Origin of the sequence: Burkholderia latens (assembly GCF_902499045.1) — a bacterium.
GTDB classification, from domain to species: domain Bacteria; phylum Pseudomonadota; class Gammaproteobacteria; order Burkholderiales; family Burkholderiaceae; genus Burkholderia; species Burkholderia latens.
In genome coordinates this window covers 1-56,121 of sequence record NZ_CABVPL010000042.1, presented here as the reverse complement: position 1 = coordinate 56,121, position 56,121 = coordinate 1, and the positions used below count along the sequence as shown (strand labels likewise).

Genomic DNA, 56,121 nt, shown 5'->3' with positions numbered 1-56,121 from the left:
GGATGCAGCGCCACGGCGCGGTGATCCGCGGCATCCAGTGGGTCGTCGTCGGCGTCTACGCGTTCCTGATCATCGTGCCGGCCGTGTTGCCGCTGCCGGACGATTCCGCCCACCTGTGGAACAACCTGACACTGATTGCGCAGTTCGTGTTCTGGGGCATCTGGTGGCCGTTCGTGCTGCTGTCGATGGTGATGCTCGGCCGCGTCTGGTGCGGCGTGCTGTGCCCGGAAGGCGCGCTGACGGAATATGCGAGCAAGTTCGGCCGCGGCGGCGCGATCCCGCGCTGGATGCGGTGGGGCGGCTGGCCGTTCGTCGCATTCGGGCTCACGACAATCTACGGGCAGATGGTGAGCGTGTACCAGTACCCGCTCGCGGTGCTCTTCGTGCTTGGGGGCTCGACCGTCGGCGCGATCGTGATAGGCCTGCTGTACGGCCGCGAGAAGCGCGTGTGGTGCAAGTATCTGTGCCCGGTCAACGGCGTGTTCGGGCTGCTCGCCCGGCTCGCGCCGATGCGCTACAAGGTCGACGAGGATGCGTGGCGCCGCTCGTACAAGAATGGCGAGCACGGGCATCGCGTGATCCCGATCAATTGCGCGCCGCTCGTGCCGTTGCGCAACATGAAGGGCGCCGCGTCATGCCATATGTGCGGCCGCTGCAGCGGGCATCGCGACGCGATCGCGCTGTCGTGGCGCTCGCCGTCCGACGAGGTCGTGAACCTCGGCGCGCAGCAGGCGAATCCGTGGGACACGGCGTTGATCCTGTACGGCCTGCTCGGCGTCGCGATCGGCGCATTCCACTGGACCGTCAGCCCGTGGTTCGTGCAGATCAAGCAATGGCTCGCGGGCTGGCTGATCGACCACGACATCACGTGGCCGCTCGAGACGAACGCGCCGTGGTTCCTGCTCACGCACTATCCGGACCGCAACGACGTATTCTCGTGGCTCGACGGCGGGCTGATCGTCAGCTACATCGTCGGCACCGGGCTCGTGTACGGCACCGCGCTGCTCGTGCTGCTGGCCGGCGCGACGCTGACGCTCGGCCGCTTTGATCGCACGCGTCTCCATCATCTTGCGCAGGCGTTGATTCCGATCGCGGGCGCGGGTGTGTTCCTCGGGCTGTCGGCGACGACGCTGTCGTTGCTGCGCGCGGAGCATGTGCCGCTCGGCTGGGCAGCCGACGTGCGCATCGCGATTCTCGTGTGCGCGAACGCCTGGAGCGCGTGGCTCGCATGGAAGGTGACGGGGCGTTATGCTGCGTGGCCGCGCCGGCTGGCGGCCTTCGTGTGGTTCGCGGCCGGGCTCGCGGTTATCGACAGCGCGTGGTGGTTGATGTTCTGGGGCTTCTGATGCGGGATTGACGGCCTTGCGGCCGCGTTTCGGCGTAACGGGCGACAGTGCTTCGCTGTCGGCCTCCGGAACGTGTTGAAGCAACGGCGCCGACAACCGCGCGATGCTCGTTCGTTTGCGTGCGGGCGCCCAAACAAAAAGCGACACGTCGAAGGACGTGTCGCTTTTTTTCTTCCTTGTGCGAGAACCAAAAAAGTGGCTTGGCTTGCTGCAACGGCTGCTTGAGTGTGTTTGCACGAAGGGGTCTAGATCTCGCGTGCAAGCCGTTACGCTGGCTACTGCCCAACACCTCTCAGGGAGGTGGTCCCCACAATACTCTGTCGTTACTTCGTCAGGATCAGTTTGCCGAGCCGCGTGGCGCGCAACTGATACGTTTCGCCGTTATGCGCGATGCTGATGTGGCTGTGGCCTTGCAGCAGCGCATCGCTGCTCAGGGTCCGCGTGCCGGCATCGCGGCTTCCGGCGGGTTTCGCCGGCGTCGTGACCGCTGCCGTCTTTTGACGGTTGGCGCTCGCGGTGCCGGTCGGGCGGCGCAAGCTCAGCGTGGTCGGGCGCATGGTGTCGGTCATTCGGTTGATCGGTGACTGTCGATACGATGGAATGAATTCTAAATGATAACCATTCCCATTTACAAAAACTCTTTATCGATCGAGATGTTGGATTCGATAGCCTGAGTCAAAGAGGCCAAAGAGACGAACAGGGCGGCCCGCAGGCCGCCGCCATGTCAGTGGAGCGGATCGGGATCCTTGCGCCCCTGCGCGTATTCGCGGATGAGACGCACCGTGTCGATGTCCGACGTACGGTACGCTTCCTTGACGATGCCGTGCGTGTGACGCGCTTCCTCGCTGTCGTCCGTGACGGTCAGCGTCGTCCGGTATTCGAAGCGCAGGAACAGCTCGTGGTCGTCGCGCTCCTCGATCGTCATCGTCAACGAGCCGCCGATTTCGCCGCCGGCCGCATGGACGTCGTAGCGCACCTGCTGGTTCGGCGTGAACGTCACGCGGTCGCGTACCGTCGCGTGGCCGTAATGCAGTTCACGTTCGAGCGTCGTTTCCGTCCGTTCGTGGACGACGCAGCTGTCGAGGCCGATCACGAACAGCTGCGGCTGTTCGGCACGCAGCACGAGACCTTCCCACAGCTGTTCGCGAGTCAGGGACGGCACGGCCGGATCGTCGGAATTGATCTGGATCAGATGTTCGAAGTTCAAGGGGACGAGTTCCTTCTGGTGGCGGGCAGCCACGTGGTTCAAGGAGTTATTGTGACGCAAAACGCGCGGTTTCGCGGCACCTCCGCCCCGATCGGCCGTTACGCTTCGATGCGGCCCATGCGGCCGGTTTGGAAGTCGACGACAGCCTGCCGGATCTCTTCCTCCGTATTCATCACGAAAGGGCCATAGCGGACGATGGGCTCGTTCAACGGCACGCCACCGACCAGCAGCAGGTCGAGCGGCGTATCGCCGGCCTCGAACGTCACTGTGTCGCCATCGTCCCCGTAGACCACCATGTGCCGCGCGTCGACGGCCTGCCTGTCGGGCCCGTACCGACCTGGTCCTGCGAGCGGGTAGGCGAACACACGATAGCCCGCCGGCACCGGCTGCGCGATCGTTGCGCCCGGCTGCAGCGTGAAATGCTGATAGAGGATCGGCGTGCGCGTCTCGATCGCCGCACGAACGCCGAACGCTTCACCGGCGATCACGCGAACCTGCGCGCGGCCGTCCGGCGACGTGGCGCTCGGGATGCGGTCGGCCGCGATTTCCTGGTAGCGCGGCGCGATCATCTTGTCGCGGCGCGGCAGGTTCACCCACAGCTGGAAGCCGTGCGAGCGTCCGCCTGTCTGCGCGAACTCGGGATCCGGCATCTCGCTGTGCACGACGCCCGCGCCGGCCGTCATCCACTGCACGTCGCCGGGGCCGAGCGTGCCGGCATGGCCGGCGGAGTCGCGATGGCGAAAGCGGCCGTCGAGCACATAGGTGACGGTCTCGAAACCGCGATGCGGATGGTCAGGCGCGCCCTTGGCTTCGCCGGGCGCATAGTCGACGGGGCCCATTTCGTCGAGCAGCAGGAACGGATCGAAATCCATCAGCAGCCGGGTCGGAAACGGACGGTGAACCACGAAGCCGCCACCTTCGGTCGTGCGGAGCGCCGGGTACGTGCGGTCAAGCGAGCGAGCAGTCGTCATGCGGAAGCCCTCGATATCGTCGGAATAGCGTTATTTTTGAAACATAGCGCTATTATATTGGGCGTTTTACCGGCCGATTTGCGGCGCTTCGCAATGGATTGTTCTGAAATTGGAACGATGACATGAACATCGATGCACACAACCTGAACGACCTCATGTACTTTTCGCAGGTCGTCGAGCACGGCGGCTTTTCGGCTGCGGAACGCGTGCTGGGTATCTCGAAATCGCGCCTGTCGCGGCGCCTGACGGAGCTGGAGGCGGCGCTCGGCGTGCGGCTGCTGCAACGTTCGACGCGCAAGCTCGCGCTGACCGAGGCGGGCGAGCTGTTTTACCAGCATTGCCAGGCGATGCTGGCAGAAGCGCAGGCTGCGATGAACGCGGTGCAGCAGCTGCGCGCGTCGCCGCGCGGGTCGGTGCGCGTGAGCGTGCCCGTGACGCTGTCGCAGACGATGCTGTCGCGGATCCTCCCCGAATTCCTGCACCGCTATCCCGAGGTGAAGGTGCACATCCGTGTGACGAATCGCGTGATCGACCTGTTCGAGGATTCGATCGACGTCGCGTTGCGCGTGCGCTCGGAACCGCCGCAGAACGCGAACATCGTCGTGCGGCCGCTGTGGCGAACGGAACAGATGCTGGTCGGCGCGCCGAGCCTGCTGAACCAGAATGCGCCGCCGCTCGTGCCGGACGATCTGGCGCACTTCGAGACGCTCGACACGCCGAGCGTCGATGGCCGGCACGTGTTCACGCTGATCGCGCCGGATGGCACGCGCCACCTGCACGAGCACGACCCGCGGCTCGTGACGGCCGATCTGATGACGATTCGCGAGGCCGCGCTCGACGGCCTGGGTATCGCGGCGCTGCCGGAAATGATGTATGGCAATGCGTTGCGCGCGGGGCAGTTGTCGCCGGTGATGCCGGGCTGGACGCTGCCTGTTCCGCAACTCTACGCCGTGTTCGTGTCGCGGCAAGGGATGCCGCCCGCGGTGCGCGCGTTCGTCGACTATCTGGTCGAGAAGCTCGATCACGGCGATTACAAGCAGCCGGGTTGCCCCGAGCGCGCGAAGAGCGAAGCGGCCGCGGCTGATGTTTCGGCCACCTGAATGCAGATGGCGCCTCGTGGCAAATTTGTTTTGTCATTGAAGCGCCGCTTGCAATCGCAAGTTTCAATCGCCGGAGCCTTGAATGCGTACGCGCGCAGGCCTATATTGAAATCCCATTTCGCGAAGGAAGCTCTGAGCGGAATCAGGTGGCCGCATATGTTGCGAGCCAGATAGGGCAGAACGCGCAATCCGTGCAGACCACGGTAGCCGCATTTGCGTTGCTCGAGGCGCAACCGATACCGCCGAAGAGCCCGCCGCCCGAAGGCGCCCGCGTGCGCATGAAAAAAGGCCTTCATCTGGCGATGAAGGCCTTTTACTTTGCGGGGGCGGCCCGGTGGTCGGCAACGCGAGCCCGGCCACGCCCGAAGCCGCGTGCGTTACTTCGCCTTCGCGCTCGGCTCCGTCACGAAGCCGAGCTTCGTCAGGCCGCCGGCCTGCGCGTCGGACATCACTTCAGCCACCCGTTCGTAGGCCACCTTGCGATCGGCGCGCAGGTGCAACTCAGGTTGCGGCTGGTGCTTTGCCGCTTCCGCGATGTGCGCCTGCAGCTGCTCGCGCGTGACCGTCTGGTCGTTCCACAGGATCGTGCCGTTGCCCTGGATCGCGACGTCGACCGTTTGCGGCTTCTCGTCGACGGGCTGGCTGCTCGCGTGCGGCAGGTCGATCTTCACCGCGTGCTGCATCGCCGGGATCGTCACGAGGAAAATGATCAGGAGTACGAGCATGACGTCGACGAGCGGCGTCATGTTGATCTCGCTCATCACGCCATCGTCGTCATCATCGCTGAAGCCGGTGTTCATTGCCATGGTTCACCTCGTCTCAGCTGGCGCGCGAGGCGAGGCGCAGGCCGTCGCGCGGCGACGACGATGCGAGGCGCGCGCCCGTCACGAAGTACGCGTGCAGACCGTGCGCGAAGCGGCGCAGCTTGCTGACGACACCCTTGTTCGCGCGGGTCAGCGCGTTGTAGCCGAGCACTGCCGGAATCGCGACGAACAGGCCGAACGCCGTCATGATCAGCGATTCGCCGACCGGGCCCGCGACCTGGTCGATCGACGTCTGGCCCGTTGCGCCGATCGCGAGCAGTGCGTGGTAGATGCCCCACACCGTGCCGAACAGGCCGACGAACGGCGCCGTGCTGCCGATCGACGCGAGAATCGCGAGGCCGGCCTGCATGCGCGAGATGCCTTCGTCCATCGTGTCCTTCAGGCAGCGCGTGATCCAGTCCGACACGTCCATGCGATCGTGCAGGTGCGGTTGCGTCTGATGGTGGTGATCGGCGGCTTCCTTGCCTGACAGTGCGAGCGCGAGGAACGGGTTGTCGCTCGGCGTCGATGCGGCGAGGCCGAGCTTCTTGATGCCGTCGTCGAAATCGTCGGAATGCCAGAACGCTTGTTCGGCATTCTTCGTGAGACGGTTCAGGCGAACCACGTTCCAGCCCTTGACGATGATCACGATCCACGACAGGACCGACATCACGAGCAGCGTGATCGCGATCGCACGCGTGACGAGATCACCTTGCGCCCAGACGTGCGCGATACCGTAGCTTTGCATTTTTGTTTCCTTTGAATCTTCCGAATGAGGCGGGTTAGTCGTCGAGCGTGAAGTTGAAGGGCAGCGTATGGGCGGCGCGAATCGCTTGCCCGTTCTCGACGTACGGCGGACAGGTGCTGGCGCGCGTCGCATCGAGCGCGGCTTCGTCGAGACGCGGGTAGCCGCTGCTCTTCTGCAACTGGACGCTTTCGATCTTGCCCGTCACGCCGATGACGAAGTGAACATAAGCCGTGCCCGTTTCGCCGCGGCGGCGCGACATCGACGGATAGGTGGGCTTCACGAAATTGCAGCTGAGTGCCGATACGTTCTTCGGCGCGCTGACCTGCATCGTCTCGCGAGCCGGGCCGGGTGCGGCGGCCGGCGCAGCAGGCGCAGGTGCGGCGGGAGCGGGTGTCGGATCGGCAGCCGCCGGCGCGGGCGTCGGCGACGGTGATTGCGCGACCGGCTGAGGCGTCGGCTTGACCACCTTCTGCACGGGCTTGGGCTCGACCTTGGGTTTCTCGCGCGGCACGGGCTTCGGCGGCGCGGGCTGCGCGACCGACTGGACCGCGACCGGTTGAGCAGCAGGTGCAGGCGGGATGAGCTGCGCGGTGATCGACTGGACTTCGATCTCCTTCGGCGGCGGCGCGTTGCGATGGAGCCACGCGGCCGTCAGCATGATCGCGTGCGCGGCGAGCACGCCGACCGCGACGACGATCACTCGGGGATTCATACGTGGTGCAGCCGGCATGGCGCCGGCAGGAGCGAGATGCGAAGCCTGCATGTTAGCTTGAAAGAACGACGTCGCACCCGGGGCGCGGCGGGTGAATCGGTATTACTTACGGAAGATCAGCAGCGAGATGCACACGGTCGTTACGAATCCGATCAGCAATTCCATGACAGGCTCCTTGGCAGGTAAGCCGTTGGCTCGCGCGGACGGTGGCTTGCTGACGGTCAGACGTAAAACGCGGCTCGCGCCGCATGCGCACGCTCAGGCGGCCTTGCGCTCGTAGAACGTTACCGGGATCGGGTGAGCATGATGCTCGACACCGCACCGGCTCGCGCAGACGCCTTGCTCGGCCATGAGGTCGCGTACGGACTCCTCGCACTTGCCGCAGCACGTGGCCACGCCGAGCTCGAACTGGAGTTCATCGAAAGAACTCACGCCCTCGGCGAGGGACGCGCGAATCTTGCGATCGGAAACAGACTTGCACACGCAGACGATCATGATGAGTTGCGATAGCTAACGTTAATGCGAATTATTATCATTAAATTTGCGGATGTTGACAAGCCTGGGTTGGGCTTTTTTAAAGTCATCGGACCCCTCAAGCAGCGTAGGCGGCATGGCTGCGGCGCGGGAAGGGCGGCCGGCGGCACGGCCGGCCGGCGTCAGGCGGGCGCGCAGGCGCGCGCGTTCGGCGACGAAATGGTGACGGATTCGACCGATGCGTCGAGGCCGAGCAGCGTCGACGCGAGCGCGCGCAGCTGCCTGCCGTCGCCCGTCGAGCAGAAGCGCGGCGGCGCGCCACGGGTGCCGGCCGGCGCGCGTAGATCGCATTCGTCGAGCACGCGCGCGAGCTGGCGGGCGATTGCGTCGCTGGTATCGACGATGGTCAGGCGGTCGCCAACAAGGTCACGAATCGTTTCAGAAAAGAACGGGTAATGTGTGCAGCCGAGCACCAGCGTGTCGGCGCCGTCGTCGAGCATCGGCTGCAGATAACGGTCGAGCAACGCGCGCAACGCGGGCGAATTCGTGTCGCCGCGTTCGATCGCCTCGACGAGCCCGTGGCCGGGCTGGCAGATGAAGCGGCGCCCGGCTCCGTAGCGGTCGAGCAGCGCCTGGAAGCGCGGGCTGTTCAGCGTCGATTGCGTGGCGAGCACGCCGGCGACGCCGCTGGCGGACAGCGCGGCCGCCGGTTTGATGCCCGGCTCGACACCGACGAGCGGTATCGCCAGGCGTTCGCGGACGGTCGCGATCGCGCGCGCCGTCGCGGTGTTGCACGCGATCACGAGCGCCTTCGCTCCTTCGCGCGCAAGCCACTCGCCGATCGCCAGCGTCCGCTCGGTGATGAACGCCTCGTCGCGCGGACCATACGGTGCGTAATGCGAATCGGCGACATAGACGAACGACTCGCCGGGCAGGTGCGCGCGCACGGCGCGCAGCACCGACAGGCCGCCGAGCCCCGAATCGAAGATCCCGACGGGGGCGGTGGGGCGGGCCCCGGAAGCGGCTGGCTGGTTCGTCATCGTGATGCGGCCGGCGAGGTGGTGATCGTGGAGCGCGTGACGATTACTCGGGCGAACCCATCATCGTCTGCTGATAGTTCTGCAGGCCGACCTTGCCGATCAGGTCGATCTGCGTTTCCAGCCAGTCGATGTGCTCTTCGGTGTCGTCGAGAATCTTTTCGAAGATCTCGCGCGATACGTAGTCACGCACCGATTCGCAGTACGCGATCGCTTCCTTGCAGGTGGACTGCGAGATCTGCTCGAGCTTCAGGTCGCACTTCAGAATCTCTTCGGTTTCCTCGCCGACGAGCAGCTTGTGCAGGTCCTGCAGGTTCGGCAGGCCGTCGAGCATGAACACGCGCTCGATCAGCCAGTCGGCGTGCTTCATTTCTCCGATCGATTCGTCGTATTCGTGCTTGCCGAGCTTGTCGAGGCCCCAGTGCTTGTACATGCGCGCATGCAGGAAGTACTGGTTGATCGCCGTGAGTTCGTTTTTCAGTTGGGCGTTGAGATATTCGATGACTTTCTTGTCGCCTTGCATGGCTGTTCCTTGTTCAGTGGGGCTTCAGAAACCGAACGATAATCGCTCGAACGAGAAAAGCCAAGCCTCGAAGCCTTGCCCGGCCTGCCTTCTGCGTGTAATGAGAATCAGCCTCGAATATCGTGCCGAACACGATAACGAGAATGAGAAGTAAAAAGGCCGGACTTCCGTCCGGCCTTTCCTGTACGTGCGCTTAAGCCGTGGCGACCGGGATCTTGCCGATCTTCGCCTGCCATTCCTTCGGACCCGTCTGGTGAACCGACGTGCCCGACGAATCGACGGCCACCGTCACCGGCATGTCCTGCACGTCGAATTCGTAGATCGCTTCCATCCCGAGGTCTTCGAATGCGAGCACCTTCGCGCCGCGGATCGCCTTCGACACGAGGTACGCCGCACCGCCGACCGCCATCAGGTAGGCCGCCTTGTGCTTCTTGATCGCGTCGATCGCGACCGGGCCGCGTTCTGCCTTGCCGACCATCGAGATCAGACCCGTCTGAGCGAGCATCGTCTCGGTGAACTTGTCCATCCGCGTGGCCGTCGTCGGGCCGGCCGGGCCGACCACTTCGTCGCGCACCGGATCGACCGGGCCGACGTAGTAGATCACGCGGTTCGTGAAGTCGACCGGCAGCTTCTCGCCCTTCGCGAGCATGTCGGCGATGCGCTTGTGCGCGGCGTCGCGGCCGGTAAGCATCTTGCCCGACAGCAGCAGCGTCTGGCCCGGCGTCCAGCTCGCGACTTCTTCCGGCGTCAGCGTGTTCAGGTCGACGCGCTTGCTGGTTTCCGTGTTCGGTTCCCACTGGACCTTCGGCCAGGCGTCGAGCGACGGCGCTTCAAGCTTGGCCGGGCCCGAGCCGTCGAGCACGAAGTGCGCGTGGCGCGTGGCCGCGCAGTTCGGGATCAGCGCGACCGGCTTCGAGGCTGCGTGCGTCGGTGCAGCCATGATCTTCACGTCGAGCACGGTCGCGAGGCCGCCGAGGCCCTGCGCGCCGATGCCGAGCGCGTTGACCTTCTCGTGCAGTTCGACGCGCAGTTCCTCGATCCAGTCCTTCGGGCCGCGCGCGATGATTTCCTGGATGTCGATCGGCTCCATCAGCGATTCCTTCGCCATCAGCATCGCCTTCTCGGCGGTGCCGCCGATGCCGATCCCGAGCATGCCCGGCGGGCACCAGCCGGCGCCCATCGTCGGGACCGTCTTCAGCACCCAGTCGACGATCGAATCCGACGGGTTCAGCATCACGAACTTCGACTTGTTCTCCGAGCCGCCGCCCTTCGCCGCGACCTGCACGTCGACCTTGTCGCCCGGCACGATCTCGTAGTGGATCACCGCCGGCGTGTTGTCCTTCGTGTTCTTGCGGGCGCCTTCCGGCGGATTGACGATCGACGCGCGCAGCACGTTGTCCGGGTGCGTGTAACCGCGGCGCACGCCTTCGTTGATCATGTCGGTGAGGCCCATCGTCGCGCCGTCCCAGCGCACGTCCATGCCGACCTTCACGAAGATCGTCACGATGCCGGTGTCCTGGCAGATCGGGCGGCGGCCTTCCGCGCACATGCGGCTGTTCGTGAGGATCTGCGCGATCGCGTCCTTCGCGGCCGGGCTTTCTTCCAGCTCGTACGCGCGGCCGAGGGCCTGGATGTAGTCGAGCGGGTGGTAGTAGCTGATGTACTGCAGCGAATCCGCGATGCTCTGGATCAGGTCTTCCTGTTTGATGACGGTCATGGCTGAGACTCTGTGGGGACAGTGGGGAATACGTTGCCGGCGGTTCAGGCCGCCGGTCGGGACGCCGCTGGCGCGTGCGCGTCGTGGAAATGGGCCGGGTGCGTGTGGGTCGTCAGGCGGTCCACCCACGCCATCACGAGCGCCGACACGAGGAACGACACGTGGATGATCACCTGCCACATGATCGCGTGCGTCGTGTGCTGGTCGGGGTTGATGAAGGTTTTCAGCAGATGGATCGACGAAATGCTGATCAACGCCATCGACAGCTTGACCTTCAGCACGCCCGCGTTCACGTGGTCGAGCCACTCGGGCTCGTCGGGATGGCCCTCGATGCCGAGGCGCGACACGAACGTCTCGTAGCCGCCGACGATCACCATGATCAGCAGGTTCGAGATCATCACCACGTCGATCAGGCCGAGCACCGCGAGCATCACGCTGATTTCGTCGAGCCCGGTCGCGTGCGACAGCAGGTGCCAGACTTCCTTCAGGAACAGGAATACGTAGACGGCCTGCGCGACGATCAGGCCCAGATAGAGCGGAACCTGGAGCCAGCGGCTCATGAAGATCAGCGCGGGCAGCGGGCGAAGCGGGCGACGGGTGGAGCCGGGCGAATGCGGGGCGGACATGATGGTGGTACGGGCGCTGTGCGCAGGTATCGGGGGTAATCTTGAAAAGGCGCGCTATTGTAACGCGTCGGCCGACGCGGCTGCAGCGACGCGCCGGGTCCGCTGGGGACGGATCAGGACGTGGCCGCCGGCACGCGTTTCACGCGCAGGCTCGCGAGCACGATGCCCGTGACGACGCACGCGAGCGCGATGCCGTGTGCGAGTGTCGGGCGTTCGCCGAGAAATGCGATGCCGTATGCGGCGGCCGCGACCGGCAGCACCGCGCTGAACACGCCGGCGAGGCTGCCCGGCACGTGCCGGATGCCCTTCATCCACAGCCAGAACGAGAAGATGCTGGCCGAGAGCCCGTACCAGACGACGAGCGCCCACGTGCCGGCCGGCACGCTCGCGTAATCGAAATGCCACAACGCCGTCGCGCCGAGCGGCAGCATCAGGCACAAACCGAAGAGATGCGTATACGCGCAGATGTCGATCGGCGCGAGCGTCTGCGTGAGCCGGCGCGACAGGATCACGTAGATCGATTCGCAGCATACGGCGCCGAGAATCAGCAGGTTGCCGGCCAACGAGCCGGACGCCGTACCGCCGCCGGCATGGGCAGCGGGGCTGCCCGCCGTGCCGTTCGCAAGGTTGATCGTCACGACGCCGGCGATCGCGAGCGCGATCGACACGAGCGCACGGCCGTTCGGCTTTTCGCGCAGGATCAGCCACGCGAACAGCGCGACGATCGCCGGGATCGTGCTGGTGATCACGCCGGCAGCGACCGCGCTCGTACGCTGCACGCCGTTGAGCATCAGCAGCGTAAACATGAAGGTGCCGAAGAACGCTTGCAGGAACAGGTTCAGCCATTCCTCACGCCGGACCGCGCGTATCTTCACCGGGCTGAACAGCGGCCACAGCACGGCGATCGCGATCACGAAGCGCAGCGTCGCGAGGATGGCGACCGGGACGAACACGACGATGGATTTACCGATACCGACGTTGCTGCCGACGAACAGCATCGACAGAATGAGAAAGAGCGCGTAGCGATTCAAGCTGGAGTCCGGGGGGCGAGTTCAGTTAGGATTGTAGAGTCGCATTTGTAACAGCGTAAAGCGATCGGCCGTCATGCAGCGCGCGTGCGAAACGGCGAGGCTGCGTAAGTGACGGGTAAGTTCGAGCGCTTATCGTGGAAACCGCCGGGCCCAGCGTCCACCGACGCGTGACGTGGTGCGGCGCAGCATCGCGTGCAGCCTCCGGGCCGCGCGCGGGTGAGGTGGGAGACAGCGGCGCACGCATATGCGCCGGCCAAGACGCGCGGCGCGCACGAATCGCGCCGCCATGCAGAGGATTCATGTTCACCAAGGGGTAGTCGATGTCTGCGATTGAATCGGTTCTTCACGAAACCCGTCAGTTTGCGCCGCCCGAGGCGCTCGAGAAGGCGGCGACCATCTCCGGCATGCCGGCCTACCGCGCACTGGCCGCCGAAGCCGAGCGCGATTACGAAGGCTTCTGGGCGCGTCTCGCGCGCGAGGGCCTCAGCTGGCACAAGCCGTTCACGAAGGTGCTCGACGAGCGCAACGCGCCGTTCTACACATGGTTCGACGACGGCGAGCTCAACGCGTCGTACAACTGCCTCGACCGCCACGTCGAAGCCGGCAACGGCGAGCGCGTCGCGGTGATCTTCGAGGCCGACGACGGCACCGTCACGCGCGTCACCTATGCGGACCTCCTCGCGCGCGTGTCGCGTTTCGCGAATGCGCTGAAGAAACGCGGCATCGGCAAGGGCGATCGCGTCGTCATCTACATCCCGATGTCGATCGAGGGCATCGTCGCGATGCAGGCCTGCGCGCGCATCGGCGCGACGCACTCGGTCGTGTTCGGCGGCTTCTCCGCGAAGTCGCTGAACGAGCGGCTCGTCGACGTCGGCGCGGTCGCGCTGATCACCGCCGACGAGCAGGCGCGCGGCGGCAAGACGCTGCCGCTCAAGAGCATCGCCGACGAAGCGATCGCGATGGGCGGCTGCGAGGCGGTCAACAGCGTGATCGTCTATCGCCGCACCGGCGGCAAGATCGACTGGCATGCGGAGCGCGACCTGTGGATGCACGAGCTGGTCGACGGCGAATCCGACACCTGCGCGCCGGAATGGGTCGGCGCCGAGCATCCGCTGTTCATCCTGTATACGTCCGGCTCGACCGGCAAGCCGAAGGGCGTGCAGCACAGCACCGGCGGCTATCTGCTGTGGGCCGCGCAGACGATGAAGTGGACCTTCGACTGGAAGCCCGACGACGTGTTCTGGTGCACGGCCGACATCGGCTGGGTCACGGGCCACACGTACATCACGTACGGCCCGCTCGCGTGCGGCGGCACGCAGGTCGTGTTCGAGGGCGTGCCGACGTATCCGGACGCCGGCCGCTTCTGGAAGATGATCGGCGATCACAAGGTCACGGTGTTCTACACCGCGCCGACCGCGATCCGCTCGCTGATCAAGGCCGCCGAAGCCGACGACAAGGTTCATCCGAAGAGCTACGACCTGTCGAGCCTGCGCATCATCGGCACGGTCGGCGAGCCGATCAATCCGGAAGCGTGGATGTGGTACCACAAGCACGTCGGCCAGGAGCGCTGCCCGATCGTCGACACGTGGTGGCAGACCGAAACCGGCGGCCACATGATCACGCCGCTGCCGGGCGCGACGCCGACGGTGCCGGGCTCGTGCACGCTGCCGCTGCCGGGCATCATGGCGGCGGTGGTCGACGAAACGGGGCAGGACGTGCCGAACGGGCAAGGCGGGATTCTGGTCGTCAAGCGTCCGTGGCCGTCGATGATCCGCACGATCTGGGGCGATCCGGAGCGCTTCAAGAAGAGTTACTACCCGGAGGAACTTGGCGGCCGGTTGTACCTGGCCGGCGACGGCACGGTGCGCGACAAGGACACCGGCTACTTCACGATCATGGGCCGCATCGACGACGTGCTGAACGTGTCGGGCCACCGGCTCGGCACGATGGAGATCGAGTCGGCGCTGGTGTCGCACGAACTCGTTGCGGAAGCGGCGGTGGTCGGCCGCCCGGACGACACGACCGGCGAAGCGGTGGTCGCGTTCGTGGTTCTGAAGCGGTCGCGTCCGGAAGGCGAGGAAGCGGCGGCGCTCGCGAAGTCGCTGCGCGACTGGGTCGGCAAGCAGATCGGGCCGATCGCGAAGCCGAAGGACATCCGCTTCGGCGACAACCTGCCGAAGACGCGCTCGGGCAAGATCATGCGGCGCCTGCTGCGCTCGCTCGCGAAGGGCGAGGCGATCACGCAGGACACGTCCACGCTCGAGAATCCGGCGATTCTCGAGCAACTCGCCGAAGTGCGCTGAGCACACCGGTCGCGCTTGCGCGCACGAGCCCCTGCGCGGCAATCCCGATTGCCCGCGCAGGGGCTTTTTGCTAAATAACGGCATGACCGTTCAGACCCGTCCGGCGCCTGAGGCGCCGCCGCCCGTACCCGAACCGCTCGCGCGTGCTCACGCGCGCTATTGGCGCTTCAACGTCGTGCTGATCGTGGTGCTGATGGCGATCGGCTTCTCCGTATCGTTCGTCGTGCCGTTCTTCGCGCCCGCGCTCGCGGGCATCCGCTTCGCCGGTTTCAGCCTGCCGTTCTATGTCGGCGCGCAGGGCGCGATCCTCGTGTATCTCGTGCTGATCGTCGTGTACATCGGGCTGATGCAGCGCGCGGACCGCACGCTGCGGCGCGCGTACGACGACCATGCCGCGCAGGCGGCCGATGCGCACCCTGCGCGCTGATCCATGCTGACGCATCGACTGATTCGCGCATACGCGCTCTATACGCTGGGCTTTCTCGGGTTCGTGCTGCTGCTGTGGCGGATCGAGCGCGCGACCGGTTCCGGCGTGTGGATCGGCTATGTGTTCCTGTTCGTGCCGATCGCCGTGTATGCGGTGATCGGACTGCTGTCTCGCACGTCCGATCTCGTCGAGTACTACGTGGCCGGGCGGCGCGTGCCGTCCGCGTTCAACGGCATGGCGACGGCGGCCGACTGGCTGTCCGCGGCGTCGTTCATCGGGCTGGCCGGCTCGCTATACGCGACCGGCTACGATGCGCTCGCGTACGTGATGGGGTGGACGGGCGGCTTCTGCCTCGTCGCGTTCCTGCTTGCGCCCTACGTGCGCAAGCTCGCGCGCTACACGATTCCCGATTTTCTCGGCACGCGCTTTTCGAGCACCGCCGTGCGCGCGCTCGCGGCCGGCGCGGCGATCCTGTGTTCGTTCGTTTATCTGGTCGCGCAGATCCAGGGAATCGGCCTGATCGCGACGCGCTTCATCGGTGTCGACTTCGCGATCGGCATCTTCTGCGGGCTCGCGGGCATTCTCGTATGCTCCTTTCTCGGCGGGATGCGCGCGGTCACGTGGACGCAGGTTGCGCAGTACATCATTCTGATCAGTGCGATCCTGATACCCGTGTCGCTGATCGCAATGAAGAACGGGCTTGGGCCCGTGCCGCAGTTCAATTACGGCAAGCTGATGGAGCGCGTGGCGGCGCGCGAGGCGCAGGTGCGCGACGCGGCCGACGAGCAGCAGGTGCGCGCCGCGTATCGCGGGCAGGCCGCGATCATTCAGACGCAGCTCGATCGTCTGCCGGAGTCGTATGCGGACGCACGCCGGCAGCTCGTCGAACAACTCGCGGATCTGCGGCGCCACAACGGACCGCTGCGCGAGATCAACCAGCGCGAACGCGAGCTGGCCGATTTTCCGCGCGATCCGACGGCGGCGCGCGTGGCCTGGACCCAGGCGCGCGACGACCTGCTCGCGCGGGCCGAGCCGCCCGTGCCGATGCATGAACCGTTTCCCGCCGCGAACGACGACGCGCGCAAGCCGCGCGAGCGGAATTTTCTCGCGCTGCTGCTGTGCCTGTCGCTCGGCACCGCGAGCCTGCCGCACATTCTCACGCGCTACAACACGACGACGTCGGTGGCGTCCGCGCGGCGTTCGGTCGGCTGGACGCTGTTCTTCATCGCGCTGTTCTATCTGAGCGTGCCGGTGCTCGCGGTGATGATCAAGTACGAGATACTCGCGAACCTCGTCGGGCGGCCGATCGCCGAGTTGCCCGCGTGGGTCACGCAGTGGCATCACTTCGAGCCGGATCTGATCAGCGTCGTCGAGGTGATTCGCGATGGCATCGTCCACTGGTCGGAAATCCAGATGCAGCCCGATATGGTCGTGCTGGCCGCGCCGGAGATCGCGGGCTTGCCGTATGTCGTGTCCGGCCTGATCGCGGCGGGGGCGCTCGCGGCTGCACTGTCGACCGCGGACGGGCTGCTGCTGACGATCGCGAATGCGTTGTCGCACGACGTCTATTACTGCATGGTCGCGCCGGATGCGTCGAGTCAGCGTCGCGTGACGATCTCGAAGGTGCTGCTGCTCGGGGTTGCGCTGTTCGCGTCGTATGTCGCGTCGCTCAATACCGGGAAGATTCTGTTTCTCGTCGGGGCGGCGTTCTCGCTCGCGGCTTCGAGTTTCTTTCCGGTGCTCGTGCTCGGCGTGTTCTGGAAGCGCACGACGACGCGCGGGGCGATCGCCGGGATGGTGACGGGGCTCGCCGTTTGTGTGTATTACATCGTGTCGACGTATCCGTATTTCACGCAGCTCACCGGGTTTGCCGGGCGGACGTGGTTCGGGATCGAGCCGATCAGTTCAGGCGTGTTCGGGGTGCCGGCGGGGTTTGCGGTGGCGATCGTCGTCAGTCTCGTTGATCGGGAGCCGGATGAGTATACGCGGGCGTTGGTGGATTATATTCGGCATCCGTGAGGGGCGGCGTGTGTCGGGAAGGCCGGCGGGCCGCGGCTCGGGGAACGCCGCGGTGGGCAGTCCGTAAATGAAAATGCCCGCTGGCGCGGGCATTTGAAGTCTTGGCGGAGAGAGGGGGATTCGAACCCCCGATAGGCGATTAACCTATACACGCTTTCCAGGCGTGCGACTTAAACCACTCATCCATCTCTCCGGAAGAGCGAGAGTATAGCAAACTCTGGCGGCGGCTCGCCACCCCCTTCGACAGTCGGCCGGACCTGGCCCGAAATCTCGCTACCGCCCCCGACTCTGCTATCTTCCCGGGCATTCGACTGCTTCCCAGCCTTCCATGACCGACCGTATCGTCGCCGCCTTCGATTTCGACGGCACCATCACGACTACCGACAGCTTCCGTCATTTCGTCCGCTATGCGGTCGGCACGCCGCGCTTCGCGTGGGCCGGCCTGCGCGCGCTGCCGTGGCTCGTCGCGATGAAGGCCGGCTTGCTGTCGCGCGGCGATGCGAAGGCCAAGTTCGCGTGGTTCGCGCTCGGGCCGATTCGCGACGACGCGCTCGACGCATTGGCGCGCCGCTTCGTCGATGACTATCTGCCGAACCTCGTGCGCCCGGACATGCTCGAACGCGTGCGCGAGCATCAGGCGCGCGGGCACGAAGTCGTGCTGGTCAGCGCGTCGCCGTCGGTGTATCTGGAGAAGTGGGCGAAGACGGTCGGCATCGATACCGTCCTTGCGACGCGTCTCGCATTCGAGCGCGGCACGTTCACCGGGCGGCTGAACGGCGAGAACTGCTGGGGGCCGCAGAAGGTGGTGCGTTTGCGCGGCTGGTGGGGCAATCAACCGCCGACGCAACTGTTCGCGTACGGCGACAGTCGCGGCGACAAGGAAATGGCCGAGCTCGCGAACCGCGCGTGGATTCGCGGGCACGGACCGATGCTGCCGATCGGCGATTGACGCGATACGGTCAGGCCCGACAGCGCCCGCTGGTCAGCACGCAACGCCGTTACACGTCCGCCCGCTGGCCGCCGCGCGCTGCGCGAACCGGACGATCGGAACCGCCGGAACCGCCGGAACCGCCGGAACCGCCGGAACCGCCGGAACCGCCGGAACCGCCGGAACCAGCGGAACCAACCGGACGATAAGTTCCCCAGCGATTCGCGCGCTTGAACGTGCCGACATCATTGAACCGCACACCGACTTCGCGCAGTGCCGCATGCGCGGTGCGCGCGGTCAGCTGCCGGATGTAGAACGGATCGCGCACCACGAAGTGATGAATCGCATGCGTGCTCCCGAAGTTGAAGCAGAACAGCTGGAACGGCAGCATCCACCACGGGTTGAGCACCTGCGTCTGCTGGATCACGTTGCGCGAATCGACGTCGCCGAAGTAATGCATGTTCGAGCTGACGAAGTTGATGCAGAAGCTGCGCACGAAATTCGGCGCGAGCCACACGACCGCGAGAAAATCGACGACGCTCATCACGCGTTCGACACTTGCCGGCACGGACACCGCATGTCCGAACACATGCAGCGCGAACAGCCCTGCGTGATAGACGATGAACGCATGCCACAGCGCGTAATACACGTGTCCGATCGGCAGGTAGGACGACACTTGCTCGACGCGCAATCGCGCACGTTCGGCCGCATCCTGCACCGGCTGCGCGGCCACATACTGCGTGACCTTGCGGCGCATCGCGGCGGGGCGCAGCGCGACGGCGAGCATTCCGTCCGCGATCATCAGCAGCCGCTTCACGCCCCAGCGTTCGCCGTTGGTGATGCCGAATTCCTCGAGATCCGATTCGCCGCCCGACATCTTGTGGTGATGCAGGTGCATGCGCCGCCGCGTCCACGGATTGATCGTGCCCGGCCGCGCGAGCCAGCACAGCGCCATCATCAGGTGATAGGCCCACGGCGTCTTCTTGAAGTACATCAGGTGGATCAGATCGTGCTCGAGCTCGTGGATCAGCGACGTGACGAATGCGGCGAGCGGCAGCGCGACGTACCACGCGATCGCGCCGCGCGCATACAGCCACGCGATCGCGAGCATCGCGCCGACCGATACGGCCATCACGGCCGCGCCGACGAGGTTCTGATTGTCGAGCAGCGGAAATCGCGCGCGGATCGCGTCGCTCGCCGCGTTGACCTCGCGGCGCACATACGCGACCTTGTCGGCGTCGTGGCGAAAGACGGTTCGTGCGGGTGCGTTCATCGACCGGAATCCGTGCTGAAAGAGTGGGGCGCAATGCCGATGTGACAAGCATAGGTGCGCGCGGCGGCGCGCGCGAGAGCCGCCGGTGCCAATGATGGTGTCATTTCGGGCCAGGTGTTGGGCTGCGTTTCGGGTTACGCCGAACGGCGCGTCGGCGGCCCGTGTGCGGCGCCGTCCGGCTAGAGTCCCGCCGTGGTGTCATTGCGGGCCAGCGACGCTACAATCCGCCGAAACTGCTCCGGAGTCCGCCGCATGGCCTTGTCAGCCCCGGATGCCGTGCGCCAGCTGAACAAGGCGACGGTATCGTCCGCGTATGCGCTGTTCATGCTGATGCTCGCCGAGGAGCGCGGCATCGACGCGGGCCGCATCCTCGCGGGCTCGGGCGTCGAGCGCGACCGGCTCGCGCAGCCGGACGCGCGTATCACGCCGCTGCAGCAGGCGGCGATCGTATTCAACCTGCTCGATGCGACGAACGATCCGTCGATCGCGATCGAGATCGGCCTGCGCAGCAGTCTGACGAAATCCGGGCTGATCGGCTTCGGGCTGATGAGTTGCGCGACGCTCGGCGAAGCGATCGCGCTCGGCATCCGCTATCTGCCGACGCGCGTGCCGTTTTTCTCGGTGCGGCTCACGCAGCTCGACGCGACGGTCGACATCGACGTGCTCGAGGCGTTTCCGCTCGGCCGGCTGCGCCAGTTCGCGGTGGAAAACTTCCTGGTCGAGACGGCGATCCTGTTCAACTCGCTGCTCGATCCCGTGCCGGGCCGCACGCTGCAGTCGCGCGCCGAGCTGCATTTCGAATGGCCGGAACCGCCATGGTTCGAGCGCTATCGCGCGCGGTTGCCGCGCTGTCATTTCAATGCGAGCGCGAACCGCATCCGCTGCGACGCCGCGCTGCTCGACGAGCCGATCGGCACCGCGAACGCGCAGACGGCGCAGATGATCGTCCAGCAGTGCGAGGCCGAGCTCGCGCGTCTCGGCTATGCGGAAAGCGTCGTCGAGCGCGTGCGCAATCTGCTGATCTGCGGTGACGCCGGCTATCCGTCGGTGGACGACGTCGCGCGCGAGCTGCACGTGTCGGCACGCACGTTGAAGCGCAAGCTCGCGGAATTCGGCACGACGTATTCGGCGCTGCTCGACGAGATCCGGCTGCGCGATGCGCTCCGGTTGCTCGAGGGCACGCAACTGCCGGTCGATGAAATTGCGGCGCGGGTCGGCTACACCGATCGCGCGAACTTCACGCGTGCGTTCAAGCGCTGGACGGGCGTCGCGCCGAGCGAGCGCCGCTGACGGCGCGGTGGGGCGGTGGGGCGCGGCTCGCCGCTACGCGTGATGCGCGCGGCATCGATCCATCAACGGGTCGAGCAATCAGCCAGTCAGACGCTCAGACGATCGTCACCCAGTTCGCCCCGCGCCCGCCGGCCACGCGCGCGTGCAGTGCAAGCGTGCCGTCGTCCGGCGCGATCGCGTAGACCGTCACGTATTCCGACTGCTCGCCGCACGCGACGAGCCAGCGTCCCGACGGATCGATTGCGAAGCCGCGCGGCTGGGTTTCGGTGGCGGTCGCGTGTGCGGGTTCGAGCGCGCCGTCCGCATCGCGGCGATAGCAGAGCAGCTGGCTCGACGTGCGTTCGCTGACATACGCGAAGCGCTCGTCGGGCGTCAGGTGCAGATCGGCGGCCCACACGGAAGGTTCGCTCGGCGCGGGCGGCCGCGCATGACCTTGCGCGAGGCCCGCAACGGCCGGGTGATGCGCGCTGACCTGTGCGTTGCCGAGGCGCCCGCTCTCGGCGTCGCGCGTGAAGGTCGCGAGCGTCGCCTGGAATTCGCTGACCGCGACGAGCGCATGGCCGTCGCGCGCGAAGCGCAGATGACGCGGCCCGAAGCCGCCCGGCACGCGCGTTTCGCCGTGCTCGACCGCGCGCAGCCCGCCGGCATCCTCGACCAGCGCGAACGTGAAGATCCGGTCCGAGCCGAGTGAGCTCACGTACGCGAACCGGTTGTCCGGCGACACGATCACCGCATGCGCGTTCGCGATGCCGGCCGCGACCTGCAGCGGCGCACCGTCGCCGTCGCGCACGCGCGCGGCATCGTAGACGCTCAGCGAATTGCCGCCGTACGACGCGCCGAGCAGCCAGCGGCCGCTGCGGTCGACCGACAGATACGCATGGCTTGCGTCGATCGCGGTCGCGCCTATGCGGGCGAACGCGCCGGTTGCCGGCGCGACGCGGAACGCGACGATCGTCTGCTGCTCGCCGCGCGTCGCGACGTACAGCCGCGCACGATCGGGCTGCACGGCGATCGGCATCGCGGCGTCGCCGGCCGGGTAGCGGGCGAGCGGCGCGAGCGCGCCGTCGGGCGTGAGCGAGAACGTGGCGAGGTCGCCGTCGGCGGCATTCGAGACGACGACGGTCAGGCGGTCAGTGTTCGGCATGGCGGAGCATCGCTGTGTTCGTAAAGGACTCGTCGGCAGGCAGCCCGCGCGGCGGATCGCTGCGCCGGTGCGTGCGGGCGAACAGCGCGGCGACCGCGGCGACGAGGGACGCGATCGCGAGCGCATACAGGCCGCCCGTGATCGAACCCGTATGTTGCTTCAGATAGCCGAAGGCCGTCGGCGCGACGAAGCCGCCGAGGTTGCCGATCGAATTGATCAGCGCGATCACGGCGGCGGCGACGCGCGTGTCGAGGTAGCCCTGCGGAATCGGCCAGAACAGCGACGACGCGGCCTTGAAGCCGAGCGCGGCGAAGCAGATCGACGCGAACGACCACACGGGATCGCGCGACGTCGACGCGAACAGCCCGCACGCGGCCAGCACGAGCGCGCACGACAGCCAGCGCTGCGGATGCCGCCACTTCGCGGACAGCACCGCGAAACCGTACATCGCGCCGATCGCGATCAGCCACGGAATCGTGTTGTACAGGCCGACCTGGAAATCGGTGAGGCCGCCCATCTTGCGGATGATCGTCGGCAGCCAGAAGGTCGCCGCGTAGATCGTCAACTGGATCGAGAAATACAGGAAGCAGAACAGCACGATCTGCGGGTCGCGCAGCAGCGTCGCGGCCGACACGTGCACCTTCGAGCGCGCGTCGCGTGTCGCGCGTTCTTCCTCGAGCGCGTTCTGGAGCGCCGTGCGCTCTTCGGCGCTGAGCCACGTCGCATCGCGGATGTGCGATTTCAGCAGCAACCAGCTCGCGCCGCACAGCGCGACCGAGAACAGCCCTTCGATCACGAACATCCACTGCCAGCCTTGCAGCCCGAAGCCGTGGATCGACAGCAGCGCGCCGGTCACGGGCCCGGACAACACCGACGCGAACGCGGAGCCGCCAAGGAAGATCGCCATCGCCTTGCCGCGTTCCTGCGGCGGCAGCCACTGCGACAGGTACAGCACGACGCCGGGGAAGAAGCCGGCCTCGGCCGCGCCGAGCAGGAAGCGCAGCACGTAGAACGACGTGTCGTTCCACACGAACGCCATCGCGGCCGCGACGATGCCCCACGTCGCCATGATCCGCGCAAGCCAGACGCGTGCGCCGTAGCGCTGCATCAGCAGGTTCGACGGGACTTCGAACAGCGCGTAGCCGACGAAGAACAGGCCCGCGCCGAGCCCGTATGCGGCCGCGCCGATACCGATCGACGCTTCGAGGTGGCGATCGACGAAGCCGACGTTCACGCGATCGATGTAGTTCGCGACGAACATGACCAGCACGAGCGGCAGCACGTGCCACTTTACTTTGGAAACGGCGGACGCGAGTGGATCGCGGCCGCGCATGGCGGGGGTGGTCAACGGGAGTCTCCGGTCGAATGGCGAACGGGGCGGCGGCCCGCGTCGGCGTCGAAATAGTGAGCTATGTAGTATGTCGTCGTATGACATATTACGCCCGAGATGTCGGGATGACGTCGCGGGTTTACCCGGAAAATACCCAAAATATGGGGAATTTCAGTCGGTGGCAGTCGCATTTCGTCACATATGATGACGTATGACTGCGGCGTCAGCTGCGGGCGCGCTCCGGTTTCGCGCGGCTCCGGGTTGACGAAGGTGAAACGGCAGACGCGCGGCGCGATCGTCATGGTCGACACGCAGGCGGTCCACAAGCCGTTTGCAGGCGAGGGGGGTTACGCTGTCTCGAACGGGGCGTTCCCCGGTGCGTGAATTCAGCGTGCACGATATCCGCGCGAACAGCATCCACGGAAACTGGATGAGGGCAGGCCGGCGCATACGTATTTCCGGCAGACGGCTGCCAGTGCGAGATGACCGAGGAGAAGATCATCGTGGCGAACGCACCGAACGCACCGAACCTCGCGCTCGCGAATCTGCCGACCGACGACGACAGCATGTGTGACGCCGTTACCTCGCGTCGGATGACGCGAATGCGATGATCGGCGCGACGCTGAACGCGAACGGCGGCGATCCCATGCGCTGACGATGGAGCAACGGATCATGCAGGACCGACAACAGGCGCGACATTTCTTTGCGTTCAACGGCGACGCGGACGGCCTGTGCGCGCTGCAGCAGTTGCGGCTCGCCGAGGGCGAGCGCGGCACGCTCGTGACCGGCGTGAAACGCGACGTCAAGCTGCTCGAGCGGATCGACGCACGTGCCGGCGATCGCGTGACCGTGCTCGACGTGTCGCACGACCAGAATCGCGACGCATGTGCGCGACTGCTGCGCGACGGCGCGGCGGTCCGCTACTTCGACCATCACTTCGCGGGCGATCTGCCCGGCGATCCGCGCCTCGATGCGTATATCGACACGGCCGCCGACGTCTGCACGAGCGCGCTCGTGAACCGCTACCTGGGCGGGCGGCACGTGCGCTGGGCAATCGTCGCGGCGTTCGGTGACGAGTTGCCGGCACTCGGCGACGCGCTCGCGCGCGAGCACGGGATCGACGAAGCCGAACGCCGCATGCTGGCCGAACTGGGGCTGTACCTGAACTACAACGCGTACGGGGATTGCGTCGGCGATCTGCATTTCGATCCGGCGGCGCTGGCGGACGCGATGCTGCCGTGCGCGGATCCGCTCGACTTCGTGCGCGGCACGCCCATGTTCGCTGCGCTGCGCGACGGCTATCGCGACGACCTGGCGCGCGCATGCGCGCTCGCGCCGCTGCGTGACGTGCCGGGCGCGACGCTGATCAGGATGCCCGATCATCCGTGGGCGCGACGCGCGACGGGGATTCTCGCGAACGAACGGATGCGCAATGCGCCACACGCCGCGCTCGCGGTACTGTCGCCGCGAGCGCAAGGCGGGCTCGTGGTCAGCGTGCGCGTGCCCGACGGCCGGCCGCTCGGCGCCGACGAGTTCTGCCGCGGTTTCCCGACGGGCGGCGGGCGCAAGCGCGCGGGCGGCATCAACCATCTGCCGGAAGCCGAGTTCGACGCATTCGCCGAGCGTTTCGAAGCGGCGTTTCGTCTCGACTGACTCGCAGGCCCGTGCCGGGCGCCGTGCAGCGACGCCACGGCGCGCGCGTGCTCGTCGCATCCCTGTTTCCTCCCGGGCGCGGCACACGCTTCGAACATCGACATCGCACGACCCTGCCGCGACAATACGCGTCAATTTTCCGTTTCCTGCCGTGAGGTGCCTGTGCCAGCCAAATCGTCCGTTGCGCCTGTCGTCGTATGGTTCCGCGACGATCTGCGTGTGACCGACCAGCCCGCGCTGACGCGAGCGGTCGCATCCGGCCGACCGCTCGTGTGCGTGTATGTCGACGACACGAGCGACGGCGCGCAATGCGCGCTCGGCAGCGCCGCACGCTGGTGGCTGCACGGCTCGCTCGCGGCGCTCGACGCGGCGCTCGCGAGCCATGGCGGCCGTCTGCTGCTGTTGCGCGGCGATGCGCCGCGCGAGATCGAACGTGTCGTGCACGACACGGGCGCGGCGGCCGTGTACTGGAACCGCCGCTATGCGCGGCCGCAGCGCGATGCCGACGCAGCGTTGAAGGCGTCGCTGAAGGCGAGCGGCATCGACGTCGAGAGCAGCAACGGCAGCCTGCTGAACGAACCGTGGGAAGTGCTGACGGGCGCCGGCAAGCCGTTTCAGGTGTTCACCGCGTACTGGCGCGCGGTGCGGCGCGATCGCACGGTGGCGGCGCCGCTGCCGGCGCCGGAGCGGATCGCGTTTCATCCGTGGCCGGCCGGCGTGCGCGAACGTGCGTTGGCACTCGATGCGCTCGCGTTGCGCCCGCACGCGCCCGACTGGGCCGGCGGCCTGCGCGACGCATGGCCGGCACCGGACGAAGCCGGCGCGCATGCGCGGCTCCACGCGTTTTCGGAGAAGTTGCTCGCGGGCTATGCCGATACGCGCGATCGGCCCGACCAGCTCTCGACGAGCCGGCTGTCGCCGTACCTGCGTTTCGGCAATGTGTCGCCGCGTCAGGTCTGGCATGCGGTGCAGGGCGCCGCGCAGGCCGGCGGTGCCGCTTGCGCGGCCGGCGCCGAGAAATTCCTGAGCGAACTCGGCTGGCGCGAATTCAGCCACGTGCTGCTGTATCACTTCCCGGCGCTCGCGACCGCCAATTTCCGCGCGCAGTTCGACGCGATGCCGTGGCGCGACGATTCCGTCGCGCTGCGTGCGTGGCAGCGCGGGCTGACCGGCTATCCGTTCGTCGACGCGGGGATGCGGGAACTGTGGACGACCGGCTGGATGCACAACCGTGTGCGGATGGTCGTCGCGTCGTTTCTCGTCAAGCATCTGCTGATCGACTGGCGCGCCGGCGAGCGCTGGTTTCGCGACACGCTCGTCGATGCGGACGCCGCGAACAATCCGGCGAACTGGCAATGGGTCGCGGGCTGCGGCGCGGACGCCGCGCCGTATTTCCGCATCTTCAATCCGGTGACGCAGGGCCGCAAGTTCGACCCGCACGGCGCGTACGTGCGCCGCTGGGTGCCGGAACTCGCCGGCCTCGACGCGGCGGCGATCCACGCGCCGTGGGACGCGTCGCCGGTCGAACTCGCAACGGCCGGCGTGCGGCTCGGCGCCGACTATCCGGCGCCGATCGTCGATCACGACGGCGCGCGGCGTCGTGCGCTCGATGCGCTCGCCGGGTTGCCGAAACGTCGCTGAGCGCGACCGCGTAGCGCCGCGTGTTCGGATGCGCCGCGCCGCACGTCGCGCTCAATCGCAGAATGCCGCGTGCTCGAGCAGTGCGAGCGCGATACGGGAATCGAAGTAGGCGGCGCCGCACCACGCGACGAACGCGAGCACGACGGCCGCCAGCACCGCGCGGATCACGCCCATGCCGGCTTGCGCGGCGCCGGACGCGCGATGCGTGCGTCGTCGATCGGCAGGTGCAGCAGGGCCGCTAGCACGCCGAGCGCGATCGAGCCGATCCACAGCGGCAGGTACGAATGCGTTGCGTCGTACACGAGCGCGCCGAGCCATACGCCGAAGAAGCTGCCGAGCTGGTGCCCGAAGAACACGAAGCCGAACAGCGTCGCGATGTAGCGCACGCCGAACACCTGCGAGATCACGCCGTTCGTCAGCGGCACCGTGCCGAGCCACGTGAGGCCCATCACCGCCGCGAATACGTAGACGCTCGCGGGCGACAACGGCGCGGCGACGAACGCGGCCATCGCCAGCGCGCGCACGAGATACAGCACCGACAGCACGTACTTGCGCCGCAGCAGGCCGCCGAGATGGCCGCATGCATAGGTGCCGGCCACGTTGGTCAGCGCGATCAGCGCGAGCGCGACGCTCGCGTGGCGAGCGGGCAGGCCGTGATCGAGCAAGTACGCGGGCAGGTGAGTTGCGATGAACGCGAGCTGGAACCCGCATGCGAAGAAACCGGCATTCAGCAGCCAGAAGCCGCGATGCGCAAACGCTTCGCGCACGGCCGCGCCGATCGACTGGTCGGGGCCTTCCGGGAGGCTCGCGGCTTGCGCGGGCCGGTCGCGCACCACGGCGGCGAGCGGCGCGAGCACCGCGGCGACGAGTGCGAGCGCGATGAACGCATGCTGCCAGCCGATGCCGCCGATCAGCACCTGCGCGACGGGCACCATGCAGAACTGGCCGAGCCCGCCGATCGCGCCCGCGACGCCGAGCGCCCAGCTGCGCCGGTCGGGCGGGAACAGCCGGCTCAGCGCGCCGTAGATCGACGCGAACGCCGACCCCGACAGCGCGATGCCGATCACGAGTCCCGCGCCGAGCGTGAACACGGCGGCCGACGCGGCCAGCGCCATGATCGCGAGTCCGGCTGCATACAGCAGCATGCCGGCAACGATCACGCGCACCGACCCGAAGCGGTCGGCGATCATCCCGGTGAACGGCTGCGCGAGGCCCCAGATCAGGTTCTGCAGCGCGAGCGCGAGGCCGAACGCCTCGCGCGACCAGCCGTGGTCGAGCGTGACGGGCGCGAGGAACAACCCCTGCACGTGGCGAATGCCGAGCGCGACGCCCATGATCAGTCCGCCCGCGAGCACCGGCAGCCAGCGGCGCCGGGTGTCTTGTCCGATCGGGGTCATGCGTGTCTCCGGATGCGTGTTAGCGGCGCGACGGCCGCGTTCGATCCGATTAGACGATCCGGCCCGATGACGTTCAAGCGACGATTCGGTCGCGTTCGCATGCGTGGCGGGAATGCGATGGCGGCGGTGCGGGCGGGCGCGCGACGTGGGAGAGGCGGGAGGTCTGGAGACTCTGGAGGCCGGCGAGACTCGCAACGCGCGGGCGGCGGTGCATGACGCCCCCTGCGACCCGCGCGGCCGGTGCGGCGCGAGCGGCCAAGGCAGCCGAGTCACGGGATCGGCGATCGCCTGATGTAACGCAACGCAACGCGACTCGCCGCGCAGCGCCGCACGCGCATCGGCCTAACGCTGAAACATGCTCGCCGCTACCGCGGCGTCGCATCATACGCGCGGATCGCGGCGTCGCATTCGGCCGCTTCGGCGACGATCCAGTCGCGCACGTCGGCGACTTCGCGGCGCGGTGCCGGATCATGACGGAACAGCCAATAGCCGTACGTATCCGCCAACGCGTGCGAGAGCGGCCCGAGCACCGCGAGCCGGCCGTCCGCGAGCATCGGCTCGACGAGCGCGAGCCGTCCGAGCGCGACGCCTTGACCGGCGATCGCAGCGTGGATCACCTGATCGTACTGATTGAAGCGCAGCACACCCTTCGGGCGCGCATCGCCGAGCCCGGCCGCGTGCAGGTGCGCGCGCCACTGCAGTCGCGTTTGCGGCGGGCCGTCGAATTCCAGCAGCACGTGCTCGGCGATCGCGGCCGCATCGGTGACGGGCCGCGCGGCCAGCGCCGGGTGCGCGACCGGCACGACGATCTCGTCGAACAGATGCAGCGCGCCGGCCGGCGCGCGCTCGCGCGGGCAGTAGCGGATCCCGAGGTCGATGCCTTCCGCGCGCAAATCGAGTACCTTGTCGTTCGCGGCCACGCGCAGGTCGATGCCCGGCAGGCGCGCCTGCAACCGGCCGAGCCGCGGCAGCAGCCACAGCGCGGTGACGCCGATGCTCGCGGTGATCGTGACGGGCTGGCGTTCGCGCGCGGCGGCGAGTGCCGCGACGGTGTCCTGCAGGCTGAGCAGCGCGGCATCCGCGACGCGGAACAGCCGCTCGCCTTCCGGCGTGAATGCGATTTTCCGATAGCCGCGCTGCAGCAGCGCGACGCCGAGATGCGCTTCGAGCGCATGCACCTGGCGGCTGACCGCCGACTGCGTGACGCACAAATCCTGCGCGGCGAGCGTGATGCTCATGCGGCGGCCGACGGCGACGAAGCCGCGCACGAGGTCCAGCGACGGGAGGCGAACGAGCGGCGTTGACATGCGTAGGGCTCATGCGAACGGATCAGCAAGATTGGTTGAGAACGCGGGGCGCGTCAAGTTCAATGGAGGCTGGCCGATCGGGCAGGGCGCCTGGCGATGCGGCGCACCGGGCAGGAGACAGAATGACGATTTCGAACGAAGCAGGCGACGCGGCGCGCAGCGCCCACGCGACCGGCCAAGCGGCCGGCCAAACAGCCGATCAAACAGCCGACCAAACAGCCGACCAAACAGCCGGCCAAACAGCCGGCCACCCGCCGGGCGCGTTGCCGCCGGAGCCCATAACGCTGACGGCGGCCGACGGCTACCTGCTGCGCGGCCACGTGTGGCGGCATCGCGGCGGCGGCGCCGTGCGGCCCGTGACGGTCATCAATTGCGCGACGTCGGTGCGCTGCGACTATTACTTCCGTTTCGCGGCATGGCTGTTCGCGCAGGGCCGCGACGTGCTCGTCTACGACTATCGAGGTATCGGCGGATCGCGCCCCGCGCGTCTCGCGACGCTGCGCGCGAACTGGCTCGACTGGGGCCGGCTCGATTGCGAGGCTGCGCTGCAGTATGCGCGCGACGCGTTTCCGGGCCAGCCGCTCGACGTCGTCGCGCACAGCATCGGCGGCTGCGTGCTCGGGCTCGCCGCGTCGAATGCGCACGTGCGTCACGTGGTGACGGTCGGCGCGCAGTATGCGTACTGGGGCGACTATCGGCCGGAAGAGCGGCGGCGCATGTGGTGGAAGTGGCACGTCGCGATGCCGGCGCTTGCGGCCGTGTTCGGCTACGTGCCGGCGAAGCGGCTCGGCTGGATGGAGGACACGCCGCGCGGCGTCGCGCTGTCGTGGGTGCGTTCGCAGCCGCGCTTCGAGGACGCATATACGCGCGGCCCGCTCGCCGAGCCCGCCGCCAGCCGCGCGGCATTGCCGGCCCGCTTCGCACGGCTGTCGGCGCCGATGCTCGCGATCGGCATCGACGACGACGGCTTCGGCACGGTCGACGCGATCGAGCGGCTGGCCGGCTACTACACGGGCAGCGACGTCACGCATCTGCGGATCGCGCCGCGCGACATCGGCGTCGATGCGATCGGCCACTTCGCGTTCTTCCACAGCCGCTTCACCGACACGCTGTGGCCGGTCGCGCTCGACTGGCTGCGGCATGGCGCGCTGTCGGCCGATGCGCCGGGCCGCGTGCATGCACGTCATCCGGCTCGGCGCGCGACACCGGCGGGAAGCGGCGTGCCGGGTGCCATCGCGCACGGCTGAACGCGCACGTGCGCGCGACCCGGCAAGCAGGCGGACGCCTCGACGAAGCGGTGGCGCCCGCGATACGGCGAGTGTGCGAGCCCGACCCGAACGCGCCGGTTCAGCTCCGGCGCGATCGATTAACATCGCACGTTTGATCCGACTGGCCGCTGCCTGCCGATGTCCGCTCCACCCGATTCCGAGATGCCTGCCGATCCGTCCCGCGCGTGGCGCGCGAACATGCTGGACGTGCCGCCTGCCGCGTCGCGTGCCGGCGTGCAGGTCGCGCGCATCGACTTCGACTGGCATGTGCCGCTCGCGTCGCCTGCCTACGCGGCGCTAAGCGACGCCGAGCGCGCGCGCGCCGCGCGCTTTCTGCGGTGCGAGGACGCGGTGCGCAGCGCCGCCACGCGCGCCGCGCTGCGCGACGTGCTCGGTGCGGCGCTCGGCACCGCGCCGAAGGACATCGTGATCGTCGTCGACGAATCGGGGCGGCCGTCGCTTGATCCCGCGCATCGCGCGTCGCTCGATTTCAACGTGTCGCACGCGGGCGATCACGCGCTGATCGCGTGGGCGGCCGCGGCACGCGTCGGCGTCGATATCGAACGCTGCGGCCGCACGGCCGACTGGCGCGCGCTGGCCGCCGAAGTATGCGCGCCGGCCGAGGCCGCGTATCTCGACAAGCTGCCGCTCGCCGAGCGCGCCGACGCGTTCATGCGCGTGTGGTCCGCGAAGGAGGCGCTGCTGAAGGCGCTGGGCACCGGCATCGTCGGCGGACTGCGCGCGTTCGCGGTCGTGCCGCCGCGCGATCCGGCGACGCCCGCGACGACGATCGTCGAGCCGGCCGCGCCGGCCGCCGGCGTGGCTGCGTTCGACGCGAGCTGGTTCGACGCGGCACCAGGCTACGCCGCGTGCGTCGCATGGACGCGCTAAAGCCGCGCGCTTACTCGAGCGGCGCGTCGTTCGGCGCCGCGTAGCGCGCCTTGATCGCATCGCTCATCGGAAAGTCGAACGCGAGCCCCTTCGGCGGCACCGGCTTCATGAACCATTTGTCGTAGAGCGCGTTGATCTCGCCGCTCTTCATCAACTGCACGAGCACGCCGTCGACGAGCGCCTTGAACTGCGGATCGTCCTTGCGCAGCATGAATCCGTAGGCTTCCGACGATTGCGGCGTGCCGACGATCGCCCAGTCGGCCGGCTTCGCCGCGAGCTGGCGCACGCCGGCGAGCAGCACGTCGTCCATCATGTAGGCGGCCGCGCGGCCCGATTCGAGCGTGAGGCGTCCTTCGCCGTAGTCCTTCGCGCTGATGATCTGCATGTTCATCTTCTTCTCCTCGTTCATCTTGCGCAGCAGGCGTTCGGACGTCGTGCCCTGATTCGTCACGACCGTCTTGCCGGCGAGATCGGGGAAGTCGCGGATGCCCGAGCTCGTGCGCGTGAGCAGGCGCGTCGTCGCAACGAAGAAGGTGGTCGAGAACGCGACCTGCGCGTGCCGCGCGGCGAGGTTGGTCGTCACCCCGCATTCGAGATCGACGGTGCCGTTCTGCACGAGCGGGATGCGGTTCTGCGACGTTACCGGGATGAAGCGCACCTGCAGATCGGGCTTGCCGGTGCGCGCCTTCACCGCCGCGATCACGCGATCGCACAGGTCCTGCGAGAAGCCGATCACCTTGCCGCTCGCGTCGACGTACGAGAACGGCACCGACGTCTCGCGATGGCCGATCGAGATCAGGTTCGCCTGCCGGACTTTTTCGAGCGTGCCGGACGGCGGCTCGGCGGCGAGCGATGCGCCGCACGCGAGCGCGCAGACGGCGACGAGCACGCTGCGGCCGAACAGCGCGGTCAATCGAGGCGGGATGGTCATGGCGGGTCTCCGTTAGCGGACTGCAGGGAAGGGTGGATTCGTATGTTGCCAAAAACAAAAAGATTGCAACATATGTTAATTGGCCGACTTGACGGCCCTGTGGCGCGGGCCGCGCCGGGCATCAGGGAAACTCCCGAGTCGAAATCGTGAAAACGGACTTGTCTAGACAAGTTCCGGTGGCTACACTGCAATCCATCCCGAACTTGTCTAGACAGGATTGCTCACATGATTACGTTGACCCCCGGCCACCTGACGCTCCCGCAACTGCGCAAGATCGCTCGCGAGCCCGTGCAGCTGCAGCTCGACCCGGCCAGCTTCGCGAAGATCGACGCAGGCGCGAAGGCCGTCGCCGACATCGCGGCGAAGGGTGAGCCGGCATACGGCATCAACACGGGCTTCGGCCGTCTGGCCAGCACGCATATTCCGCACGACCAGCTCGAGCTGCTGCAGAAGAACCTGGTGCTGTCGCACGCGGTCGGCGTGGGCGAGCCGATGGCGCGCTCGTCGGTGCGTCTGCTGATGGCGCTGAAGCTGTCGAGCCTCGGCCGCGGCCATTCGGGCATCCGTCGTGAAGTGATGGACGCGCTGATCACGCTGTTCAACGCCGACGTGCTGCCGCTGATTCCGGTGAAGGGCTCGGTCGGCGCGTCCGGCGATCTCGCGCCGCTCGCGCACATGTCGGCCGTGCTGCTCGGCGTCGGCGAAGTGTTCATCCGCGGCGAGCGCGCAAGCGCGCTCGACGGTCTGCGCGTCGCGGGCCTCGCGCCGCTGACGCTGCAGGCGAAGGAAGGCCTCGCGCTCCTGAACGGTACGCAGGCATCGACTGCGCTCGCGCTCGACAACATGTTCGCGATCGAAGACCTGTACCGCACCGCGCTCGTCGCGGGTGCGCTGTCGGTCGACGCGGCAGCGGGCTCGGTGAAGCCGTTCGACGCGCGCATCCACGAACTGCGCGGCCATCAAGGCCAGATCGACGCGGCAGCGTCGTACCGCGAACTGCTCGAAGGCTCGCCGATCAACCAGTCGCACCGCGACTGCGACAAGGTGCAGGATCCGTACAGCCTGCGCTGCCAGCCGCAGGTGATGGGCGCGTGCCTAGACCAGATGCGCCACGCGGCCGACGTGCTGCTCGTCGAAGCGAACGCCGTGTCGGACAACCCGCTGATCTTCCCGGATACCGGCGAAGTGCTGTCGGGCGGCAACTTCCATGCGGAGCCGGTCGCGTTCGCGGCCGACAACCTCGCGCTCGCCGCATCGGAAATCGGTGCGCTGGCCGAACGCCGCATCGCGCTGCTGATCGACGCGACGCTGTCGGGGCTGCCCCCGTTCCTCGTGAAGGACGGCGGCGTGAACTCCGGGTTCATGATCGCGCACGTGACGGCGGCCGCGCTCGCATCGGAAAACAAGACGCTCGCGCACCCGGCATCGGTGGACTCGCTGCCGACCTCGGCGAACCAGGAAGACCACGTGTCGATGGCGACGTTCGCCGCGCGCAAGCTCGCCGACATCGCGGACAACACGAAGCACATCCTCGCGATCGAACTGCTGGCTGCCGCGCAAGGCGTCGATCTGCGCGCGCCGTACCACACGAGCCCGAAGCTCGCGCCGGTGATGGAAACGATCCGCAGCAAGGTCGCGCACTACGAGCTCGATCACTACTTCGCGCCGGACATCGCGGTGATCGCGAAGCTGGTCGGCGAGCGTGCGTTCGCGAAGGTCGCGCCGTTCTCGTTCGCATCGGAACAGTAAGCTCATGAGCGCGCCGGTCTACCAGGAGATCAAGGATTTCATCCTGGGCCGCATTCACGCCGGCGAGTGGGCGGAGGGCGACCAGGTGCCGTCCGAGAACGAGCTGGCGCGCGAGTTCAAGGTCGCGCGCATGACCGTCAACCGCGCGTTGCGCGAGCTGACGGCCGAGCAGGTGCTGACGCGCATGAAGGGCGCGGGCACCTACGTCGCGCGGCCGAAGTACGAATCGACGCTGGTGGCGATCCGCAGCATCTCGGAGGAGGTCGACGCGCGCGGGCATGCGTATCGCGCGAGCGTGCTCGGCCTCGAGACCATCCGCGCCGACGAGGCGCTCGCCGACGAGATGCAGGTGGCCGTGCGCGCGAAGCTGTTTCATTCGCAGGTGTTGCACTTCGAGAACGACGAACCCGTCCAGCTCGAAGAACGGTGGGTGAACCCGGCGGTCGCGCCGGATTATGCCGAGCAGGACTTCACGAACACGACGCCGAACCTGTACCTGATGCGCGCGGCGCCGCTGCAGCGCGTCGAGTACCGGATCGAAGCGGCGGCTCCGGCGCCCGAGCGGCGCGAGCAGCTGCGGATGGCGGACGTCGAGCCGTGTCTGGTTCTGCATCGGCGCACCTGGTCGCAGGGCGTCGTCGCGTCGGTGGCGAATCTGTGGCATCCCGGCAGCCGGTATCGCTTCACCGGGCATTTCTGATTTCTCAATGATCCTCAATTTCCCTCGGGAGCAGTCGTCATGAACCATCCGAAACACATCGATCCCCGTCTCGACCCGACGCGCACGATCCGCGCGCCGCGCGGCAGCGAGAAAGTCTGCAAGACCTGGCTGGCCGAAGCGGCGTACCGGATGATCCAGAACAACCTCGATCCGGAAGTCGCCGAGCATCCGCACGCGCTCGTCGTGTACGGCGGCATCGGCCGCGCGGCGCGCAACTGGGAATGCTACGACCAGATCCTCGCGTCGCTGAAGGATCTGGAAGAGAACGAAACGCTGCTGATCCAGTCGGGCAAGCCGGTCGGTGTGTTCCGCACGCACAAGGATGCGCCGCGCGTGCTGCTCGCGAACTCGAACCTGGTGCCGCACTGGGCGACCTGGGATCACTTCCACGAGCTCGACCGGAAGGGCCTGATGATGTACGGCCAGATGACGGCCGGAAGCTGGATCTACATCGGCAGCCAGGGCATCGTGCAGGGCACCTATGAAACCTTCTTCTCGGTCGCGAACCAGCACTTCAACGGCGATCCGTCGGGCCGCTGGATCCTGACGGGTGGCCTCGGCGGGATGGGCGGCGCGCAGCCGCTCGCGGCGACGATGGCCGGCTTCTCGATGATCGCGGTCGAATGCGACGAGACGCGCATCGATTTCCGACTGAAGACGCGTTACGTCGACAAGAAAGCGACGACGCTCGACGAAGCGCTCGGCATGATCGACGAAGCGAAGCGCACCGGCAAGCCGGTGTCGGTCGGCCTGCTCGGCAACGCGGCCGACGTGTTCGCCGAACTCGTGCAGCGCGGCATCACGCCCGATTGCGTGACCGACCAGACGAGCGCGCACGACCCGATCAACGGCTACCTGCCGCAAGGCTGGACCGTCGCGCAATGGCGCGAGGCGCAGAAGGTCGATCCGCAAAGCATCGTGAAGGTCGCGAAGCAGTCGATGGCCGTCCAGGTGCGCGCGATGCTGACGCTGCAGGAACGCGGCGCGGCCACGCTCGACTACGGCAACAACATCCGCCAGATGGCGCTGGAAATGGGCGTCGAGAACGCGTTCGACTTCCCGGGCTTCGTGCCGGCGTACATCCGCCCGCTGTTCTGCGAAGGCAAGGGCCCGTTCCGCTGGGTCGCGCTGTCCGGCGATCCTGAGGATATCTACAAGACCGACCAGAAGGTGAAGGAACTGATCCCCGACGATCCGCACCTGCACAACTGGCTCGACATGGCGCGTGAGCGCATCGCGTTCCAGGGCCTGCCGGCGCGGATCTGCTGGGTCGGCGTGAAGGATCGCTACCGCCTCGGCCAGGCATTCAACGAGATGGTGAAGAACGGCGAACTGAAGGCGCCGATCGTGATCGGCCGTGACCACCTCGACACCGGTTCGGTCGCGAGCCCGAACCGCGAGACGGAATCGATGAAGGACGGTTCGGACGCCGTCAGCGACTGGCCGTTGCTGAATGCGCTGCTGAACACCGCAGGCGGCGCGTCGTGGGTGTCGCTGCACCATGGCGGCGGCGTCGGGATGGGTTTCTCGCAGCACTCGGGCGTCGTGATCGTCGCCGACGGCACGGCTGACGCGCACGAACGTCTGGGCCGCGTGCTGCTGAACGATCCGGCCACAGGCGTGATGCGCCACGCGGATGCCGGCTACGAGCTCGCGCAGCAGACGGCTCGCGAAGCCGGCCTGAAGCTGCCGATGCTCGGCCGCTGAGCATGACGGCGCTCGACCACGCGCCGGTGAGCGCGACGATGATCCGCGCGGCGGATCTCGTCGCGTCGCCGTGGAAGAACGGCGGCGGCGTGACGCGCGAAATCGGCGCGTTTCCGGTTGGCGCCGCGCTCGACGCATTCGCGTGGCGCGTGAGCGTCGCGGACGTCGCCGCGCCCGGCCCGTTCTCGCGTTTCGACGGCATCGACCGCACGCTCGTGCTGCTGTCCGGCGCGGGCATGACGCTCGCGGAAGCGGGCGGCGCGCGCCACGTGCTCGATACGCCGCTTGCGCGTGCGGACTTCGCGGGCGAAACCGCGATCGACGCGACGTTGCATGACGGCGCGACGCGCGACTTCAACCTGATGACGCGCCGCTCGGCCGCGCGCGGCACGCTCGACGTGTGGCCCGAGGGCACGCATCGCGTCGAACGCGCAGATACCGTGCTGCTGTTCTGCGCAACGGGCGCGGTCGGTGTCGACATCGACGGCACGCACTATGCACTGCAGGCAATGGACACGCTGCGGCTCGACGGGCCGCAGCGTGCGTTTGACGTCGTCGTGAGCGGAGGCGGCGCGCTGCTCGCCGTGTCGCTCGTCGTCGGCGCACGAGATTGAACGCATGAAACCGACTGTCTGGCATCACTTGAGGCTGTGTCCGCACGGCCATCCCGACGAAACGATCGACGACGCGGCGATCGCCGTCGACGAAACCGGCACGATCGCGTGGCTCGGCCCGTTTTCCGCGCTGCCGCACGGTTATGCGCACTGGCAGCGCGAAGACCTGCACGGCGCATGGGTGACGCCGGGTCTCGTCGACTGCCATACGCACCTCGTGTACGGCGGCACGCGCGCCGACGAGTTCGCGCAGCGCCTCGCCGGCGTCAGCTACGAGGAGATCGCGCGGCAGGGCGGCGGGATCGTGTCGACGGTGCGCGCGACGCGCGCGGCCGACGAGACGACGCTGTTCGTGCAGGCCGCCGCCCGCCTGCAGCCGCTGCTCGCCGAAGGCGTGACCGCGATCGAGATCAAGTCGGGCTACGGGCTCGACCTCGCGAGCGAGCGCAAGATGCTGCGTGTCGCGCGCCAGCTCGGCGAGCGTTTTCCCGTCACCGTCTACACGACCTTCCTCGGCGCGCATGCGCTGCCGCCCGAATATGCGGGGCGCGCGGATGCGTACATCGACGAAGTGTGCGACCGCATGCTGCCGGCGCTGGCCGACGAAGGGCTCGTCGACGCGGTCGACGTGTTCTGCGAACGCATCGGCTTTTCGCTTGCGCAGACCGAGCGCGTGTTCGAGGCCGCGACGCGGCGCGGGCTGCCGGTGAAACTGCATGCGGAGCAACTGTCGAATGCGGGCGGGACGGCGCTCGCCGCGCGTTACCGCGCGCTGTCGGCCGACCACCTGGAATTTCTCGACGAAGCCGGCATCGCAGCGATGAAGGCGGCCGGCACGGTCGCCGTGCTCCTGCCCGGCGCGTACTACTTCATCCGCGAAACGCAACTGCCGCCGCTCGAACTGCTGCGCAAGCACGGCGTGCCGATCGCGCTCGCGACCGATCACAACCCCGGCACGTCGCCGCTCGAATCGCTGCTGCTGACGATGAATCTCGGCTGCACGCTGTTCCGGATGACGGTGCCCGAGGTGCTGCAAGGCGTGACGCGTCATGCGGCCGCGGCGCTCGGCCGCGCGGATCGTCACGGCGCGCTCGCAGTCGGCCGTCAGGCCGACTTCGCCGCGTGGTCGGTCGGCTCGCTGTCCGAGCTCGCGTACTGGATCGGCCGGCCGCTGTGCGAGCAGGTCGTGCGCGGCGGTTCGACCGTGTTTCGCCGAATGAACGGCTAGCCTTGCAAGAGACGACACTCACCATGACCGACATGACGCTGTTCGCGGACCATGCCTATCTGCCCGGCGGCTGGCGCCGCAACGTGCTGCTGCGCTGGGACGCGGCGGGCACGCTGACCGACGTGACGCCCGACACCGATGCGCCGGCCGGCGTCGCGCGCGCGGCCGGACCCGTGCTGCCCGGCATGCCGAACCTGCATTCGCACGCGTTCCAGCGCGCGATGGCGGGGCTCACCGAATACCGCGCGAATCCCGCCGACAGCTTCTGGAGCTGGCGCGACCTGATGTACCGCTTCGCGCTGAAGATCACGCCCGATGCGCTCGCCGCGATCGCACGCTGGCTGTACGTCGAGATGCTCAAGTGCGGCTACACGTCGGTGTGCGAATTCCACTACGTGCATCACGCGCAGGACGGCTCGCGCTATCCGCAGATCGCGGAGCTCGGCACGCGCGTGATCGACGCCGCGCGCTCGGTCGGCATCGGCATCACGATGCTGCCCGTGTCGTACCAGTTCGCCGGTTTCGGCAACAAGCCGCCGCGCGACGACCAGCGCCGCTTCATCAACACGCCCGACGGCCTGCTCGAACTGCTCGACGCGATGCGCCGCGTCGCGCCGGAGCATGGCGGCCTGCGTTACGGCGTCGCGCCGCACTCGCTGCGCGCGGTGTCCGAAAACGGGCTGCGCGCGCTGCTCGAAGGATTGCCGGACGACGCACCGGTGCACATCCACATTGCCGAACAGACGGCTGAAGTCGACGATTGCGTGCGTGCGTACGGCGCGCGCCCGGTGCAATGGCTGCTCGATCGCTTCGACGTCGATGCGCGCTGGTGCCTCGTGCACGCGACGCACGTCGATGCGGCCGAAACGGCGGCGCTCGCGAAGCGCGGCGCGGTGGCAGGCCTTTGCCTGACGACCGAAGCGAACCTCGGCGACGGCGTATTCCCGGCCGTCGACTATCTCGCGCAGGGCGGCGTGATCGGCATTGGCTCGGACAGCCACGCATCGGTCGACTGGCGCTCGGAGCTGCGTCTGCTCGAATACGGGCAGCGGCTCGTGCATCGTGCGCGCAACGTGCTCGCGAGCGACACGCAGCCGCATGTCGCCGATCGCCTGTTCGACGCATCGCTCGCCGGCGGCGCGCAGGCCAGCGGGCGGCGTATCGGCGCGCTGCGCGAAGGTTGCCGCGCCGACTGGCTCGTGCTCGATCCCGATCATCCGGCGATCGCCGAACACGGCAGCGAAGCGTGGCTGTCGGGCGCTGTGTTCGCCGAGCACGGCGACACGCCGGTGCTCGACGTGTACACCGGCGGCGAGCGCGTCGTGAGCGGCCGCCGCCATCGCGACGAAACCGCTGCGTATGCGGACTACCGCGCCGCGCTGGCGCAACTGCTGCGCTGACGCGCGGCCGCCGGCGCATGCGCTTCGTGCGCGCCGGCAGACTTTTACGGTGATCCGACATGACTGAACAACCGCCTGTATTCACGCTGAAGCAGGGCACGCTGCCGCTGCTGATCTCGATTCCGCACGCAGGCACGCACATCCCCGACGACATCGCCGCGACGATGACGCCCGACGCACGCTTCGTCGACGATTGCGACTGGCACCTCGAGCGGCTGTACGGATTCGCCGCGCCGCTCGGCGCGTCGATCCTCGTGCCGTCGCATGCGCGCTACGTGGTCGACCTGAACCGTCCGCCCGACAACGAGAACCTGTATCCGGGGCAGGACACGACCGGGCTCGTGCCGGTCGACACGTTCGACAAGGTGCCGCTGTATCCGGCGAACGCGCTGCCCGGCAACGACGAGATCATGCGCCGTCGCGACCGCTACTGGCGTCCGTATCACGACGCGCTGCAGGAAGAAATCGCGCGGCTCAAGCGCGAGCATGGCCGCGTGCTCGTGTGGGAAGCGCATTCGATCCGCTCGCACGTGCCGCGCTTCTTCGACGGCCGCCTGCCTGACTTCAACTTCGGCACGTCGAGCGGCGCGAGCGCGCGGCCCGGCCTCGCCGACGTGCTGGCCGCGCGCGTGACCGCGCACGGCGGCTATACGGCCGTCGCGAACGGGCGTTTCAAGGGCGGCTACATCACGCGACACTACGGCGTGCCCGACACAGGCGTCGAGGCCGTGCAACTCGAGCTGTCGCAGATTACTTACATGGAAGAGACGCGTCCGTATGCGTACGACGAAGCGCGCGCGTCGCGCATCGTGCCGCTGTTGCAGACGCTGGTTGAAACCGCGCTCGCGCATCGTTGATCGGCCGGGCCGCGGCATGCGGCGGCGCGGCTGGACATCCCGCGGCGGCGCGCCGGCGCACGCCGAGCATGCCGACGCAGCGCACAAAACGGCACCGACGCGGCGCGTCGATGCCGTTTTTTTTCGTCCGACCGATACCGCGATCGATACCTGAAAATTTGACGCAATTTTTAGTTGATATAAGCTGAATGTCAGGAAGTCGTCACGCGCGCACCGGCCGCGACGGCGCCGATCAGCGCCGCACCGCGCCGGAATCCGTGGCGAGACACCTTGCCGACGTGTCGCCGCGCGGCATTGCCGCCTCCGCTTCATCGCGACACGTGTCCTGCCTTCATCAGTCAGTCGAGTACGATCGTGAAAGCCGCCAGCCCATCGATACGCCGGACCCGAAGTCCGTCGGCGGGCGCGCCGCCTCATGCCGGGCCGATCCGGCATGCTGATCGCGGCACGCGCGCCGCCCTCATACGCGAGCCCCGTTTCTTCGCTGTGTCCCATCGCGGCCTGCGCCGCTTCAACCTCGTGACCGCGCACGTGTTCAGCGCGGTGCAGTGCGACGGCAGCGCTTCGTTGTTGCCCTAGCGTCCTTTTCCGCCTTCGCATCGGGTCGCCCGGCCGGCTGCCGCATCGTCCGCGCAGCGCGGCCGCGCACGCGCGCGTGCCGTGCCCACACCAGTTTTCGCCGTATCGCGCGCGTGACCGAGCGCGCGGCGCGCACTCACCGCGGAGGCGATCATGCGACCGCGCCCGATCGTAGCCGTCACCGCCGACCGCATCATGCGCGGCGCCCATCCGAACCACACGGCCGGAGAGAAGTATCTGGTCGCGCTGGTCGACGGCGCCGGCGCGCTCGCGTTCGTGCTGCCCGCGCTCGGCGCACGCCAGCCGGCCGATGCGATCGTCGCATCGATCGACGGGCTGCTGCTGACCGGCAGCTATTCGAACGTCGAGCCGCATCGCTACGGCGGCCCTGCGAGTACGCCGGACACGCTGCACGACCCCGCGCGCGACGCGACCGCACTGCCGCTGATCCGCGCCGCGATCGACGCGGGCGTGCCCGTGCTCGCGATCTGCCGCGGGATGCAGGAACTGAACGTCGCGTATGGCGGCACGCTGCATCAGCGGCTCCACGCGAGCCCGGGCTTTGACGACCATCGCGAACGCGACGGCGATCCGCTTGAGCGGCAGTACGGCCCCGCGCACCGCGTGCAGTTCGCGCCCGGCGGCCTGTTGCAGCGGGTCGCGCGCGGTGCGCAGGACGCGCTGGTCAATTCGCTGCACGACCAGGGCATCGCGCGGCTCGGCGCGGGGCTCGCCGTCGAGGCGAGCGCGCCCGACGGGCTGATCGAAGCCGTCAGCGTGCGCGGCGCGCGTGCGTTCGCGCTCGGCGTGCAGTGGCATCCCGAATGGCGACACGCGGAGCAACCGCTGTCGCGCGACATCTTCGGGGCATTCGGCGCGGCGTGCCGCGCGCGGATGGCGCACCGCGTTCATGCGGCCGGCGGCGCGATGCCGCCGTCGGCCGCATCCGACATCGACATCGACTAACGAGGCCGACATGCAACCCGAACTGAGCGAATTCCTGCGTCAGCACCGCATCACCGAAGTCGAGGCGATCATTCCCGACATGGCCGGCATTGCGCGCGGCAAGATCATTCCGCGCAACAAGTTCGAGTCCGGGGAATCGATGCGCCTGCCGCAGGCCGTGATGGTGCAGACCGTCACCGGCGATTATCCGGAGGACGGCACGCTGACCGGCGTGACCGATCCCGACATGGTGTGCGTGCCCGATTCTTCGACGATCTGCCTGATTCCGTGGGCCGTCGATCCGACCGCGCAGGTGATTCACGACTGCGTGCATTTCGACGGCTCGCCGGTCGAGATTTCGCCGCGCTACGTGCTGCGCCGCGTGCTCGACCTGTACAAGGAGAAGGGCTGGAAGCCCGTGGTCGCGCCGGAGCTCGAGTTCTATCTGGTCGACATGAACGCCGACCCCGACCTGCCGTTGCGTCCGCCGGTCGGGCGCACGGGCCGTGCGGAAACCGGCCGCCAGTCGTACTCGATCGAGGCCGTCAACGAGTTCGATCCGCTGTTCGAGGACATCTACGAATATTGCGAGATGCAGGGCCTCGATATCGAGACGCTGATCCACGAGGTCGGCGCCGCGCAGATGGAGATCAATTTCATGCACGGCGACGCGCTGTCGCTTGCCGACCAGGTGTTCCTGTTCAAGCGCACGGTGCGCGAGGCCGCGCTGCGCCACAACATGTACGCGACGTTCATGGCCAAGCCGATGGAAGGCGAGCCCGGCTCCGCGATGCACATCCACCAGAGCCTCGCCGATGTGCGCACGGGCCGCAACCTGTTCGCCGACGAGGGCGGCGTCGTGTCGCCGATGTTCCATAGCTATCTCGCCGGGCTGCAGAAGTACACGCCCGCGCTGATGCCGATCTTCGCGCCGTACATCAACTCGTATCGCCGGCTGTCGCGCTTCATGGCCGCGCCGATCAACGTGCAGTGGGGCTACGACAATCGCACGGTCGGCTTCCGGATTCCGCAGTCGGCGCCCGTCGCGCGGCGCATCGAGAACCGGATTCCGGGCGTCGACTGCAACCCGTACCTCGCGTTCGCGGCGACGCTCGCGGCCGGCTATCTCGGTCTCACGCAGCAGCTCGAGCCGACCGAGCCGATCGCATCCGACGGCTACGACCTTCCGTACCAGCTGCCGCGCAACCTGGAGGAGGGAATCTCGCTGATGGCCGCGTGCACGCCGCTCGCCGGCATTCTCGGCGACAAGTTCGTGAAGGCGTACCTGGCGCTGAAGGAAACCGAATACGAAGCGTTCTTCCGCGTGATCAGTTCGTGGGAGCGTCGCCATCTTCTGCTGCACGTGTGAGCGTGCGGCACCGACCAGCGGAGGCAACATGACCGAACGAAACGAAACCGTCGCCGCGCGGCCGACCGCCGAATACCGCGCGCTCGACGCCGCGCACCATATCCACCCGTTCTCGGACATGGGGGCGCTCAATCGCGCGGGCAGCCGCGTGATCGTGAAGGCCGACGGCGTGTATCTGTGGGACTCGGACGGCAACAAGATCATCGACGGGATGGCCGGGCTCTGGTGCGTGAACGTCGGCTACGGCCGCAAGGAACTGGCCGATGCCGCATATCGCCAGATCCAGGAACTGCCGTTCTACAACACGTTCTTCAAGACGACGCACCCGCCGATCATCGAACTGTCGGCGATGCTCGCCGAAGTGACGCCCGCCGGCTTCAACCACTTCTTCTATTGCAACAGCGGCTCGGAAGGCAACGACACCGTACTGCGACTCGTGCATCAGTACTGGCGCGTGCAGGGCAAGCCGCATAAGAAATACGTGATCTCGCGCAGGAACGGCTATCACGGCTCGACGATCGCCGGCGGCACGCTCGGCGGGATGGGCTACATGCACGAGCAGATGCCGTCGAAGGTCGAGCACATCGTGCACATCGATCAGCCGTATTTCTTCGGCGACGCGCAGGCCGGCGAGACGCCGGAAGCCTTCGGCCTCGCGCGTGCGCAGCAGCTCGAAGCGAAGATTCTCGAGCTCGGCGCGGAGAACGTCGCCGCGTTCATCGGCGAGCCGTTCCAGGGCGCGGGCGGCGTGATCTTCCCGCCGTCGACGTACTGGCCGGAAATCCAGCGAATCTGCCGCAAGTACGACATCCTGCTGGTGGCCGACGAAGTGATCGGCGGGTTCGGGCGCACCGGCGAATGGTTCGCGCATCAGCACTTCGGCTTCGAGCCGGACCTGATCACGATGGCGAAGGGGCTGACGTCGGGCTACGTGCCGATGGGCGCGGTCGGCATTCACGAACGCGTTGCGCGGCCGATCATCGACAACGGCGAATTCAACCACGGCCTCACGTACTCGGGCCATCCGGTCGCGGCCGCGGTGGCGGTCGCGAACCTGAAGCTGCTGCGCGACGAAGGGATCGTCGAGCGTGTGAAGCGCGATATCGGGCCGTATTTCCAGCGCCGTCTGCGTGACGCGTTGGGCGATCATCCGATCGTCGGCGAGATTGCGGGGGCGGGGCTCGTCGCGGGCGTTCAGCTTGCGCGCAATCGTGCGGGGCGCGAGCGATTCGATGCGAGCGTCGATATCGGCACGATCTGCCGCGATTTCTGCTTCAACGGCAACCTGATCATGCGCGCGACCGGCGACCGGATGCTGCTGTCGCCGCCGCTGGTCATTCGCGAAGCGGAGGTCGACGAGATCGTCGACAAGGCGAGGCGCGCGTTCGATGCGACGGCGCAACGGGTCGGGCGGGGAGGGTAGCCAGTCGTCGCGACGCTTCGATTGCATGTGGCCGAAGCGTCGTTGCGCGTCGAACGGGTTCGCGCGCGAAAGGAAGCGGCAGGGGCGGCGAGCCGCGAAAACGCGACGCGCAAAACGAAAAGGGCCTGCGTCGTGAGACGCAGGCCCTTGAATTCTTTGGTGGGCGGTACTGGGATCGAACCAGTGACCCCTGCCGTGTGAAGGCAGTGCTCTACCGCTGAGCTAACCGCCCAAAGAAGCTGAAATTATGTCAGAGCTTTTTGGGCTCGTAAAGTACTTTCTTCAAATATTTTTCAGGCCGGCGCAAAAAGTCCGTCAGCCGGCCGTCGACGGCTCGACGAGATCGAGGATCGAGCCGTCGCGCTTGAGCGTCGCGAGCACGATGCTCGAATTGATCGACATCACGCCCGCCGCGCGATGCAGCCGGTTGATCACGAAGTCGGAATAGTGGTCGAGGTCGCGCGCCCGGACCGTCAGCACGTAATTCGAGCCGCCCGTCACGACTTGCGCGGCGATGACTTCCGGCCACTGCTGGATCGCCTCCACGAAGCGGTCGTGCCATTCGGGCACGTCCGGCCGCATCGCCACGTGCACGAGCGCTTCGAATGCGACGCCAACCTTCTTCGGCTCGATCGTGCAGCGATAGCCCGAAATGGCGCCGCGTTCCTCGAGCAGCTTCACGCGCCGCAGGCACGCCGACGGCGACAGCGCGATCGCGTTCGCGAGGTCCTGATTGCTGATGCGTCCGTCCCGCTCGAGGTGTCGGAGGATCCGCATGTCGGTTCGATCCAGATCCATTTCGCAGAATCCCGTTGTTATTGAGATGAAAGACGCAGACTCTACTGCAATCTGGGTGATTCGTCATCGAAAAGTGAAGCTCATTCTATTTCGTCCTCGATAACATGCGCCGCATGCGTCGACCGCACGGCCACCGCGCCAAGCCAGCACCAGCACCAGCACACATCGATAACTCGGACAAGGATGGAGACGAAGGTGACAAGCATCAATCGATTCGCATTGCAGACAATGGCGGGCCTGCTCGCCGCGAGCGGCGCGATGGCGCAGAGCAGCGTGACGCTGTACGGCATCGTCGACCAGAGTATCCGCTACACGACGCATGCGAACGCGTCGAACGACGCGAGCGTGCAGATGACCAACGGCGCGATCACGAACAGCCGCTGGGGGCTGAAGGGCAGCGAAGCGCTCGGTGACGGGCTGAGCGCGATCTTCCGGCTCGAGAGCGGCTTCGAGCCGCAGAACGGGCAGCTCGACGGCGCGCTGTTCGGCCGCTACGCGTATGTCGGCCTGGCGAGCGACTGGGGCACGGTGAAGCTCGGACGGCAGGCGACCGAAGCGTTCAACCTGTTCGGCGATCTCGATCCGCTGACGGTCGGCAACTACCCGGCCAACATGTGGCCGTACTTCCTCACGCAGGGCCGCGCGAGCAACGTGGTCAGCTACGACGGCACGTTCGGCGGACTGAACGTCGGCGCGAGCTATGGTTTCGGCGGCGTCGCCGGCAGCCTCGGCGCGAATGCGTACTGGGGCACGCGCGGGTCGTACACGGTCGGTGGGCTGATGATCGGCGCGACCTACCAGCAGGTGCGCGACCTGACGAGCCGTGCACAGCAGGCGTGGGGCGCCGGTGCACGCTACGCGTACGGCGCGGCGACGCTGTACGCGGGCTATCTCGGCGGCATCGACCGCACGGGGATGCTCGACCAGCAGCTGCTGAACGCGCCGGGCCGCGACGTGACCTACGGTTCGTTCGCCGACAACCCGCGCCGCGACGCGATCTTCTATACCGGCGCGAGCGTGAAGGTCACGCCGGCGGTATCGGTGACGGCCGTCGCGTACTACGACGACATCCGCAACGTCAACGGCATCGCCGGTAACGACGGCAAGCGCTATACGGGCGTGCTGGAGGCCGAGTACGCGCTGTCGAAGGCGACGCAGGTCTACGCGACGATCGACTACAACCGGGTGACCGGCGGCGCGTTCACCGAAATGCCCGGACGCGGCAACCAGACGGGCATCGCGGCCGGCTTGCGCCACCTGTTCTGAGTACGCGGCGCGCGGTGGCCGGTGCAGTCCGGCACCGGTCCGCGCGCCGTCGACGTTTCGGCCGGACACACGTTTTGAAACGAGGTCATTCGATGCAACCAGAAGGGCAATTCCAGCACATCGCGGCGCGCGAGCACGGTCTGCGCCGCACGCTTTCCGCACGGCAGATGGCGATGATCGCGATCGGCGGTGCGATCGGCACCGGTCTCTTTCTCGGCAGCGGGTTCGCGATCGGCTTCGCGGGCCCGAGCGTGCTCGTCAGCTACGCGATCGGTGCGTTCATCTCGCTGTTGCTGATGGGCTGTCTCGCGGAGATGACGGTCGCGCACCCGACCTCCGGGTCGTTCGGCGCATACGCCGAACATTACGTGAGCCCGTGGGCCGGGTTCCTCGTGCGCTATGCGTACTGGGCGTGCATCGTGCTCGCGGTGGGCACCGAAGTCACCGCGATCGCGCTGTACATGAAGTACTGGTTCCCGGGCGTGCCGGGCTGGCTGTGGATCGTCGGCTTCTCGGCGTTGCTCGTGTTCGTCAACGCGCGCAGCGTCGACGTGTTCGGCGCGGTCGAATACGGTTTCTCGGTCGTGAAGATCGCGGCGATCGTCGGCTTCATCGTGCTCGGCGCGTACGTCGTGTTTGCCGATCCGGCGCTGGTCGGCGACGGTGCAGCCCGCGCAGGCTTCCACCATTACACCGGGCACGGCGGCTTCTTTCCGAAGGGCATGTGGGGGATGTGGGTCGCGGTGATCGTGTCGATCTTCAGCTATCTGAGCATCGAGATGATCGCGGTCGCGGCGGGCGAGGCGGAGGATCCCGAGCGTGCGGTGACGCGCGCATTCCGCTCGACGATCGTGCGGCTCGTGCTGTTCTACCTCGTCACGCTCGCGCTGATGCTCGCGATCGTGCCGTGGACGGCGGCGGGGCGCGACGAGAGCCCGTTCGTGAAGGTGATGGAGGCGATTCGCCTGCCCGGCGCGGCCGGGCTGATCAACTTCGTCGTGCTGATCGCCGCGCTGTCCGCGATGAACAGCCAGCTCTACATCACGACGCGGATGATGTTCAGCCTGTCGCGAGCGGGTTATGCGCCGAAGGCGCTCGGAGACGTGAATGCGCGCGGCGTGCCGTTCGGCGCGCTGCTGCTCTCGACGCTCGGCATCGCGCTCGCGACGGTCCTGAGCGTGCTGTATCCGGACGCGTCGTTCACGATCATGATGGCGGTGTCGATGTTCGGCGCGCTGTTCACGTGGATGATGATCTTCGTCACGCATTACTGCTTCCGGCGGCGTCGCGCGGCGCTGGGCCTGCCGGCGCCCGCGTTCCGGATGCGCGGCTTTCCGCTGCTGACGCTGCTCGGCGCGGCGCTGATGCTCGCGGTGATGGTGACGACCTACTTCACGGCCGAATTCCACATGACGCCGATCTTCGGCATTCCGTTCCTGATCGCGCTGTCGGTCGTCTACGCGGTGTGGTACCGGCGCGCGCAGCCGGCGCTGCAGCCGGAGGCAAAGTAACGGATCAGTACCGGCGCGACGCAACGGCGCGCCGCCTCAGCCCGCGAGCGCCGGCAAAGCGTCGATCGACGCGCGCACGTAGTCGGCGAAGCGCAGCGCGACCGGTTCGGCAGTGCCGCTGCGCTTCAACTCCAGCGTGCGCGACTCGAGCGACGCATCCTTCAGCGGCCGGAACGCGAGCCGCTCGCTCTTCACCTGCTGCAGCACGCGCGGCACCAGCGCGATGCCCATCCCGAACTCGATCATCGACAGGATCGTCTGCCACAGCCGCGCCTCGTGGCGGATCAGCGGGCTGAAGCCCGCATTCACGCACTGCGCGATGATCAGGTCGTGATAGTGCGGCGCCGCATCGCGCGGAAACAGGATGAACGGCTCCGCGGCCAGCGCGGCGAGCGCGACCTGACGGCGCCGCGCGAGCGGATGCGCGGCCGGCAGGCAGCACACGAACGGCTCCGCATAGACCTGCGCCGATTCGACCTCGGGCGGGCAGTGGCCCCAGTGCGCGTAGCCGAGATCGATCTGGCCGCGCTGGATGGCCTGCACCTGCGCCTGCGTGTTCATCTCGCTCAGCACGATCTCGACGCCCGGATAGTCGGCCTCGAAGCGCCGCACCGCATCGGGCAGCCCGCGATACAGCATCGAATGGACGAAGCCGATCCGCAGCCGGCCCGCGAGCCCCGACGCCGAGCGCACGGTGAGCCGCTCGGCCTCGGCCGCCTGCAGCAGCAGCCGGCGCGCTTCGCCGAGCAGCACCGCGCCGGCGTTGGTCAGCGCGACCGTCTTGTTGCTGCGCGAAAAGAGCTGCACGCCGAGCGTGCCCTCGAACTTGCGGATGTCGAAGCTGAGCGCCGGCTGCGAGATGAACAGGCGCTTCGCCGCGCGTCCGAAATGCAGTTCCTCGGCGACCGCCACGAAGTAGCGCAACTGCCTGAGTTCCATGGTGTCTCCTCCGCATCGGCATTGATAAGCGCTGTCTATCGTACCGGACAAATCCTGTATTGGACGCTTATCGATCGTGCGCCTACGCTCTGCTGAACGCCTGGCACCCGGCGTTCGCGCGATCGCCGCGCGGGCGCCGGCCGGCAGCCGGGCCATCCTGGAGACGCATGCATGAACGACATCGCTCGCACGCCGGATCTCGGCGCAGCCAACAACATCCCCGACAGCCGCGGGATCAATTTCTTCACGGCCGATCCTGATCTCGGCGCGCTGCTGAAGCTGCATCTCGGCGCGGCCCGTTACGCGGCGCTCGAACCGCAGCTGCACGCGCTCGGCGCGCGCGTGTCGGGCGAACTCGACGAATGGGCGTCGCGCGCCGACAAGCATCCGCCGGTGCTCGAACATCGCAACCGGCGCGGCGAAGCCGTGCAGCGGATCGACAAGGATCCCGCGTATGTCGCGCTCGAACGCGTCGCGTATTCGGAGCTCGGGCTCGCGTCGCTGAGCCATCAGCCGGAAGCGGTGGCGCCGCTCGTCAAATACGCGTTGACGTTCCTGTTCGTGCAGGCCGAATTCGGACTGTGCTGCCCGGTCAGCATGACCGACTCGCTGACGCGCACGCTGCGCCGCTTCGGCGAGCCTGAACTCGTCGAGCGCTACCTGCCGCTGCTTGCGTCGCGCGATTTCGACACGCTGTTCCAGGGCGCGATGTTCATGACCGAACAGGCGGCCGGCTCCGACGTCGCACGCATCGCGACGCGCGCGACACGCGAGACGGACGCGCACGGCGACACGATATGGCGCCTTTACGGCGACAAGTGGTTCTGCTCGAACGCGGACGCCGATCTCGCGATGGTGCTCGCGCGGCCCGACGGCGCGCCGGACGGCATCAACGGGCTCGCGCTGTTCCTGCTGCCGAAGATGCTGCCGGACGGCACGCGCAACCGCTACCGGATCGTGCGGCTGAAGGACAAGCTCGGCAGCCGTTCGATGGCGAGCGGCGAGATCGCGCTCGAAGGCGCGCACGCGTATCTGATCGGCGAGATCGGCCGCGGTTTCCACCAGATGGCCGACATGATCAACATGTCGCGGCTGTCGAACGGCGTGCGCGCGGCCGGGCTGATGCGGCGCGCGCTGAACGAATCGCTGCACGTGGCCGCGCACCGCGCCGCGTTCGGCCGCAAGCTGATCGAGATGCCGCTGATGCAGCGCCAGCTGATGAAGATGCTGCTGCCCGCCGAAGCCGCGCGCGCGATGTTCATGCAGATCGCGTTGCTGCTGCCGCATGCGGATGCGGGCGACGCGCAGGCCGCGCGCTGCGTGCGCATCCTGACGCCGTTGATCAAGTTCCGCGCATGCCGCGATGCGCGCCGCGTGACGGGCGATGCGATGGAAGTGCGCGGCGGCATCGGCTACATCGAGGAATGGAGCGACGCACGGCTCGTGCGCGACGCGCATCTCGGCTCGATCTGGGAAGGCACGAGCAACATCGTCGCGCTCGACGTCGCGCGCGCCGCGCAGCGCGAGCAGGCGCTCGACGCGCTGCGCGCGTTCCTCGGCGACCGGCTCGGCGCCGCGCCGCTGCCCGATGCGAGCCGCGCGGCGCTGCGGCGGATTCTCGCGCGCGCATGCGACGCGCTCGCCAGGGTGGCCTCCGACGGCGACGACGCGTGTGTGCGGCAGGCCGCGTCGGCGCTGTACTACGCGAGCGCGGCCGTGCTGATGGCCTGCGAGGGTGCGCAGCTCGCGCCCGATTACCGGCGTCTCGCGCTCGCGCACCTGATCGTGCGCCACAAGCTGCTGCCGGTCGACCCGCTCGCACCCGCGTCGCGCGACGACGAAGCGGCGGCGTTCGACGCGCTGGTGCGTGGCCTGCCGGTGCCGCTCGACATGGCGCTCGACCTGCTGCCGGAGGTCGAGCGATGAATGCGACGACAGCGACGAAAGCGATGGCTGCGAATTCGCGTCGCGGCGCGCTGGACGGCCTGAAGGTCGTCGACCTGAGCCGCGTGCTCGGCGGCCCGTACTGCACGCAGGCGCTCGCCGACCACGGCGCGACGGTGATCAAGATCGAGCCGCCCGACGGCGACGAGACGCGCGGCTGGGGGCCGCCGTTCGTCGGCGACACCGCGTGCTACTTCATGGGCGTGAACCGCAACAAGGAAGCGCTCGCGCTCGACCTGTCCCGCGAAGAAGGGCGCGCGATCCTGTGGCGCCTGCTCGAAGACGCCGACGTGCTCGTCGAGAACTTCAAGCCCGGCACGCTCGCGCGCTGGGGAATGGACTACGCGCGCGACCTGCAGCCGCGTTTGCCGCGTCTGATCCACTGCGCGGTGACGGGCTTCGGCGCGGACGGCCCGCTCGGCGGCCTGCCCGGCTACGACGCGGTGATCCAGGCGATGGCCGGGCTGATGAGCGTGAACGGCGAGCGCGACGGTGCGGCGACGCGAATCGGCCTGCCGATCGTCGACATGGTCACCGGGCTCAACGCGCTGGCCGGCATCCTGCTCGCGCTCGCGGAGCGCGAGCAAAGCGGGCAGGGCCAGTCGATCGACATCGCGCTGTACGACTGCGGCGTGTCGCTGCTGCATCCGCATCTGCCGAACTTCTTCGGCTCGGCGCGCGTGCCCGAGCGCAGCGGCAACGCGCATCCGAACATCGCGCCGTACGACAGCTACCGAACGGCGACCGTGCCGATCTTCCTCGCGGTCGGCAACGACCGGCAGTTCGCGCGGCTCGTCGCGCATCTCGGCGCCCCGGCGCTCGCGAGCGATCCGCGCTTCGTCGGCAACCGCAGCCGCTGCGCGCATCGGCGCGAATTGAAGGTGGAGCTCGAAGCGCGGCTCGCCATACACCCGTGCGAGCCGCTCGCGCGCGACCTGATGGCAGCGGGCGTGCCGTGCGGGCCGGTACGCACGGTCGCCGACGTCGCGCGCGACCCGCACGCGTTGCATCGCGAGCTGTTCGTCGAGATCGGCGCATATCGCGGTACGGCATCGCCGGTGAAGCTGTCGCGCACGCCGGCGACCTACCGGTCGGCGCCGCCCGCGCTCGGCCGCGATACGCGCGCGGTGCTCGATCGGCTCGGCGTCGATCGCGCCCTCGAGCAGCAACTGCTCGACGCCGGCGTGCTGAAGATCGCGCCCGAGCCGATGTGAACGAGCGCTCGCGGCCGCTGCGTGCGCATCCGGGGCTAGCCCGACGTAACGCAGCGCGGCATCCACGCAGCACCGGCGCAGCACGAAGCAGCACCCCCGCCCGCCGGCGGCGCAAGGCAGGCGAACAGGCCACGCGCGCGGCAGTCGCGCCGCCGATCACATACATGGAGACATCGATGAGCCGTCCGCAATCCCCGAGCGCCGCGCAGCCGCGGCCAGGCCGCGCCGCCGTCGCGGCGTTCGTCGGCACCACGATCGAGTGGTACGACTTCTACATCTACGGCACCGCCGCCGCGCTCGTGTTCGGCAAGGTGTTTTTCTCGAGCACGATGAACCCCGGCGTCGCGACGCTGCTCGCGTTCGTCACGTTCTGGGCCGGCTTCGCCGCGCGGCCGCTCGGCGGGATCGCGTTCGGGCATCTCGGCGATCGCGTCGGCCGCAAGACCGCGCTCGTGATCACGCTGGTGATGATGGGGTTGGCGACGACAGGCATCGGCCTGTTGCCCGGTTACGCATCGATCGGCGTATGGGCGCCCGCGGGCCTCGTCGTGCTGCGCGTGCTGCAGGGGATCGCCGTCGGCGGCGAGTGGGGTGGCGCGGTGCTGATCGCGAGCGAGAACGCGCCGAAGCACCGCAGCATCCTGTATGCGGCGTTCGCGCAGCAGGGCTCGCCCACCGGCAACCTGCTCGCCACCGCCGCATTCTTCGCGCTGAGCGCGCTGCCGGCGCCGTCGTTCGTGACGTGGGGCTGGCGCATTCCGTTCCTGCTGTCGGCGGTGCTCGTGATCATCGGCATGGTGATCCGGTTGCGGCTCGAGGAATCGCTCGACATGCAGCGCGTGCTCGCGCGCAAGCGCACGGTGAAGCTGCCGCTGCGCGACGTCGTGCGCGATCACTGGCCCGTCGTGCTGCTCGCGGCCGGCACGCTGCCGGTGATCAACGTCACGTACTTTCGCAGCACGTTCGCGCTGTCGTGGGCGACGAAGGAGCTCGGCTACGCGCAGGGCACGTTCCTCGGCATCCTGTCGATCTCGCTGGTCGTGCAGTTCCTGATGCAGCCGGTCGGCGCATGGTTCGTGTCGAAGGTCGACATGCGGCGCGCGATGGGCTGGATCCTGATTCCCGAGATCGTGCTGATGCCGGTGATGTTCCATGCGCTCGCGACGCGTTCGTACTGGATCGCCGTCGCGGGGATGTGCATCTCGACGATCCCGTCGGCGATGTTCTACGGTGCGGTCGGCGGCGTGCTCGCGCGCGTGTTTCCGGCCAACATCCGCTATACGGGGCTGTCGCTCGCGTACCAGTTGAGCGCGCTCGTCGTCGGCGGCGGCACGCCGGTGCTCGCGCAGGCGATCCTGAACGCGACCGGCAGCATCGTCGGCGTCGCGATCGCGTCGGGCCTGTATGCGCTCGTGTCGCTCGCGTGCATGCTCGCGCTGCTCAATCGCACCGGCTACCGCGCGGACGAGCTGTCGACCGCCGAGCGCAGCGACGCGGCCGAATGGGGTACCGAAACCACGCGGGCGGCGAATCCGGACGGCGAAGTCGCGCCGCCCGGCGATCGCGGTACGTTGAAACCCGCGGGTTGAGCCGCGCCGGCTGGCGCGACGCGGCGACGTGGCGATTCCGCGGTATCGGGCGCCGGGCGGATCGTACGTCGCGTTGCGCCGGTTCGCGCCAAGCAAAGATCGAGCGGCCCAAAAGCGAACGGCACCGTGCGATAACACGGTGCCGTTCGGTGTGCTTCGCGGCGAGGCCGGGCCGGCCGGCCTCCGCGCGAGATGCGCGGCGCTTTAGCCTTCCGTCGGCGGCACGTAGCCGGACGCCTGGTCCGCGCCGTCGCCGAAGAAGTACTTCTCGGTCTGCTTCATCAGATACTGGCGCGCGCGCGGGTCCGCCATGTTCAGGCGGTTCTCGTTGATCAGCATCGTCTGCTGCTTGAGCCAGCCTTGCCACGCTTCCTTCGACACGCTTTCGTAAATGCGCTTGCCGAGCTCGCCCGGCAGCGGCGGGAAATCGAGACCTTCGGCTTCCTTGCCGAGCTTCGCGCATTGGATCATTCGAGCCATCGTGTACTTCTCCTGTAATCGGTGTCTGGGGGGAAGGGCAGTCGTGCCTGCGCTCAGAGCTGTTTCATCAGCACGAGCGACTTGCGCTGCCAGTTATAGAGTTTGCGGCGGTCTTCCGGCAGGTCGTCGACGCTGACCTTGACGAAGCCGCGCTTGAGGAACCAGTGCTCGGTGCGCGTCGTAAGCACGAAGATGTGCGTGAGGCCGCGCGCGCGGGCGCGTTGCTCGATGCGCTTGAGCAGGCGTTCGCCGTCGCCCGAGCCCTGCGCTTCCGGCGCGACCGTGAGGCACGCCATCTCGCCGATCTTTTCCTGCTGGTACGGGTACAGCGCCGCGCAGCCGAACAGCACGCCATCGTGCTCGATCACCGAGAAGTGGTCGATGTCGCGTTCGATCTGGTGGCGGCCGCGCCGCACCAGCGTGCCGTCCGACTCGAGCGGCTCGATCAGCGCGAGGATGCCGCCGACGTCGTCCGGCGTCGCCTCGCGCAGGCTTTCGAGGTTCTCGTACGAGATCATCGTGCCGACACCATCGTGCAGGAACAGCTCGAGCAGCATGCTGCCGTCGAGCGACTGCGGGATCAGGTGGGCACGCGTCACGCCGCCGCGGCACGCGCGGATCGAATGCTTCAGGAAGAACGCGTCGTCGCCCTGGATGTTGCCGGAATCGAGCAGCTCGGCCGCCGCGTCGAGCGACATTTCGCGAATCAGCACGCCTTCGTCGTCGACGATGCCGGGCGCTTCGGTCAGGAAGATGATCTTGTCGGCGCGCAGCGCGATCGCGGCGGCCGAGGCGACGTCTTCCATCGACAGGTTGAACGCCTCGCCGGTCGGCGAGAAGCCGAGCGGCGACAGCAGCACGAGCTTGCGGCTCGCGAGCGAATGGCGGATCGATTCGGCGTCGATCTTGCGCACGATGCCCGTATGCGCGAAATCGACCCCGTCGAGAATCCCCACCGGCCGTGCGGTCACGAAATTGCCGGACACGACGCTGATGTGCGCGTGCGCCATCGGCGAATTCGGCAGACCCTGGCTGATCGCGGCCTCGATGTCGAGACGCACTTCGCCGGCCGCTTCCTTCGCGGACTCGAGCGCGCGCGCATCGGTGATGCGCAACCCGTGCGAAAACTCGGATTCGACTCCGTGCAGGCTCAGTTGCTCCTCGACCTGCGGCCGCGAGCCGTGCACCAGCACGATCTGGATGCCCATCGCCTGCAAGAGCGCGATGTCGGACACGAGCGCGTTCAGCAGCCCCTGCTGCACCACCTCGCCGCCGAACCCCACGACGAACGTGCTGTTGCGGAACTTGTGGATATAGGGCGCGACGGAGCGCATCCAGTCGACGAACTGCGCGTGGCTGGCGGCCGAATCGTCGGCGGCCGGCGGCGTCGCGGCGCCGGTCTGGGCGGGTGGGAGGTCGGTTTGGGAATTCATGGGCGGGATTATAATGCGCCCCCATGTCGAATGTACCTAAAAGTCCCGCGCCGACGCGGGCCAACGCGCCGTCGGCGAAGCACCCGCAAGGTGCAGCCGATGCGCGCCGGCAGCAGGGCGAGCCGCGCCAGCAGCAACAACACCAACCGCAGGCGGGCAAGCCGCCGCGCGGGCCGCGCGGCGACGAACGGCGCCGCAACGACGGCCAGCAAGGTCAGCAGAGCCAGCCGGCCGCGAAGCGCGCGCCGGAGGACGCCG

51 protein-coding genes, 2 tRNA genes and 1 pseudogene (1 of these 54 only partly in view) are annotated in these 56,121 nt (G+C 67.6%); 28 read left to right on the top strand and 26 right to left on the bottom strand.

Going from position 1 to position 56,121, the window contains the following annotated elements; all coding sequences use genetic code 11:
- Positions 1-1,346, top strand: the 3' portion of a protein-coding gene (locus BSE24067_RS23970; protein ID WP_151065149.1) for a 4Fe-4S binding protein. Its footprint begins 52 nt before the window's first position; only the last 1,346 of its 1,398 coding nucleotides appear in the window; its start codon lies off the left edge, out of view; the stop codon is at positions 1,344-1,346.
- Between the two features lie 323 nt (positions 1,347-1,669).
- On the opposite strand, the gene hemP is transcribed toward BSE24067_RS23970, so the two are convergent.
- From hemP to BSE24067_RS23955, 3 genes are all read right to left on the bottom strand, one after another.
- Entirely contained in the window at positions 1,670-1,915 is a 246-nt protein-coding gene (hemP, locus tag BSE24067_RS23965; RefSeq protein WP_151065151.1) for a hemin uptake protein HemP, read from the bottom strand.
- 155 nt (positions 1,916-2,070) lie between these two features.
- Positions 2,071-2,553, bottom strand: coding sequence for an SRPBCC family protein (locus BSE24067_RS23960; RefSeq protein ID WP_040144998.1), 483 nt, complete (start codon positions 2,551-2,553; stop codon positions 2,071-2,073).
- Positions 2,554-2,651: 98 nt separating this feature from the next.
- Complete coding sequence (locus tag BSE24067_RS23955) at positions 2,652-3,524, bottom strand: pirin family protein (RefSeq protein ID WP_151065152.1); 873 nt, start codon at positions 3,522-3,524, stop codon at positions 2,652-2,654.
- 122 nt (positions 3,525-3,646) lie between these two features.
- Here BSE24067_RS23955 and BSE24067_RS23950 point away from each other — a divergent pair, with 122 nt between their 5' ends.
- Complete coding sequence (locus BSE24067_RS23950) at positions 3,647-4,624, top strand: LysR family transcriptional regulator (RefSeq protein WP_151065153.1); 978 nt, start codon at positions 3,647-3,649, stop codon at positions 4,622-4,624.
- A 377-nt stretch (positions 4,625-5,001) separates the two neighbouring features.
- Here the strand turns inward: BSE24067_RS23950 and BSE24067_RS23945 are convergent, their stop codons facing one another.
- The 9 genes from BSE24067_RS23945 to BSE24067_RS23905 all read right to left on the bottom strand — a co-directional run bounded on the left by BSE24067_RS23945 (position 5,002) and on the right by BSE24067_RS23905 (position 12,295).
- On the bottom strand, positions 5,002-5,430 hold the full coding sequence (locus BSE24067_RS23945; RefSeq protein ID WP_151065154.1) for an ExbD/TolR family protein: 429 nt from the start codon (positions 5,428-5,430) through the stop codon (positions 5,002-5,004).
- Between the two features lie 13 nt (positions 5,431-5,443).
- Entirely contained in the window at positions 5,444-6,175 is a 732-nt protein-coding gene (locus BSE24067_RS23940) for a MotA/TolQ/ExbB proton channel family protein (protein WP_151065155.1), read from the bottom strand.
- Between the two features lie 34 nt (positions 6,176-6,209).
- Positions 6,210-6,938, bottom strand: coding sequence for an energy transducer TonB (locus tag BSE24067_RS23935; protein ID WP_151065156.1), 729 nt, complete (start codon positions 6,936-6,938; stop codon positions 6,210-6,212).
- A gap of 207 nt (positions 6,939-7,145) precedes the next feature.
- Positions 7,146-7,382 (bottom strand): (2Fe-2S)-binding protein, encoded by a 237-nt coding sequence (locus BSE24067_RS23930; RefSeq protein WP_151065157.1) that lies wholly within the window; start codon positions 7,380-7,382, stop codon positions 7,146-7,148.
- A 161-nt stretch (positions 7,383-7,543) separates the two neighbouring features.
- The gene (gene murI / locus BSE24067_RS23925) at positions 7,544-8,401 is read right to left on the bottom strand and encodes a glutamate racemase (protein ID WP_151065158.1); all 858 of its coding nucleotides are present in this window, start codon (positions 8,399-8,401) and stop codon (positions 7,544-7,546) included.
- A 43-nt stretch (positions 8,402-8,444) separates the two neighbouring features.
- Positions 8,445-8,921, bottom strand: coding sequence for a bacterioferritin (gene bfr, locus BSE24067_RS23920; RefSeq protein WP_006482753.1), 477 nt, complete (start codon positions 8,919-8,921; stop codon positions 8,445-8,447).
- A 193-nt stretch (positions 8,922-9,114) separates the two neighbouring features.
- The gene (locus BSE24067_RS23915; protein WP_006482750.1) at positions 9,115-10,638 is read right to left on the bottom strand and encodes a fumarate hydratase; all 1,524 of its coding nucleotides are present in this window, start codon (positions 10,636-10,638) and stop codon (positions 9,115-9,117) included.
- 44 nt (positions 10,639-10,682) lie between these two features.
- Positions 10,683-11,264: a TIGR00645 family protein gene (locus BSE24067_RS23910; RefSeq protein ID WP_151065159.1), complete on the bottom strand. Its 582-nt coding sequence runs from the start codon at positions 11,262-11,264 to the stop codon at positions 10,683-10,685.
- Between the two features lie 113 nt (positions 11,265-11,377).
- The gene (locus BSE24067_RS23905) at positions 11,378-12,295 is read right to left on the bottom strand and encodes a DMT family transporter (protein ID WP_151065160.1); all 918 of its coding nucleotides are present in this window, start codon (positions 12,293-12,295) and stop codon (positions 11,378-11,380) included.
- Between the two features lie 320 nt (positions 12,296-12,615).
- Between BSE24067_RS23905 and acs the strand changes: the two genes are divergently transcribed.
- The 3 genes from acs (at position 12,616) to BSE24067_RS23890 (ending at position 17,044) form a co-directional block, all read left to right on the top strand.
- A complete protein-coding gene (gene acs / locus BSE24067_RS23900; RefSeq protein WP_151065161.1) occupies positions 12,616-14,598 on the top strand; it encodes an acetate--CoA ligase in 1,983 nt (660 codons plus the stop codon).
- Positions 14,599-14,680: 82 nt separating this feature from the next.
- Complete coding sequence (locus BSE24067_RS23895; RefSeq protein ID WP_151065162.1) at positions 14,681-15,025, top strand: DUF4212 domain-containing protein; 345 nt, start codon at positions 14,681-14,683, stop codon at positions 15,023-15,025.
- 3 nt (positions 15,026-15,028) lie between these two features.
- Positions 15,029-17,044 (top strand): sodium:solute symporter family protein, encoded by a 2,016-nt coding sequence (locus BSE24067_RS23890; RefSeq protein WP_151065163.1) that lies wholly within the window; start codon positions 15,029-15,031, stop codon positions 17,042-17,044.
- 102 nt (positions 17,045-17,146) lie between these two features.
- Here BSE24067_RS23890 and BSE24067_RS23885 read toward each other — a convergent pair.
- Positions 17,147-17,237: transfer RNA gene (locus tag BSE24067_RS23885), tRNA-Ser, on the bottom strand.
- A 135-nt stretch (positions 17,238-17,372) separates the two neighbouring features.
- On the opposite strand from BSE24067_RS23885, the gene BSE24067_RS23880 reads away from it, so the two are divergent.
- Positions 17,373-17,993: an HAD family hydrolase gene (locus BSE24067_RS23880; RefSeq protein WP_151065164.1), complete on the top strand. Its 621-nt coding sequence runs from the start codon at positions 17,373-17,375 to the stop codon at positions 17,991-17,993.
- 181 nt (positions 17,994-18,174) lie between these two features.
- Here the strand turns inward: BSE24067_RS23880 and BSE24067_RS23875 are convergent.
- Positions 18,175-19,245, bottom strand: a pseudogene (locus BSE24067_RS23875) (fatty acid desaturase); the annotation flags it as partial.
- A 252-nt stretch (positions 19,246-19,497) separates the two neighbouring features.
- On the opposite strand from BSE24067_RS23875, the gene BSE24067_RS23870 reads away from it, so the two are divergent.
- Entirely contained in the window at positions 19,498-20,535 is a 1,038-nt protein-coding gene (locus BSE24067_RS23870) for an AraC family transcriptional regulator (RefSeq protein ID WP_151065165.1), read from the top strand.
- Between the two features lie 94 nt (positions 20,536-20,629).
- Here the strand turns inward: BSE24067_RS23870 and BSE24067_RS23865 are convergent, their stop codons facing one another.
- Genes BSE24067_RS23865 through BSE24067_RS23855 form a run of 3 tightly spaced genes read right to left on the bottom strand, consistent with a single transcriptional unit; the run spans position 20,630 to position 23,320 of the window.
- Positions 20,630-21,679 carry a lactonase family protein gene (locus BSE24067_RS23865; RefSeq protein WP_151065166.1) on the bottom strand — a complete coding sequence of 350 codons (1,050 nt, stop codon included), beginning with the start codon at positions 21,677-21,679 and terminating at the stop codon, positions 20,630-20,632.
- On the bottom strand, positions 21,666-23,012 hold the full coding sequence (locus tag BSE24067_RS23860; protein ID WP_151065167.1) for an MFS transporter: 1,347 nt from the start codon (positions 23,010-23,012) through the stop codon (positions 21,666-21,668). The genes BSE24067_RS23865 and BSE24067_RS23860 overlap by 14 nt, the downstream gene beginning before the upstream one ends.
- 11 nt (positions 23,013-23,023) lie before the next feature.
- On the bottom strand, positions 23,024-23,320 hold the full coding sequence (locus tag BSE24067_RS23855; RefSeq protein ID WP_170297483.1) for a hypothetical protein: 297 nt from the start codon (positions 23,318-23,320) through the stop codon (positions 23,024-23,026).
- Positions 23,321-23,491: 171 nt separating this feature from the next.
- On the opposite strand from BSE24067_RS23855, the gene BSE24067_RS32840 reads away from it, so the two are divergent.
- The 3 genes from BSE24067_RS32840 (at position 23,492) to BSE24067_RS23845 (ending at position 26,303) form a co-directional block, all read left to right on the top strand.
- Positions 23,492-23,620, top strand: coding sequence for a hypothetical protein (locus BSE24067_RS32840; protein ID WP_279612902.1), 129 nt, complete (start codon positions 23,492-23,494; stop codon positions 23,618-23,620).
- 61 nt (positions 23,621-23,681) lie between these two features.
- Positions 23,682-24,662: an acetyltransferase gene (locus tag BSE24067_RS23850; RefSeq protein WP_151065168.1), complete on the top strand. Its 981-nt coding sequence runs from the start codon at positions 23,682-23,684 to the stop codon at positions 24,660-24,662.
- 162 nt (positions 24,663-24,824) lie between these two features.
- Complete coding sequence (locus BSE24067_RS23845) at positions 24,825-26,303, top strand: cryptochrome/photolyase family protein (protein ID WP_151065169.1); 1,479 nt, start codon at positions 24,825-24,827, stop codon at positions 26,301-26,303.
- A 51-nt stretch (positions 26,304-26,354) separates the two neighbouring features.
- On the opposite strand, the gene BSE24067_RS32835 is transcribed toward BSE24067_RS23845, so the two are convergent.
- The 3 genes from BSE24067_RS32835 to BSE24067_RS23835 form a co-directional block, all read right to left on the bottom strand.
- Positions 26,355-26,477: a hypothetical protein gene (locus BSE24067_RS32835; protein ID WP_279612903.1), complete on the bottom strand. Its 123-nt coding sequence runs from the start codon at positions 26,475-26,477 to the stop codon at positions 26,355-26,357.
- Entirely contained in the window at positions 26,468-27,700 is a 1,233-nt protein-coding gene (locus tag BSE24067_RS23840) for an MFS transporter (RefSeq protein WP_151065170.1), read from the bottom strand. Before BSE24067_RS23840 ends, BSE24067_RS32835 begins: the two co-directional genes overlap by 10 nt.
- Positions 27,701-28,065: 365 nt before the next feature.
- A complete protein-coding gene (locus BSE24067_RS23835; protein ID WP_151065171.1) occupies positions 28,066-29,007 on the bottom strand; it encodes a LysR substrate-binding domain-containing protein in 942 nt (313 codons plus the stop codon).
- Between the two features lie 122 nt (positions 29,008-29,129).
- Here BSE24067_RS23835 and BSE24067_RS23830 point away from each other — a divergent pair, with 122 nt between their 5' ends.
- Positions 29,130-30,254: an alpha/beta hydrolase family protein gene (locus BSE24067_RS23830; RefSeq protein WP_174904877.1), complete on the top strand. Its 1,125-nt coding sequence runs from the start codon at positions 29,130-29,132 to the stop codon at positions 30,252-30,254.
- 159 nt (positions 30,255-30,413) lie between these two features.
- Positions 30,414-31,166, top strand: a complete 753-nt coding sequence (locus BSE24067_RS23825) for a 4'-phosphopantetheinyl transferase family protein (RefSeq protein ID WP_151065172.1) — start codon at positions 30,414-30,416, stop codon at positions 31,164-31,166.
- 10 nt (positions 31,167-31,176) lie between these two features.
- Here BSE24067_RS23825 and BSE24067_RS23820 read toward each other — a convergent pair whose 3' ends face one another.
- On the bottom strand, positions 31,177-32,097 hold the full coding sequence (locus BSE24067_RS23820; RefSeq protein WP_151065173.1) for a glutamate/aspartate ABC transporter substrate-binding protein: 921 nt from the start codon (positions 32,095-32,097) through the stop codon (positions 31,177-31,179).
- Between the two features lie 225 nt (positions 32,098-32,322).
- On the opposite strand from BSE24067_RS23820, the gene hutH reads away from it, so the two are divergent.
- From hutH to BSE24067_RS23770, 10 genes are all read left to right on the top strand, one after another.
- Complete coding sequence (gene hutH / locus BSE24067_RS23815; protein ID WP_151065174.1) at positions 32,323-33,846, top strand: histidine ammonia-lyase; 1,524 nt, start codon at positions 32,323-32,325, stop codon at positions 33,844-33,846.
- Between the two features lie 4 nt (positions 33,847-33,850).
- Positions 33,851-34,546, top strand: a complete 696-nt coding sequence (gene hutC / locus BSE24067_RS23810; RefSeq protein WP_151065175.1) for a histidine utilization repressor — start codon at positions 33,851-33,853, stop codon at positions 34,544-34,546.
- 39 nt (positions 34,547-34,585) lie between these two features.
- A complete protein-coding gene (hutU, locus tag BSE24067_RS23805) occupies positions 34,586-36,274 on the top strand; it encodes a urocanate hydratase (RefSeq protein ID WP_040144611.1) in 1,689 nt (562 codons plus the stop codon).
- 2 nt (positions 36,275-36,276) lie between these two features.
- A complete protein-coding gene (locus tag BSE24067_RS23800; RefSeq protein WP_151065176.1) occupies positions 36,277-36,888 on the top strand; it encodes a HutD/Ves family protein in 612 nt (203 codons plus the stop codon).
- 4 nt (positions 36,889-36,892) lie between these two features.
- A complete protein-coding gene (hutI, locus tag BSE24067_RS23795; RefSeq protein ID WP_151065177.1) occupies positions 36,893-38,116 on the top strand; it encodes an imidazolonepropionase in 1,224 nt (407 codons plus the stop codon).
- Positions 38,117-38,139: 23 nt separating this feature from the next.
- The gene (locus tag BSE24067_RS23790; RefSeq protein WP_151065178.1) at positions 38,140-39,516 is read left to right on the top strand and encodes a formimidoylglutamate deiminase; all 1,377 of its coding nucleotides are present in this window, start codon (positions 38,140-38,142) and stop codon (positions 39,514-39,516) included.
- A gap of 59 nt (positions 39,517-39,575) precedes the next feature.
- A complete protein-coding gene (hutG, locus tag BSE24067_RS23785; RefSeq protein ID WP_151065179.1) occupies positions 39,576-40,373 on the top strand; it encodes an N-formylglutamate deformylase in 798 nt (265 codons plus the stop codon).
- Positions 40,374-41,105: 732 nt separating this feature from the next.
- On the top strand, positions 41,106-41,918 hold the full coding sequence (locus tag BSE24067_RS23780) for a gamma-glutamyl-gamma-aminobutyrate hydrolase family protein (RefSeq protein WP_151065182.1): 813 nt from the start codon (positions 41,106-41,108) through the stop codon (positions 41,916-41,918).
- Between the two features lie 10 nt (positions 41,919-41,928).
- Positions 41,929-43,266 carry a glutamine synthetase family protein gene (locus tag BSE24067_RS23775; RefSeq protein ID WP_151065183.1) on the top strand — a complete coding sequence of 446 codons (1,338 nt, stop codon included), beginning with the start codon at positions 41,929-41,931 and terminating at the stop codon, positions 43,264-43,266.
- Positions 43,267-43,294: 28 nt separating this feature from the next.
- On the top strand, positions 43,295-44,689 hold the full coding sequence (locus BSE24067_RS23770; RefSeq protein ID WP_174904875.1) for an aspartate aminotransferase family protein: 1,395 nt from the start codon (positions 43,295-43,297) through the stop codon (positions 44,687-44,689).
- A 157-nt stretch (positions 44,690-44,846) separates the two neighbouring features.
- Here the strand turns inward: BSE24067_RS23770 and BSE24067_RS23765 are convergent.
- Both BSE24067_RS23765 and BSE24067_RS23760 read right to left on the bottom strand, forming a co-directional pair.
- Positions 44,847-44,921, bottom strand: a tRNA-Val gene (locus BSE24067_RS23765).
- A gap of 83 nt (positions 44,922-45,004) precedes the next feature.
- A complete protein-coding gene (locus BSE24067_RS23760) occupies positions 45,005-45,487 on the bottom strand; it encodes an Lrp/AsnC family transcriptional regulator (protein WP_151068356.1) in 483 nt (160 codons plus the stop codon).
- A 183-nt stretch (positions 45,488-45,670) separates the two neighbouring features.
- Between BSE24067_RS23760 and BSE24067_RS23755 the strand changes: the two genes are divergently transcribed.
- A complete protein-coding gene (locus BSE24067_RS23755) occupies positions 45,671-46,753 on the top strand; it encodes a porin (RefSeq protein WP_151068357.1) in 1,083 nt (360 codons plus the stop codon).
- Between the two features lie 92 nt (positions 46,754-46,845).
- Entirely contained in the window at positions 46,846-48,264 is a 1,419-nt protein-coding gene (locus BSE24067_RS23750) for an amino acid permease (protein ID WP_151068358.1), read from the top strand.
- 36 nt (positions 48,265-48,300) lie between these two features.
- On the opposite strand, the gene BSE24067_RS23745 is transcribed toward BSE24067_RS23750, so the two are convergent.
- Positions 48,301-49,203 carry a LysR family transcriptional regulator gene (locus BSE24067_RS23745; protein ID WP_151068359.1) on the bottom strand — a complete coding sequence of 301 codons (903 nt, stop codon included), beginning with the start codon at positions 49,201-49,203 and terminating at the stop codon, positions 48,301-48,303.
- Positions 49,204-49,374: 171 nt separating this feature from the next.
- Between BSE24067_RS23745 and BSE24067_RS23740 the strand changes: the two genes are divergently transcribed.
- The 3 genes from BSE24067_RS23740 (at position 49,375) to BSE24067_RS23730 (ending at position 53,950) form a co-directional block, all read left to right on the top strand.
- Positions 49,375-51,129 (top strand): acyl-CoA dehydrogenase family protein, encoded by a 1,755-nt coding sequence (locus BSE24067_RS23740; RefSeq protein WP_151068360.1) that lies wholly within the window; start codon positions 49,375-49,377, stop codon positions 51,127-51,129.
- A complete protein-coding gene (locus tag BSE24067_RS23735) occupies positions 51,126-52,361 on the top strand; it encodes a CaiB/BaiF CoA transferase family protein (RefSeq protein ID WP_174904873.1) in 1,236 nt (411 codons plus the stop codon). The genes BSE24067_RS23740 and BSE24067_RS23735 overlap by 4 nt, the downstream gene beginning before the upstream one ends.
- A 176-nt stretch (positions 52,362-52,537) precedes the next feature.
- Positions 52,538-53,950 carry an MFS transporter gene (locus tag BSE24067_RS23730; protein WP_151068362.1) on the top strand — a complete coding sequence of 471 codons (1,413 nt, stop codon included), beginning with the start codon at positions 52,538-52,540 and terminating at the stop codon, positions 53,948-53,950.
- Between the two features lie 204 nt (positions 53,951-54,154).
- Here BSE24067_RS23730 and BSE24067_RS23725 read toward each other — a convergent pair whose 3' ends face one another.
- Positions 54,155-54,430: an oxidative damage protection protein gene (locus BSE24067_RS23725; RefSeq protein WP_006478357.1), complete on the bottom strand. Its 276-nt coding sequence runs from the start codon at positions 54,428-54,430 to the stop codon at positions 54,155-54,157.
- 53 nt (positions 54,431-54,483) lie between these two features.
- Complete coding sequence (argA, locus tag BSE24067_RS23720) at positions 54,484-55,863, bottom strand: amino-acid N-acetyltransferase (protein ID WP_040144597.1); 1,380 nt, start codon at positions 55,861-55,863, stop codon at positions 54,484-54,486.
- Positions 55,864-55,886: 23 nt separating this feature from the next.
- On the opposite strand from argA, the gene BSE24067_RS23715 reads away from it, so the two are divergent.
- A partial coding sequence (locus tag BSE24067_RS23715) for a hypothetical protein (protein WP_174904872.1) occupies positions 55,887-56,121 on the top strand: 235 nt, incomplete at its 3' end.

Bases quoted from the DNA above. Each gene is read 5' to 3' on its own strand.
- BSE24067_RS23840 (WP_151065170.1), bottom strand. From the start codon at position 27,700: ATGACCCCGATCGGACAAGACACCCGGCGCCGCTGGCTGCCGGTGCTC.
- BSE24067_RS23780 (WP_151065182.1), top strand. From the start codon at position 41,106: ATGCGACCGCGCCCGATCGTAGCCGTCACCGCCGACCGCATCATGCGC.
- BSE24067_RS23755 (WP_151068357.1), top strand. From the start codon at position 45,671: ATGGAGACGAAGGTGACAAGCATCAATCGATTCGCATTGCAGACAATG.
- argA (WP_040144597.1), bottom strand. From the start codon at position 55,863: ATGAATTCCCAAACCGACCTCCCACCCGCCCAGACCGGCGCCGCGACG.
- BSE24067_RS23825 (WP_151065172.1), top strand. From the start codon at position 30,414: ATGTCCGCTCCACCCGATTCCGAGATGCCTGCCGATCCGTCCCGCGCG.
- BSE24067_RS23935 (WP_151065156.1), bottom strand. From the start codon at position 6,938: ATGCAGGCTTCGCATCTCGCTCCTGCCGGCGCCATGCCGGCTGCACCA.
- BSE24067_RS23950 (WP_151065153.1), top strand. From the start codon at position 3,647: ATGAACATCGATGCACACAACCTGAACGACCTCATGTACTTTTCGCAG.
- BSE24067_RS23735 (WP_174904873.1), top strand. From the start codon at position 51,126: ATGAATGCGACGACAGCGACGAAAGCGATGGCTGCGAATTCGCGTCGC.
- BSE24067_RS23850 (WP_151065168.1), top strand. From the start codon at position 23,682: ATGCAGGACCGACAACAGGCGCGACATTTCTTTGCGTTCAACGGCGAC.
- BSE24067_RS23800 (WP_151065176.1), top strand. From the start codon at position 36,277: ATGACGGCGCTCGACCACGCGCCGGTGAGCGCGACGATGATCCGCGCG.
- BSE24067_RS23820 (WP_151065173.1), bottom strand. From the start codon at position 32,097: ATGACCATCCCGCCTCGATTGACCGCGCTGTTCGGCCGCAGCGTGCTC.
- BSE24067_RS23745 (WP_151068359.1), bottom strand. From the start codon at position 49,203: ATGGAACTCAGGCAGTTGCGCTACTTCGTGGCGGTCGCCGAGGAACTG.
- bfr (WP_006482753.1), bottom strand. From the start codon at position 8,921: ATGCAAGGCGACAAGAAAGTCATCGAATATCTCAACGCCCAACTGAAA.
- BSE24067_RS23760 (WP_151068356.1), bottom strand. From the start codon at position 45,487: ATGGATCTGGATCGAACCGACATGCGGATCCTCCGACACCTCGAGCGG.
- hemP (WP_151065151.1), bottom strand. From the start codon at position 1,915: ATGACCGACACCATGCGCCCGACCACGCTGAGCTTGCGCCGCCCGACC.
- BSE24067_RS23940 (WP_151065155.1), bottom strand. From the start codon at position 6,175: ATGCAAAGCTACGGTATCGCGCACGTCTGGGCGCAAGGTGATCTCGTC.
- murI (WP_151065158.1), bottom strand. From the start codon at position 8,401: ATGACGAACCAGCCAGCCGCTTCCGGGGCCCGCCCCACCGCCCCCGTC.
- BSE24067_RS23835 (WP_151065171.1), bottom strand. From the start codon at position 29,007: ATGTCAACGCCGCTCGTTCGCCTCCCGTCGCTGGACCTCGTGCGCGGC.
- BSE24067_RS23890 (WP_151065163.1), top strand. From the start codon at position 15,029: ATGCTGACGCATCGACTGATTCGCGCATACGCGCTCTATACGCTGGGC.
- BSE24067_RS23740 (WP_151068360.1), top strand. From the start codon at position 49,375: ATGAACGACATCGCTCGCACGCCGGATCTCGGCGCAGCCAACAACATC.
- BSE24067_RS23945 (WP_151065154.1), bottom strand. From the start codon at position 5,430: ATGGCAATGAACACCGGCTTCAGCGATGATGACGACGATGGCGTGATG.
- BSE24067_RS23730 (WP_151068362.1), top strand. From the start codon at position 52,538: ATGAGCCGTCCGCAATCCCCGAGCGCCGCGCAGCCGCGGCCAGGCCGC.
- hutU (WP_040144611.1), top strand. From the start codon at position 34,586: ATGAACCATCCGAAACACATCGATCCCCGTCTCGACCCGACGCGCACG.
- BSE24067_RS23955 (WP_151065152.1), bottom strand. From the start codon at position 3,524: ATGACGACTGCTCGCTCGCTTGACCGCACGTACCCGGCGCTCCGCACG.
- BSE24067_RS23830 (WP_174904877.1), top strand. From the start codon at position 29,130: ATGACGATTTCGAACGAAGCAGGCGACGCGGCGCGCAGCGCCCACGCG.
- BSE24067_RS23790 (WP_151065178.1), top strand. From the start codon at position 38,140: ATGACCGACATGACGCTGTTCGCGGACCATGCCTATCTGCCCGGCGGC.
- BSE24067_RS23880 (WP_151065164.1), top strand. From the start codon at position 17,373: ATGACCGACCGTATCGTCGCCGCCTTCGATTTCGACGGCACCATCACG.
- BSE24067_RS23930 (WP_151065157.1), bottom strand. From the start codon at position 7,382: ATGATCGTCTGCGTGTGCAAGTCTGTTTCCGATCGCAAGATTCGCGCG.
- BSE24067_RS23775 (WP_151065183.1), top strand. From the start codon at position 41,929: ATGCAACCCGAACTGAGCGAATTCCTGCGTCAGCACCGCATCACCGAA.
- hutI (WP_151065177.1), top strand. From the start codon at position 36,893: ATGAAACCGACTGTCTGGCATCACTTGAGGCTGTGTCCGCACGGCCAT.
- BSE24067_RS23895 (WP_151065162.1), top strand. From the start codon at position 14,681: ATGACCGTTCAGACCCGTCCGGCGCCTGAGGCGCCGCCGCCCGTACCC.
- acs (WP_151065161.1), top strand. From the start codon at position 12,616: ATGTCTGCGATTGAATCGGTTCTTCACGAAACCCGTCAGTTTGCGCCG.
- BSE24067_RS32835 (WP_279612903.1), bottom strand. From the start codon at position 26,477: ATGGGCGTGATCCGCGCGGTGCTGGCGGCCGTCGTGCTCGCGTTCGTC.
- BSE24067_RS32840 (WP_279612902.1), top strand. From the start codon at position 23,492: ATGACCGAGGAGAAGATCATCGTGGCGAACGCACCGAACGCACCGAAC.
- BSE24067_RS23860 (WP_151065167.1), bottom strand. From the start codon at position 23,012: ATGCGCGGCCGCGATCCACTCGCGTCCGCCGTTTCCAAAGTAAAGTGG.
- BSE24067_RS23725 (WP_006478357.1), bottom strand. From the start codon at position 54,430: ATGGCTCGAATGATCCAATGCGCGAAGCTCGGCAAGGAAGCCGAAGGT.
- hutC (WP_151065175.1), top strand. From the start codon at position 33,851: ATGAGCGCGCCGGTCTACCAGGAGATCAAGGATTTCATCCTGGGCCGC.
- BSE24067_RS23910 (WP_151065159.1), bottom strand. From the start codon at position 11,264: ATGTCCGCCCCGCATTCGCCCGGCTCCACCCGTCGCCCGCTTCGCCCG.
- hutG (WP_151065179.1), top strand. From the start codon at position 39,576: ATGACTGAACAACCGCCTGTATTCACGCTGAAGCAGGGCACGCTGCCG.
- BSE24067_RS23750 (WP_151068358.1), top strand. From the start codon at position 46,846: ATGCAACCAGAAGGGCAATTCCAGCACATCGCGGCGCGCGAGCACGGT.
- BSE24067_RS23770 (WP_174904875.1), top strand. From the start codon at position 43,295: ATGACCGAACGAAACGAAACCGTCGCCGCGCGGCCGACCGCCGAATAC.
- BSE24067_RS23865 (WP_151065166.1), bottom strand. From the start codon at position 21,679: ATGCCGAACACTGACCGCCTGACCGTCGTCGTCTCGAATGCCGCCGAC.
- BSE24067_RS23915 (WP_006482750.1), bottom strand. From the start codon at position 10,638: ATGACCGTCATCAAACAGGAAGACCTGATCCAGAGCATCGCGGATTCG.
- hutH (WP_151065174.1), top strand. From the start codon at position 32,323: ATGATTACGTTGACCCCCGGCCACCTGACGCTCCCGCAACTGCGCAAG.
- BSE24067_RS23870 (WP_151065165.1), top strand. From the start codon at position 19,498: ATGGCCTTGTCAGCCCCGGATGCCGTGCGCCAGCTGAACAAGGCGACG.